The organism is Shewanella marisflavi (assembly GCF_002215585.1).
Lineage (GTDB): Bacteria > Pseudomonadota > Gammaproteobacteria > Enterobacterales > Shewanellaceae > Shewanella > Shewanella marisflavi.
Window position 1 is genome coordinate 2,131,569 of record NZ_CP022272.1, and the last position, 57,671, is coordinate 2,189,239.

Genomic DNA, 57,671 nt, shown 5'->3' on the forward strand with positions numbered 1-57,671 from the left:
AGAAGAGAATGGATTGTGGTTAAAGTCGATAGAAACCAAAGGTTCTTTGTTTACTGCCAGCACTTCGCTCATTGGCGCTACGCTTGCAGCTTTCTCGATGATGGCGTTGATCTCTTCTACGCTGGTGTCGCGAGCGGCGATGAAGGATAAATCCACCAATGATACGTTAACCGTTGGTACACGAACCGCCATACCGTCAAACTTACCGGCCAACTCTGGTACAACTAATCCTACTGCGGCGGCAGCGCCTGTCTTGGTTGGGATCATAGACATAGCAGCGGCACGAGCACGGCGTAGATCAGTATGATAAACGTCTGACAAACGTTGGTCATTGGTATAAGCGTGGATAGTGGTCATCAGACCTGACTCGATACCAATTGCATCATTTAACGGCTTAGCGAAAGGGGCCAAACAGTTAGTGGTACATGAGGCGTTAGAGATCACAGTCATATCAGCGGTGATCACTTCGTTGTTAACACCGTAAACCACAGTCGCATCAACGTTTTTACCTGGAGCTGAGATAATCACTTTTTTAGCGCCAGCATTTAGGTGAGGTTGAACCGCTTCTTTAGAAGTGAATATACCAGTACATTCAAACACCACATCTACATTTAGCTCAGCCCAAGGCAGTTTTGCCGGGTCGCGCTCTGAGAAGGTTTGAATTTTGTCTTCGTTGACATAGATAGCTTCATCATCATGTTCAACTTTAGCGTTGAAACGACCATGAACTGAATCGTACTTGGTTAGGTGTGCATTAATAGAAGCGTCACCCAAGTCGTTGATGGCAACGATTTGAATTGGGTATTGCTTGTCGCTTTCATAAAGCGCGCGAAGTACGTTTCTACCGATACGGCCATAACCGTTAATTGCTACGCGGATAGTCATCTCATATCCCTCAGGTAAATGTATAAAAATATCTGGTAGTAAAATTACCAAATTGACAGCTATCGTCAAGCAATATCGGGATTTATCGGTAAGTTAGCTTAACAATTTTGCTGTTTTCTTTACAAAGATCAGGTTTTCTACAAAAAAAGGGGCTATTTCTGTAAAAAAAATACTAGTGGCAAACATTTTGCCGGGGCGGAAACAGCTGCCTTATTAAGACGAGCTGTTCAACTGTGCCCGAATATCACTAGAAGCGTAGTCACCCTTTTGCAGATGTTCCACTAGGTTTTCCGCTTGTTGGTCTAAAAAGATGGCCACTTGTTGATCGCCATTAATTAATGCATTCATTTTGGCATCGGACGCCGTATTGCGCGTCATCAATACGTTGGCTTTTGAAAAGAGATAGGTTTTTTCGAAGTCATTTTGCTGGTGGTAGATGCTGGCTAGCCCTAACAGCCAGTCAGGATTAAAACCTTCTGGTGTTGTGCGATCTAATAGTTGTAGATAGAGCGCTTTAGCTTTATTGAGATCGGACTTTTGATAGTAGGAAGCAAGACTGGCCAGAATGTCTAAATCATCAATAGCTCCGGCTTGTTGCGCTTTAATGACTCTCGATAGCGCTGCCTGATCGTTTAAACGTAGCCAGTGGTAATAGGAGAGATAGATATCGGGATCGTCTTTAGTGCTTTCTCGCAGCTGCGCTAAGTTCTGGGCGCTAATACCAAAGGCTCGCACCCTGTCGTTGGTGCGTTCGGGATGCAAGATATGTTGAACACCGGCTGCCAATTCTATGCACTTATTGTAGTTCTCAAGATTAATTAGGTGCTGGTATATTTGCTTACCAGTGGGGGAAGGGGTGTTTTTCAGGGCGTAGCGCTTCTGAATTAAGTCGGCTTTCTCGTATCGGCACCAGCTATCACGATGCAGGTCATCACAAAGCTCAGGATTATTTTTACAAATCGTGGCGGTATTAACACCATTATCGCAGCCAAATAGGCCAAAAATCGCTAAAATCGACAATAATGGTGTAATGATTACAAAATTTTCCCTCAAACGCATATCCTCATAGGATTTTATCTAATAATATTACATAGTTAGAGAAAATATCTTACTAGATCGTAAGCCGACTTTTCATTACAATGGCGCCGACCAATAACGGGATTGACGCCCGATAATAATAGAGTATTGGTCTTTTCTTTTTGTTACTCAAACATTTCTACAATAAATCTAGTAGAAAGTGAGATAAAGGATCTGTAAATGACCGCTGATAAACACCTACAAAGTTGGCAAGAACGTTTTGAAATGGCTGAGGCAATGCAGCCTCTACTGGGTAAGTTATACCGTAACCAAGGTGTAGAAGTCGTTCTATACGGTAAGCCACTTCTTAATGCTTCCACTATCGAGATCATTAAGTCACACCGTTTAGTACGTCGTCATGTGGGTGACAAACTCAGATTACGTGAAAGTTTTCCTTTCGTTGAAGCGCTTAGCAAGCTTGCGGTGAAGCAATGTAAAGTGGATATCGGTAAATTAGCGGTTAATTACTGGCGTGAGCACAAAGATGCTAGCCAAATCGAAGCTTACATGAGCCACGAGCTAGCGTCTGCAATTGACCATGAAGACAACCAAGAAGCTCGCGATGTCGTACTATATGGTTTTGGTCGTATCGGACGTCTACTCGCGCGCCTGCTGATCGAAAGAACAGGTGTTAGCAACAAACTGCGTCTACGCGCTATCGTGTTGCGCGGTGGTCGTAAGGGCGATCTTGAAAAGCGTGCCAGCCTGCTGCGTCGTGATTCAGTACATGGTCCATTTAATGGTTCAGTTGAGGTCGACGAAGAGAACAACGCAATCATCGCAAACGGCACCTATATTCAGGTCATCTATGCTAACTCGCCAGATGAAGTCGATTATACCCGTTATGATATTAATGATGCGTTGGTGGTTGATAACACTGGTATCTGGAAAGATGAAGATGGCCTAGGTTTACACCTGAAATCTAAGGGTGCTACTAAGGTACTGCTAACTGCTCCGGCTAAAGGTGCGATTAAGAATATCGTTTACGGTGTTAACGAAAACGATATTTTGGATGAAGATACTATCGTTTCGGCCGCAAGCTGCACGACTAACGCAATCACTCCAGTGCTTAAGGCGATTAACGATAAATACGGAATCGTCAATGGTCACGTAGAAACCATCCACTCTTACACCAACGATCAGAACCTGATTGATAACTATCATAAGGCTGACCGTCGTGGTCGTAGCGCACCGCTCAACATGGTGATCACAGAAACTGGTGCCGCTAAAGCCGTGGCTAAAGCGCTTCCTGTATTGGCGGGTAAGTTAACCGGTAATGCGATTCGCGTACCGACGCCAAACGTTTCTATGGCGATCATTAGCCTTAACCTTAATGGCGAAACCAGCAAAGACGATATCAACGAATACCTACGCAATGTCGCGTTAAGCTCTGAACTTCAAAACCAGGTTGATTTTACCGAGTCGACTGAAATTGTTTCTTCAGACCTTGTTGGCTCTCGTTATGCGGGTGTCGTTGATTCTCAAGCGACTATTGCTGATGGTAATCGCGCTATTCTTTATGTTTGGTATGACAACGAATTTGGCTATAGCTGCCAGGTCGTTGGCGTAATGCAGAAGATGTTAGGACTTAACTATCAGTCTCTGCCAGCCGCTTAAATTTAAGTGCTTATAGAAATACCCTGGCTTAGCCCAGGGTATTTTTTTATCAATAACATAATGAATCTGCTTAACAAAAAAACACTCAGGTGATTATTGCAGCAAACGATGCGACAAAGGCCATTAATCTCTTAAATTTGCGTTGACTCTTTTTGTTAAATCGGTAGAATTCCTTTCCGCAGTCAGGGGAAAGTACACTAGTAATCACTTGATTGTCTAAAGCGTTTCAGTTGCGACATTAGCTCAGTTGGTAGAGCGATACCTTGCCAAGGTATAGGTCATCGGTTCGAACCCGATATGTCGCTCCAAATTTGCGGACTTACCGCAAATCGCTTCAAATAAGGCGCGATGGCAGAATGGCTATGCTGCGGATTGCAAATCCGTCGATCTCGGTTCGACTCCGGGTCGCGCCTCCACCTTTAGTTTTAACGTTAACTAACGGTAAAACACACTATGCCCGAGTGGTGGAATCGGTAGACACAAGGGATTTAAAATCCCTCGCTGGTAACAGCGTGCCAGTTCAAGTCTGGCCTCGGGTACCATCAATTGATGACAAAAAAGCCTCACATAGTGGGGCTTTTTTGTATCCAAAATATGTTCGATTCTTAATGTTTCACTCACCGCACCTTATAGATTTCACCTTATTAATTCGCGAGTTTACATTGTGATGTGACGGCGATCTCATATTATCGATTGTATTATAAATCGGCAAGTATTCTAATAATTCACTAAACTAATAGGGCATTTAGCTATAAATATTATGTTAATCCATAGGCGTTAAGAAAAATGTTGATATTGAAAAATATCCGCTATGAAGGGGCTTAAGACAATGGTATAACTAGCCGGAACCCTTCATATGATTACGTTTAGGAACACCATCATGATATTTAACCAGGTAGTACTGGCTCCCGCAGATCCCATTCTTGGTCTTACAGATGCTTTTAAGGCCGATCCTCGCGCAGATAAGGTTAATTTAGGTGTTGGTATTTATAAAGATGAATCAGGCCAAACCCCGATATTAAAATCCGTAAAATTAGCGGAGCAGAAGCTACTCGAAACAGAAACCAGTAAAAGTTATCTTGGTATCGATGGTGTTGGCGCCTATAACCTGGCTGTACAGGGGCTCTTATTTGGTAGTGATCATCAAGTCTTGCTTCATAAAAGAGCGGTTACTGCCCAGGCGCCCGGCGGAACAGGTTCGCTGCGTGTCGCCGCTGAATTTGTGGTTAGAAACACCTCAGCTCGTACCATCTGGGTCAGTAATCCGACGTGGGCAAACCACAACAATATTTTCCAATCTGCAGGGCTCACGGTAAAGCAATATGGCTACTATGATGCCGAGCGTCATGACATCGATTTTGATGCCATGCTCACTAGCCTTGAGCAGGCCAGTAGCGGTGATTTGCTGTTATTGCATGGATGTTGTCATAACCCAACAGGGATTGACCTTAATATCAGTCAATGGGAAGTGATCGCCCAGCTATGTGTTGATAAGGGGTTAGTGCCTTTATTTGATTTTGCCTATCAAGGATTTGGTGCAGGGGTGGAAGAGGACGCTCAGGGCCTGCGACTTGTCGCGAGTAAGGTACCTGAACTCTTGGTTGCTAACTCATTTTCGAAAAACTTTGGTCTCTATAACGAGCGTATAGGCGCAGTAACCTTGGTTGGCCAAGATGAAGAGATGGCTAAGCGCGCCTTCAGCCAGATTAAGAGTACGATACGCAGTAGCTATTCAAACCCACCTGCCCATGGTGCCTTGATTGTCGCGACAATTCTTGGCGATGCAGAGTTACGCCAGTTATGGGAGGAAGAGCTAACCCAAATGCGCGAACGTATCGCCGAGATGCGTGTGCTTTTCGTTGAAACCTTGGCTAAACAAGGTGTTCAGCAAGACTTTAGCTTCATCTCATCGCAAAACGGCATGTTTAGCTTCTCTGGCCTAAACAAAGATCAGGTTGCACGTCTTAAAGAGGAGTTTGGTGTTTATATCGTTGGTTCTGGCCGCATAAGTGTTGCAGGTATGACAAGGACCAATATGGATACCATTTGCAGTGCGATAGCTAAAGTGCTCTAGTTTAAACAACTGTATTAATAGAAAAGCCACAAAATGAGATTGTGGCTTTTCTATGCCTAAGTACTGCTATTCCTATACCTTGGCATTTAGGGCGGTATTTTATGCCAGTGCGCCGAGTCGCTCTGGTTCGACTATCAGTGATAGGGCATCAGCCAGAGCTTGCCTGTCGTGGAGTGCCTGATGGTGCCGACTGCGCAGCGGATAATAGGTAGTAATGCCCTTGCTGAGGTACTTATCGCCGTGACAAAGCACATGGTCCACTGATTTATTGCCTAACACTTGCTTAAACCAAGTAAGGCGCTGCTCTAAGCTAAAGTTTGCTGCTGCAGACGGTTCTTGGGTGAGATTGTCGATAAGAATAACTTTGGCGTTGGAGGCATGCAGAGCCCGGCTCAGTCTAGGAAGTAGTAGAGGTGGCATTATACTGGTGAGAAAACTGCCTGGTCCCAGGATGATCAGATCGGCATGTTTGACTGCCTCGCAGGCTTCCGGAGTCGCATCCACCATAGGTTCGAGTGAAAGTGCTATGGGCGCTTCACCGCTTTGGTCGACTTCAACTTCACCGAATATCCGTGTTCCAGAAGACTGAATCGCCACTAGGTGTGTGGGTTGCTCTGACATTGGAATAACCTTGGTCTCGATATTGAGTAGGCCACGGATAAGATTAACGGCATCTAAGGGACGCACACAGAGATCGTCAAGTGCCATTAGCACCAGATTTCCCAAGTTATGATTGGCCAGTTCACTACTGCCACCAAAGCGGTATTCAAACAGCTGTGAGCCCAGTGACGGACGGCTAGCAAGTTGTGACAGGCAATTACGCAGATCGCCCCAAGCTATACATTCTTGTTGTTCACGTAAACGTCCCGTTGAACCACCATTATCTGTAGTCGCTACTATGCCGGTGAGTTTAGGGCCAAGAAAAGAGAGTGATGATAAAACTCGGCCCAGTCCATGGCCGCCACCTATGGCGACTACATTATGAAATTGGTTGATAGCACTATCGCGCATTTGGGTTGTTCCTTCCTGAATCCCCATTCTATCTCTCAGCATTATAACCCAATCCCTCCATGGGTATAGCGGTTTTGTTCATGCCGTAGATAACATATAATGCCGACCAAGAGTATTTGTCGAGAGAGAAGAATTTGAGAACAGGTCACATCAATAAGTTGATATTATCTCTAGGTATTGTGGCACTCGCTGTTTTAGCAGTGAAGTTGTTTCTGATTGAGGGAAAACAGGATGACTCTCAGGAACCCGGCACAATACAGAAGAATCGGAGTCAGTATAGTGCTATACCCGATTTTCAGGCGATCAGCGATGTGTCGCAAAAAAAACAGGCCTTTTTCGATTTTCTACGACCCGCCATTCGTCATCATAATGCGGTCATTAGTGACGAACGCAAATTTTTACTGCAATCCAGACAGCACCTACAGAACAGTCAGCCACTGTCTGAGGCGGAAGATTATCGTATTCTTCAGTTGGCTAGTAAGTATCAATATTCGATGCGCAGCGCCACTCTCAACACCCTGGATGAGCTGTTAAAGCGTGTCGATACCCTTCCCGAAGATCTGGTGTTGATCCAGGCGGCTAACGAGACAGGATGGGGGAGTAGTCGCTTTGCTAGAGAGGGCATGAACTTTTTCGGTCAGTGGTGCTTTAAGAAGGGCTGTGGATTGGTGCCACAATCGCGTAGTGAAGGGCTTCGTCATGAAGTAGCGGTGTTTAAGAGTGTCGAAGATTCTGTTGGATCGTATATGCGTAATCTTAATTCCAACGCGGCTTATTCGTTATTAAGATCCATTCGAGCCGATCTACGCGCTCAAAATCAACCCGTTAGCGCAGAGAAGTTGGTTTATGGGTTAATGAACTATTCTGAGCGTCAGGAAGCCTATATCGAAGAGCTGCTTGACATGTTACGTCATAATAATCAATTTTTGGTGGAAAATCATGAAGAAAGGCCTGCTGTTTAGTTGCTTGGTATTGGCAACCAGTGTTGTTCAGGCAACGCCCATTTCGTTAGAGTACCAGGGCTTCTATCAAAGAATGAAGCAGATGAATAAGGGGAATTATTCGCTAATTGATATCGCATTTTCGGTACCTAAAGCGAACGGTTGCTTGATAGAGCAGGGGTCTATCACCACCGAGAAGCGTCATTATCCTTTGACCATCTCGGCAGATCAACGCCTCTATATTCCCTTTGATGAGACATTAAAGTCAGAGCGTGCCTTGATCAATCTACAGATGAAAAATGACGTTACCCGATGTGGCGTAGCGATGCAGATAAGGGCTAAATCGCCTGGCGAACACTATTCACAACCAGCGTTGAATGAGTTGGCTACCCAGATGAATGAGCTGCTTAAGCAGATGCAGGGATTTCCAATGAAATATTTCGCCAATGATATTGCAGGGCTAAGTATTGAATTTGCAGGCGAAGCCAAGGTGACGCTAGATGATAAGGTAGAGACGGTAAACGGAAATTATCGTTTATCCAGCGATGCAATAGCATCACTTGAGAGCCTCTCGTTTAGCGAAGTGCCTAAGGTGATCAGCCCTTGGGTCACTGAGTGATCCCTGTTTTTGAATAGTCAGTGTATTGTAAAAAGCCCTCATAACGAGGGCTTTTTACATTTAGCAACTGCTAGGGAACATAGGTGCTGACTACGTCAATTTTTAAGGCGTCGCTGCTGCGTTTTGCTGCATCCAAATCGATATGACCGCTGTTGGCCAGATCCAGGAAGTCAAACGCAGGGAGATCAGATTCTGCTACATCACCTTTCATCGGCGCGTTGGGATCTTGCTTTAGAGAGACAAAATCGAACTGGTCTCTATCCACACCTTGGGATGGGCTGGTGTTTTGCATGGCAGTAAAGATAGTCTCGATACGGCCGGGGAACTGTTTGTCCCAACTCTTAAGCATCTCTTTGACAGCGGCGCGCTTAAGGTTTTCCTGTGAACCGCACAGGTTACATGGAATGATAGGAAATGCCTTTAGCTCTGCATATTCGGCAATATCCTTTTCACGGCTGTAGGCGAGGGGACGGATCACCACATTGGCACCATCGTCTGACAGTAGCTTAGGCGGCATCGCCTTGAGCTTTCCTGCATAAAACATGTTGAGGAACATGGTTTCAATAATATCGTCTCTATGATGACCAAGTGCTATCTTAGTGGCGCCTATTTTCTGTGCGAAACCATAGAGGGTACCGCGACGCAAACGACTGCATAATGAACAGGTGGTTTTGCCCTCTGGGATCTTATCCTTGACGATAGAATAGGTATCCTTTTCCAGAATATGATAAGGCACTTTCAGACTGTCTAGGTAGGCCGGTAAAATATCTTCGGGAAAGCCGGGTTGCTTTTGATCCAGGTTGACTGCCACGAGATTAAACTTGATTGGCGCTCTAAGCTGAAGATTTATCAAGATATCCAGCATGGCGTAGCTGTCCTTTCCGCCGGAAAGACAGCACATGACGGTATCTCCCTCCTCAATCATGTTGTAATCGGCAATGGCAATGCCGACTTCGCGGCGCAAGCGCTTTTGAAGTTTGTTGAGCCGAGTTAACTGCTTTTTCGAGAGGGTTTCTTCAGACATAATAAAAAACGCGCCTAGTATCGTAAAATTCTGGGCGCGTAGTATAGCGTAAACATCAGGGCTAAAGAAAGATAGCCCGGAGGATCAATCCTCTTCGAGTGGCGACTTATAACCATCTGGTTTGATGGCTAACAGATCGCAGTTGATGCTGTCTATCACATGCTCTGCGGTATTGCCGATAAGGGCAGCTGAAAAACCGGTGCGACCGACAGTACCCAAAATGACCAATTCAGCATCAAGTTGCTCGGCAAGTTCAGGGATCACATCTTCAGGCAAGCCCTCTTTGATATGACAAAAATCGCTGGAGATGCCGTAATTGTTGGCGAGATAGCAAACACGTTGCTCGTGCTGCATGCGAATAGTTTCGCTATAGGTATGGGCGTCAAAATCGGGAAGTTCAATTGCTAGGTTTACAGGTGTACCAGGATAACCGTTGACAAGGTGAACTTGAGCGTCAAACTTCTTCGCCAGATCTATCGCATGTTCGATAATCTTGCCATTTAGGGTTTGGTGATCGTCATCTTCAGATGCCACGTTGATCGCGCATAAAATTTTACCCGCGACTGGCCAGTCATGTTCTTTCACTAAAAGGACTGGGACAGGCGCTTTACGCATTAAATGCCAGTCTGTTGGCGTAAAGATCACCGACTTGAGTTTATCATGTTCATGAGTGCCCTTAACGATAAGGTCATAACCGCCTGCAATAGCGTGTAAGATGATGCTTTCAAAGGGGCGGTTATGCCAGATCACTTCGCTGTCTATCGTCACACCGCTCTCTTTGTAATTGACGAGAATATCATCTAGCCAAGCACGGCGCTGCGCAATGACACCTTGACGCATCGCTTCACGTTCATGGCCCGAAAGAATCGAAGTCATCTCGTAGGAAAAATCAAAAATGGAGAGAAATACGGTAATAGACGCTTGGTTTTTAGAGGCGAGTTCGACAGCTCTGGCGAGGGCAGATTGCTTATCGCTTGTTGGATCCACTACAACAAGGATTTTATTATAGTCCTTCATAGATTTTTCCTTTATCTGATGTGGTACTTAAATAATGGTCGATATAGGGCAAATTGCTTTGTTTTAGATCAAATTTGCCCTCAAAATCGACTAAATCAGCGGCCTATCTTATTGTTGCCAGCTAACTTATTGAGTGAGTCAAAATCGACTATGGTAATGTACTTCCCTTTTACCTCAATCAATTCTGCTTTTTGAAAACGGCCTAATAGGCGGCTGATGGTCTCTACGGTTAAACCAAGATAATTACCTATGTCTCCACGCGTCATGGTGAGACGGAACTCTTTAGGAGAGAAGCCCCTGCTACCGAAACGATTGGCAAGGTTGCTGATGAAAGCGGCTAATCGCTCTTCGGCATTTTTCTTACTCAGTAATAAGATCATCTCTTGATCGCTTTGGATCTCATTACTCATCAGACGCATAATTTGCTGTCTGAGTTTTGGCATGGTACCTGAGAGCTCATCTAAGGTATCGAAAGGAATTTCACACACCATTGAAGTTTCTAATGCTTGGGCAAAACTTTGGTGGGTCTGTGAATGGATACCGTCAAAACCTATCACGTCACCGGCCAGATGGAAGCCCGTGATCTGCTCGTCACCTTGCTCTGTGATGGTATAACTTTTTATGGTGCCAGAACGGATCGCATAGAGAGATTTCAGTGAGTCTCCAGACTTAAAAATCTGCTCGCCTTTTTGTATTGGCTTCTTACGTTCTATGATCTCATCAAGTTGATCTAGCTCGTTATTATTCAACGTGAAAGGGATACATAAAGTGCCCATGCTGCAGTCATGACAATGAATGGCGCATCCGGGACTAGCCGAACGACGACTTTTAATATTATCTGTCATAATCTCTCTCGAATTTCACAATTAGGCTTATGTTAAACTAATTTAATAGTCACAGCTAGCCTAGCTGTGCAAATGCAATATACAAAGTTTGTATGCCAAAGCTTACTAGAATAAGCCCACCGAATATGCGGACTTTGCGTTGTTGAACCAACTGGGCGAAGTAGCGCGCCGCGACCCCTGCACTGACCAAGGCGGGTAGGGTACCTAGACCAAATGCGGCCATAATGAGGGCACCTTGCTGTGCGGAATTCGCCGCTACGGCCCAGGTTAACGTGCTGTAAACCAGGCCACACGGAAGCCAGCCCCACAATAATCCTGCCGCGAAGGCGTGTTTTAAATCAGTAATAGGTAGCAATTTGTTGGCAACCGGGCTTATCAAGCGCCACAGCCACTTGCCTACTCGTTCAATCTGCACCACGCCAGCCCATATTTGCGCAATATAGAGTCCGGTAATGATCATCATTACACCGGCAAATACGCGCATGCTGACTAAATAGGCGTCCAGGCTAAACAGAGTTGAAAGTAAACTTGCTGAGCCACCCACTAAGGCACCGGCTAAGGTGTAGCTAATGATGCGGCCAAGGTTATAGCTGAGGATAAATTTAAGCTGACCAAGCAGAATATTATCCGAGGCTCGTCTGGGAAGTTGTTGAGAGAAGGCGCCCACTAAACCACCACACATACCGATGCAGTGGCCAGCACCCATTAGCCCCACTAAAAAGGCGCCGGTTATGGTGAAGTCAATCAATGCGGTTGCTGCTCGTCTTGCTGGCTATTCGTTTTGGGTTTGATGTCATCATCAAACAAGATAGAGACACTTTGACGGTCAAGATCGTCAAACTGTTCAGATTTTACGGCCCAGAAAAAGATCCCTACGGCAACCAGCACAAACAGCATGGCAATGGGGATCAGTACATAGATAATACTCATAAACGAACCTTTAGTAGTCTTAGGCTATTGGCAACCACAATTAATGAGCTGGCCGACATGCCAATCGCAGCAATATAGGGTAACACGTGTCCGGTTACCGCTAAAGGAATGATAAGCAGATTGTATCCTAGTGCCCATAACAGATTCTGCCTAATTATTTGCTCTGTCATCTTGGCGATGCGTACCGCTTGTGGAAAACGAGACAGCTGATCTCCGAGCAAAATTAGATCGGCACTGTTTTTGGCGATATCGGCGCCGCTACCCATGGCAATCGAGAGATTGGCGCCGGCTAACACTGGTGCATCGTTAACACCATCGCCAAACATAGCCACTTGCTTGCCTTGATCTTTTAGCTGGTTAATCAGCGTCAGTTTATCCTGGGGCTTAAGACCTTTATGGAGCGCCGTAATACCAACTTCGTGAGCGACCTGCTCAACGTGCTCGCTTGTATCGCCACTGGCTATACAGGTGGCAATTCCCATCGTTTTTAGCGTGTCTACGGTTGCCTTCGCATCGTCTCTTACGGTATCACTAAGCGTAAAGCCAGCGATGAGGTGATCTTGAGTCGCCAGATAGACATTCGCTAGGTTGTCGGCAGCTTGAATTTGGGTTTGGTCAAGAATAAACGCGGCGCTACCTAAGTAATATTGCTGCTGATTAACCTTTGCCAGAACACCTGAGCCGGCAATATATCGGTTCTCCGTCACCTGATCATCTTGGCGATAAAAAGGGGCAAATGCCTTAGCGATGGGATGGATAGATTGTGATTCCATGGCAGCGCTAATGGCTAGAGCCTCTTCTTGGCTCATGGTATGAAAAAGGTGAGTTTGGTTTAAGGTCAGACTGCCGCAAGTTAATGTGCCTGTCTTATCAAATACCACCTGGTCGACTTTAGGCAGTTTTTCGAACACGCCACCACGACGGGCGACAACCCCCAAGCGCGTGAAGAGCCCGGTTGCGCAGGTGACCGCCGTGGGCGTCGCCAGTGCCAAGGCACAAGGGCAGGTAGCGACAAGTACAGAAAGCGTTACCCAAAAGGCATCTTCAGGCCAATAGTGTTTCCACACCAGATAGGTGAGGGCGGCGATCACTAAAATGGTCCAGGTGAAATAGTTAGAAATGGTATCGACATAGAGGGCCACTCTAGGCTTGTTATTCGACGCTGCTTCTTGCAATCGAATGATTTCGGCTACTAATTGGTCCTGGCCAGTCGCGGTGACCACAACCTTTATAGGGTGGTCGACATTGATGGTGCCAGCATACACCTGGCTGGTTAAATGCTTAGTCACAGGCATCTGCTCGCCGGTCAGCATGGCCTCGTTGACACAGCTTGAACCTTCGATAATGTCACCATCGGCTGCAATCACTTCCCCTGGTTTTATCATGATGATATCGCCAGTCTTAAGGCGCTTTGCCGGGACTTCAGATTGCTCACCTCGTTCATCGAGCAAATTGGCCGTCAGAGGAATGAGTTTATGCAGGTTGTTGGAACTGATGGAAGCCTTTTGGCGAGCATTTTGTTCGAAATAGCGCCCAAGTAATAGAAAGAAGGTAAACATGCTGACGGATTCGAAATAAACTTCTCCGTCGCCGGAAACGGTTGCTATACAGCTGGCAATATAGGCTCCACAGATCGCTATAGAAACCGATACATCCATATTGAGACGCCCCGACAACATAGAGCGAAGCGCGCTGAAATAAAAAGGCTGTGCGGAGTAAAACACCACTGGCGCGGCGAAAATCATGCTGACCCAGCGGAAATAGTCTCTAAATTCCACATCGAGGTCGGTGAAGTAATCGGAATAGAGTGCCAACGCAAACATCATCACCTGCATGGTGGCAAATCCAGCTAGCCCCAGTCTCAACAGGAACTTGCGGCTATTTTTCTTACTTTGGATCTCTTGGTCATCGACCTGATAGGGAGCGGCCTGATACCCGATTTGGCTTATCTGCAGTAGAATCTCGCTCAGTTTTATTACCTTAGGATCCCAGCTCACTTGAGCACGTTCTGTTGTGGTATTAACTGAGATCTTGTTGATCCCTTTTATGTGTTGCAGTTTGTGCTCGATAAGCCAGGCGCAAGCGGCGCAGGTAATACCATCTATGGTCAATGAAGTGCTGGCACTTTCGTTGCCCTGATGGACGAAATCTTGCTGAACTTCTTCGAGATCAAATGCCGAGAAGCTACTGAGCTCTTCGGGCACCAGGGCGGTCTGCTTGCTACCGGGCTCGGTGCGATATTTGTAATAGTTAGTTAATCCAGCGTCTATGATAGCGGCTGACACGGCTTGGCAGCCAGGACAACACATAGGCTCCAATACGCCATCGATAAGGGTTTCGAATTGGCGACCCGTGGTAACGGGTTCGCCACAGTGAAAACAGTTTAACGAGTCCATGAATGGCTAGTTTAACCAATATTGATTGTTATCTTTTAGCTCTAGACGTTTTTGGATGCGCCAGGACCGATCAAAACCTTCTAATCTGACTTCCCAGCTGCCTGTAATGGGCTTAGCTAGCTTAACGCGATAGACCTGAGCACCATCAGCGGTTGCAACCTGGGCGAAATCTTTCTTTTGTAGGGTAGGATGATAAAACTCGACATTAAGCGCTGCAGCATAAGGCTCGCCGCCGTGCTGGGTGAGGGTGATCTCGTCGTCACTAAGTTGTAATTCAAACTGAAGCCCCAATTGCTTGGCATGTTTGATCTTACGTAAATCCATATTAATGGCTTTGCCGTCTTTGTAATAATCTTCTGACACTAAAGAGTCTTTATTTTCGATCGCGAGAAGCATGAGGTTAACACTGGCAAACACGGCGCAAAGCGGCAAAATAATCAGAAACCAAGGCCAAAACTGTTTATACCAAGCTTGTGGTTTTTTCATGGGTACTACCTGTTATTTTTGTTGGCCATATCTTACCGTTAAATGATGTTTATGGCACTTAAAAAAAAGGCCTCGATCTGTCTCGAGGCCTTGGTGTTACTTAAATGTAATTACTTGTTTGACAAGCTATAAACATATGCTGTGATGACGTGAACTTTCTCTTCGCCCAAGACATCTTTCCAGGCTGGCATCACACCAGAACGCCCATTTTTGATGCTTTCTTGGATCACGCCACGGCTGCCACCGTATAACCAAATGTTATTCGTCAGGTTAGGGGCACCCATAAACTTGTTACCTGTGCCGTCCATGCCATGACAGGCAAAACAACCTTTCATGAATGACGCCTGACCTTGGGCCGCTAGCGCTTCGTCATGCTCCTGACCAGCAAGTTTCACTACGTATTCAGCAAGACCTTTAAGCTCGCTGTCTTCGATAGGTAAACCGCCTTTTGGAGGCATCATGCCGTGACGACCGTTCATGATAGTGGTTTTGATGGTAGCCAAATCACCGCCATATAACCAATCACCATCTGTCAGGTTAGGGAAGCCCTTGCTACCGCGCGCGTCACTACCGTGGCACTGTGCACAGTTTTGCAGGTACAAACGACCACCTACTTTCAGAGCTTCTTCGTTTTTCACTAGCTCTTCAAGGGGCGTAGCCAAATAAGCTTCAAAAATTGGGCTGTACTTAGCGTTAGCTTTCTCAACTTCTTTATCGTATTGAACCCAACGATTCTCTTGCTTAGCCAGCTCAGTGGCAGCGGCAGAGTCAGCCTTGATACCTTGTTCGGTACCAATACTTTGGTTTGAGCTCGACCAGCCTAAGAAACCTTTAAAGTTACCTAGACCTGGATATAGCGCTAAGTAAACCACACCAAAGACGATGGTGATGTAGAACATATAACTCCACCATTTAGGCAGTGGGTTATTGATCTCTTCAATACCGTCAAAGCTGTGACCCATTGATTTGCCTTCTTCAACACCGGTAGTGTTTTTAGAGACAACAAACAGTAGGATGAAACATCCCGCGATTACCACAATTGTGAGTACGGTAATCCAAATACTCCAGAAGCTACTCATCATCACTTATGTTCTCCTGAGTCCTTGCTTTTCTCTTCATCAGAGAAAACAAGGTTAGCGGCTTCGTCAAATTGAGCCTTACGACGACCGCTATAAGCCCATGCAAAAATACCGACAAACGTCACCATGACAACAATGGTAATAATCCCTTGTACTGTGCCGTAATCCATATTCATGCCTCCAATTTATTTCAGTGCGTGACCTAGCGACTGCAGGTATGCAATTATTGCTTCCATCTCAGTTTTACCTTCAACAGCCTTCTTGGCATTGTCGATCTCTTCCTGAGTGTAAGGCACACCGAAACCGCGGAACACTTCCATCTTCTTAGCTGTGAGTTCGCCATCGAGGACGTTGTCAGCTAGCCAAGGGAAGGCAGGCATGTTTGATTGTGGTACTACTGCACGTGGATCCAACAGGTGAACTTCATGCCACTTGTCGCTGTAACGACCACCAACACGAGCCAAATCTGGACCCGTACGCTTAGAGCCCCATAGGAATGGGTGATCCCAAACGGATTCACCGGCAACAGAGTAGTGGCCATAACGCTCAGTTTCTGCACGCAGAGGACGGATCATCTGGCTGTGACAGCCAACACATCCTTCACGGATATAGATGTCGCGACCTTCTAGCTCCAGTGCAGTATAAGGACGTAGTCCATCAACTGGCTCTGTTGTATCTTTTTGGAAAAGCAGGGGAGTGATCTGTACCAAACCGCCAATACTGATGGCAATCACGGTAAAGATACCCAGCAGACCGATGTTTTTCTCGACTATCTCATGATTAAATTTCATCAAATCTACTCCTTATGCTTCAGCTAGTGCTGGCAACGATTCTTTTGGTGCTTTTACTGTCTTAAACACGTTGTATGCCATTAGTAGCATACCTGTGACGAAGAACAGGCCACCTAAGAAACGGACAAAGTAGAATGGGTATGACGCTTCCAAAGCTTCAACGAAGCTGTAGGTTAAGGTTCCGTCAGAGTTTACTGCACGCCACATTAGACCTTGCATAACACCCGAAATCCACATTGAAACGATGTAGAGAACGGTACCGATTGTCGCTAACCAGAAGTGAACGTTAATCAGCTGAGTGCTGTACATACGGCCATGACCGTAAACCGCAGGAATAAGGTGGTAAAGCGAACCGATTGAAACCATAGCTACCCAGCCTAGCGCGCCTGAGTGAACGTGACCAACAGTCCAGTCGGTGTAATGAGATAACGCGTTCACTGTCTTAATCGCCATCATTGGACCTTCAAAGGTCGACATGCCGTAGAAAGAGAGAGAAACGATAAGGAAACGCAGTACAGGGTCAGTTCTAAGCTTATGCCATGCACCAGATAGCGTCATAATACCGTTGATCATACCACCCCAAGAAGGTGCAAATAGGATCAGCGACATCACCATACCCAGTGATTGTGTCCAGTCTGGTAGCGCAGTGTAATGTAGGTGGTGCGGACCCGCCCAGATATACAGTGCAATCAATGCCCAGAAGTGAACGATTGATAGACGATAAGAATAAACAGGACGACCAGCTTGCTTAGGCACGAAATAGTACATCATACCTAGGAAACCAGCTGTCAACAGGAAGCCAACGGCGTTGTGGCCATACCACCATTGCACCATGGCATCGACGGCGCCAGAGTATAATGAGTATGACTTGAACAGGCTGACAGGTACTGCCATAGAGTTAACGATATGCAGTACAGCTACCGTGATGATAAAGGCACCAAAGAACCAGTTTGCCACATAGATGTGCGACGTGGTTCGCTTAACGATTGTGCCAAAGAACACAACGGCATAGGCAACCCATACTATGGTAATAGCGATATCGATAGGCCATTCCAATTCGGCGTATTCTTTACTGCTGGTTAAACCAAGCGGTAGAGTAATAACGGCTGAAAGAATAATGGCTTGCCATCCCCAGAATGTAAATGCAGCTAGCTTAGGTGCAAATAGGCGGGTTTGGCAGGTACGCTGGACGATATAATAGGATGTTGCAAATAACGCTGAAGTACCAAACGCGAAAATCACGGCATTGGTGTGCAGAGGTCTTAGACGACTGTACGTGAGCCAGGGAGTTTCGAAGTTAAGTTGTGGCCAGATTAACTGGGCCGCGATCAATACACCTACCGTCATACCAATAATGCCCCACAATACTGTGGTAAGGGCAAATTGGCGGACAACAGTGTAATTGTAATCAGCGCCTTGAGGCTGGGAATGGTTCATCATATTGCTTCCACTGCTTATTACTTATACTTATTGTTTGAGTAAAGTGGCACTTTACCCGGTAAAATGACATCAAAGGCTTGTTTCCCTACGAAACAACCATGACTGTGTCAATGTGTTACACAACATTAACGCAAATTAATGCCGAGTAACGCAATGATACTTGAGCAATATCAAAAAAGATAGGAATTATGCGGCATCCATTATTGATCCAGATCAAACTACCTGGATAGAATGTAAACACTATGATTCAAAAGGTTAATAATTGTGCTATCAAAATGGCGTTCCCCTGATTTATGGCGTTTAGCCGGACTTATTGTTACTTTGCTGCTTTGTGGTTGCGAACCATCAGAAAAACAATTACCAAAGCTTGACCAAAACGCTACCAAAACCCCCTTTGAAATTGACCAGACACTATGCGACTTTAGCCAAAAGACCTGCGACAGAGAGCTAAGCGGCCAACGGATCTCATTGGCTATTTCGCCAGAAAATACCCCTAGTGAAAAGCCCTTGCAGGTGACCTTAACCAGCAGTGTCGCTTTAGAAGAGTTATCGGTAAGGGTAGAAGGAAGAGATATGTTTATGGGGGTTATCCCTGTTAAGTTAAGCCAAACAGGTAAAAACACCTATCAAGGTCCGCTAATATACGGTTCATGCAGCAGTGATTATATGGTGTGGCGACTTATCGCTAGCTTTAAAATCCAAGGTGAAGCCAAGGTGGTTATGTTTGATTTTTTAGCCGATAGCTAAGTAGAGGCCACTGACACCCGCTTTTAACGCAGTCTATTAGTGGCCAAGGTATACTTAGTTTTTATCACTCAGTGCCAGCCTAACCTTATTAAATATTTCAATATTATCGATAAAGAGATGCGCTAACTTGGGGTCAAAATGACTGCCAGCGTTGCGAGCGATCTCTTCAATCACCTCTTCGATTGGCCACGCAGGCTTATAACAGCGCTCATGAGACAGGGCATCGAAAACATCGGCAATGGCCACGATTCGTGCAAAGATATGAATTTCTTCTCCTTTTAAGCCAGAAGGATAGCCACTTCCGTCGTATTTTTCATGATGCTGTAATGCAATTATCGCTGCGGCATTTAGGATTGGACGTTCTGACTTACCGAGAATTTGGTGTCCAATAGCTGGGTGTTGGCGCATGATCTCCCACTCTTCAGGCGTTAGTTTTCCAGGCTTTAATAGCACTGAGTCTGGCGTGGCAATTTTACCTATGTCATGCATAGGGGAGGCGTGCTTTAGCAGCCCCGCCTGCTGCTCGTCCAGTCCTGCCAGCTTTGCCAGTTGATAGCAATATTCGGCCATCCGCTTGACATGGTTTGCGGCTTCCTTTGAACGGCTCTCAACGACATCACCCAGCCTAAAAATAAGCTCAGATTGGGTGTCTTCCAACTCCTTATTGAGTAACAGGTTCTCAAACGCAACCCCCACATTAATGGCAAAGATATCGATAAGCTTTTTATCAAGGTCGCCAATGGCGTGAATATTGTCCATGTAGAGCAAGTTGATCCAGCCGCTTTTTGCAGGAAAATAGCCCACGAAAAGATTATCTTCATATAAGCAGGTTTGCTCTTTTAACGCACGCTTTAACAGCTTTTCAATGGGTTCTGGAATCACTTGTTCATGGTGTGCGGCAAACTGTCCAGTGCCCGCCAGTATGTGCAATTTGTCAGGGCTAAGATCCTGACTCATGGCGTCGATAGCATTACAGGTCAGCAGTAAGGTTTCGTTGTTAAGGTTGAGTAGGTTGGCGACTTGCGTTAATAGCCCATCGGCAAAGTGATGTAAGGTGCGCAGCTCAAACAGGCCGGAGGTTGCTTTAAGTACACGCTCAAGTCCTTCCCGGTAGCGGATTTGAGCCATCTTCGCAGCTTCAATCTCCATGATATCCCGATAACTTCTCAGTGCGGAATAGACGCTGGTAATAAGCTTTCGCGAATCAAGTTCTGCCTTTGCTTTATAGTCATTGATATCGTAATTAACGATCACATCTTCTTCTGGAGCTTGACCGGGCTGCCCTGTGCGGAGGATAAGCCGGATGTTCTTGTTTTTATTTTCTTCCCTAATCCATTTAACCAACTCGAGGCCGGCGTGATCGCTTTCCATGACGACATCAATGAAAGCCATGGCGACGTCCTGCTCTTCTAGAAGAATGCGTTTAGCTTCTTCACCGCTATAGGCGTTGATGAATTCGATGCCACGGTGATCGAGTTTAAATCGTGACAAAGCGAGTTTAGTGACGGTATGAACATCGGGCTCGTCATCGACTATCAGTATGCGCCAGGCCGGTCCAGATTCTGCTTCGATTGATTTCTTTTTACCAGAAAACAGTGGACTCTTTTTTGCCATATCAATCAGCATCCGTTTCCCTCATTGGTTAACTCACTTGATCTTAGTTATTAGTGTAGTAACTGGTGCTACATTTGGCTGGGAAACTAGATAAAATTACAGAACAATTTAGGTATTTAGTAATTTTTTACTCACTTGGAGGTATTTCATTATCATAAGTGGTTATAGCGTCCGTTAGACGCTTCAATAGGAGAGAAAATGGTCTTTAATGCTAGATTAGATATTGGCTTATTGCTTGCGCCAGTCACAGAGCAGAAATATATCATCCGCTTTTTTCTTTATAATTGTTATAGTTAGACCGGACTAACTTTTCTTACATCGCTTTGTCGTTTCACAGGAGTATATCCGATTGCAGACTTTGCCTCTTTTTGAGTCCAGTGAGTATATCGATGCTGGCAACCCCATTATCAATCAGCATATTACGGCGTTAGCCATGGGTGGTATAGAAGATGCGGCCTTAGTCTACGAATTAGCGAGTGATCTGCTTTTTGCTCAGCGAGATAATGAAAACAGTTACAAGAGTTTTCGAAGTGAAATAACCAGCTTTTTGCATTGGTGCTTCGACGTGTGCCAGGTTTCACCCGCGAACGTGACTCGTCGAGATATGGATAGGTTTGTGGCCTACTGCCAATCACCGCCAACGGCATTGATAGGTTACTTTAATGTCGCTCAGTTCAAATTTGATAAGTTAACTCAGACCCGAATCCCTAACCCCAATTGGCGACCCTTTGTCGGTAAGAAAAACCAACCTTATCAATTAAGTGACAATGCTTTAAAAACCAAGATGGCTATATTGTCATCCTTTTACGGCTTTCTTATGGCTGAAGATTATTGTGAACGTAATCCTGCCCAAGCCTGGATGAATCACTCCAAGTTTGCGCACAAACGCAAATTTCAACTGAGCGAAGAGGAGGGCGGTGGACTCGCGTTTTCTGAGTTGCAGTGGTCCTACGTTATCTCTACGGTTGAAAAACTGGCTAAGCAAAACCCAGAAACGCACCAACGGAGTTTATTCCTTATTAAGCTGATTTACGGATGCTACTTAAGGGTTTCCGATGTCAGTGCGCGAGCGGGTTACAGTCCCATCATGGGGCAGTTTAAGCAGCATCAGCAGACGGGGATTTGGCATTTCCATATACCAAAGAGTAAAGGGGGCAAGGCGCGTCAAATACCCTTGTCAAATGAGCTATTGGCTGCGTTAAAAGCGTATCGAGCTTATTTAGGGTTGACTCAGTTGCCGACTTATCAAGAACAAACCCCTATCTTTATAAGACACAGGGCAGCCGGTCGTGGCCGAGACGCTGGTTTGGTCACTGCAAACTTGGGGATCCGACAGGTGAGAGAAGAGGTTCAGCATCTCATTGAACAGGCCGCCAATAGCGCAGAAAATGATGGATTAATCCAAGATGCTGAATCCATGCGCCAATTGACCGTTCACAATATCCGCCATACGGGGATAACTCATGATATCAATCTGAATCGAAGGCCTTTATCTCATGTTCAGGCTGATGCGGGGCACGAGAGTATTGACACAACGTCACAATATTTACATACCTCGCAAGCCGAAAGGCATCAAAGTGCTGCGAATAAACCTATGGACAGATTGGCAGGGATTGATTGACCAAAATAATGAAAAGAAGTAACGGCACAAAAATAACGATGACCGGGTGTCATTATTTTAATTCAAGTAATGCCGATAAGTCTCATTATCGGCATTTCAATAAAATCCGAGTTTATGTGCATCTAGCACTAATCTATTAGCATTGCTTTACCTGTTGGTTCAACGTGATCAAGGTTAGGTGCCCAAGGTTACTTGCCAGATTTGAATCATGTAGTGGGCCATTTTATGTATCGCCAGTAATGGTGCTCGCAATAAATCGCTTATGAGGGTTGCTCTTATCTGTTCGAGCGCGCTTAACCTTGCCACTGAGTTTACCTATGCATTGCGTTTACCTATGATAAATCTTGGCATTACCGCTAAGGATTGGCACGCAATAATTCAATGCTTTCCAGTATTCATTGCTCTCAGGTTTTGCAAAGAATTCTTGCTTTACAGCGATTAGCACTAAAACAGTGTTAATCATGAAATGTTGTTGGGCTCCAACATAAAGGCCATGTTAAGCGTTAGATAAAACGGTTTTTACTGGCATCTAAAATAATCCTTCATCTATAGCGCGTCGCTACGTGCATGAAATTATATCTCTAGGGGGATTACCACTCAGAATTCACGTAGCAACGCGTGTCAGAATCACAAAATGTTCAAATAAGTTCGTGGCTTAGGTTGGCTGGTTAACGATATTCAATGAAATGATAGTTCGCTAAAGGGTAATAGCGGTTAGTTGTCATGGGCCTTATCAACAAAAGCGTCGAGAAATAAGATTAAATGAGCTACTCAACAAAAAATGGTAAATAGCTGCAGACGATCTCTAGTGAGACCGATACTCGATATTGAAGATAGTCGCTGTATGCCGTTACTATTTTCGCAGCTGCCAAACGATAAGCATTAAAAGTTGGTGTACTCACTGATAAAGTATGATTTACCCGATAGAGGCTGTTACAACATCTATTGTATCGATTTAGTAATCTCCTTACACAGCAATGCGCACAATGTATATTATGTTAAATACAATGTGTGGGAGCAATTACTACCAACTGACATTGTCACGCCCCGCGTCTTTGGCTCTATATAAGGCAGTGTCTGCGTCATGTAACATCTGGTTTAGGTGCTTGCCTGGCGTGAAGATACTTAGCCCACAGCTAAAAGTAATTTCTAGCACATCATCGCCTACCTGAAAACGATTTTGTCTTATGGCATCACAATAAGCCTGCGCGTGGTTATAGAGATAAGTCTCAAAGGATTGCTCTGCACCACAAGATCGATTAACCAGAACGACAAACTCCTCACCACCCCAGCGCATCAATACATCCTGCGGATCTTGCTGCTGTTTCAAAATGGTGGCGATGTGACGCAGTGCTTCGTCGCCCGTCATATGACCATAGGTATCGTTAATCTGCTTAAAGAAATCGATATCGATAAGAATGATCCCAAGTTCTCCCTGTTGTTGGCTGCAGGCATGATGCAGGCGCTCACCTATGGCAATGCCTTCACGGCGGTTATAAAACTGGGTTAAATCATCATAAATGGCATGGTGTGTTAACTGGGCTTCGAGTGCCTTCTGCTCAGTAATATCGAAAATAACGCCGATCAGCCCGGCAACTTTACCCTGATTGTCGTTAAAACTTGTCTTATGAAAACGAGCATAAACCGCATCGCCTTCTCGAGTTTTAATTTCTTTCTCATAGATTTGTACACCAGGCTTATCAAATAATGCCTGATCGGCCCGCTGGTAGACGTCAGCCAATTCGGCATCAAAGAGTTCATAGACGCTCTTACCGATCAGTTCTTCCCTTGTGAGCTTGATAAATGATTCAAATGCACTGTTACAACCCAGATACACCCCCTCTATATCTTTATAAAAGATGGGCACAGGCAAGGTGTCCAGTGTAAGTTGAAGTAGGTAACTATCATTAGCCAGCCACTGGAGTAGATCAGGATTTAGATTAGGAACGTCATGGGGCATATATCAGGATCTCTTATTATTTAAACTTCACGGTCCCTGTGTATAACAAAGAGTATAGTTGGCTTAGCAACATGCGCTATCTTACCAACTTATTGGCGATGTGCGAGTCAAAAGAATCTACTTGAGCCTTAACCTTACATGCAAATTTGTCATATTGAATGAAACGGATTTGAAAAATTAATCGCTGGAACGGCTGCATTGGTTACATATTGAGCGAACAACTCATTAGATGCGCTAAATCTTTCATTCAACATAAAAAATGATTGTAAATTAAAAAATGAGCTGCCTACACTGAGCTTAATATTTGTCATATGAGGGCTCTCGCCTATGTCTATCTCTCCTCTTGCCAGTGACAAGCTATACCGATTTTCGACACTTGCTCTACTCGATCCCAATATTAAATCTACCAAACAGTTAACACCACTTAACGAAATCGTAGGCCAAGAGCGCGCGCAGCAAGCCGTTGAGTTCGCCATGTCGATGAAGGATAAAGGCTATAACATTTATGCCATAGGTCGTAATGGCTTAGGTAAACGAACTATGGTGATGCGTTATCTCGATAGATACGATCCCAATGGCCATCATCAGCTCTTCGATTGGTGCTATGTGGTTAATTTCGACGATGCCCGTACCCCAAAGGTGCTGAAGTTGCCTCGAGGCAAGGCACAAGGTTTTAAAGCCGATATCGAGCAGCTTATGAAGCGGTTGGTAAAGGCCCTCCCGCTGGCTTTCGACAATGAGCTCTACTATTCCCGCGCTGAAAAACTAAAAGCGCAGCTGGCTGATAAACAAGAATCAGCACTGACGCAAATCACCAAAGAAGCCGCCTCAAAGCAAATTAGTCTGTCCATTAATGCTCAAGGCAGCTATGAGTTGGTCGCGATGAATGGTGAAGAACCTCACACTGAAGCGAGTTTTGCCGCCCTTAGCGAAAAAGAGCAAGCTAAGCTCGAAAAGAATATAGGTAGTCTCGAATCCAAGCTACGCGAAGTGGTACGCAAGTTTACTGCCTGGGAGGAAAGCTATTCAGACAAACAACAAAAGCATGACGAAGAAGTTGCCCAGGAGGTATTACAACATCTGCTTGAGCCCTTAAAGGAGCGCTACACAGATATAGTAGAGGTTAAGAGCCACCTCAATGATATGCATAAAGATATTATTGATAATTTGGATATTTTTCTAGAGCAGAATGATGAGCAGATCGCCCTCTCCTACGCCTCACTAGAAAAGAAGATGCCGCGGCGTTACCAAGTCAATGTGTTGGTAAATCATGGCGATATCCCGATGCCGATCGTCATTGAAGAGAGCCCAAACTACCATAACATCTTCGGATATATTGAAAACGCGACCTATAAAGGTACTATCTTCTCTGATTTCTCTCTCATTCGTCCTGGCAGCCTACATAAGGCCAATGGTGGTGTCTTGATGATAGATGCCATTAAAGTGTTAGAGCAACCCTATGTTTGGGATGGCTTAAAACGTGCTCTGCGCTCAAGAAAGCTCAGCCTCAGTTCGCTAGAACGTGAAGTCACCCTTTCAGGTACCATTTCGCTTGACCCCGAAGCTATCCCCTTGGACGTTAAGATTATTCTGTTTGGTGACTATCAAACCTATCAACTGCTTCAACATTATGACTCTGAATTTAAAGAGCTATTTAGAGTCACCGCAGACTTTGAAGATGAAATGCCGCGCACCGATGCGTCCGAAGTTCAGTATGCAAAATTTATTTCGAGCATAGTTCAGGGCAATAATATGTTGCACTGTGACCGTAACGCTATTAAACGCATCATAGAGTTCAGTGCACGTCAGGCCGATGCACAAAACAAATTGTCACTGCACTCAGCCGACATTGCTAACTTGCTGCGAGAGTCAAATTATGTGGCGAAATCCAGTAATGCCAATATGATCCGGGCCAGCCATGTTGAGCAGGCACTGCATAACCATGAATTGAGAGTGTGCAGGCTAAGGGATCATGTGATGCAAAGTTTTATCAACGGTACGACACTTATCGACACCCAACACAGTGTTATTGGCCAGATAAACGCCTTGTCTGTGGTTGCCACATCTGATCACCAGTTTGGCGCGCCAAGCCGGATCACGGCAAGCGTTTCTTTGGGTGAAGGTGCCGTATTTGATATAGAACGTAAGGTAGAACTTGGCGGACAGATCCACTCTAAAGGCGTGATGATTTTAACCGCATATCTTGCGTCTATTTTTGGACAAACAGATAAAATCCCGCTGACGACCCACCTCACCTTTGAGCAAAACTATTCAGGCGTTGATGGCGACAGTGCTTCTATGGCTGAGCTATGCGCCATTGTGTCTGCTTTTGCCAAGGTGCCACTGCGCCAAGATGTGGCAATCACCGGCTCCATGAACCAATTTGGTCAGGCGCAGCCTATTGGTGGCGTAAATGAAAAAATCGAAGGCTTCTTCGATGTGTGTAAAATAAAGGGCCGCCATAAAGGACAAGGGGTCATCATTCCCCACACCAACGTGCAAAACTTGATGCTGCGCGCCGATATTGTTGACGCGGTTACTAAGGGTGAGTTTTCTATCTGGGCTATCGAGCATGTCGATCAGGCTGTAGAGATCTTAACGGGTCTGCCGGCTGGCGAGCGAGACTTTGAGTTTGAGGATTACCCGAAAGATACCTTATACGCCAAAGCTGATGATAGGTTACAAAAGCTGAGAGACCATATTAGGCTGCGTGATAAAAAGCCGGGTTAATATTAAGCGCGGAAATCGTACGTAAGGGATAAAAAAGCCGGTGAATCACCGGCTTTTTTATAGCATTAAGCGAAAGCGTCTTGCAGTGGTGGCACGACTTGCTTCTTACGACTTAACACTCCATCTAGCCAAACGCGGCCTTTCTCACTGGCTTTACCGTAAGCACGCTCAGTAAGATCGGCATCGTCTGAAACCACAAGTACTTCAGAGCCTTCTTTCATGATATCTGTCAGCAGCAATAGAACGCTGTGACGATTACCTTCTGCCTTAAGCGCGGCGATATCGGCTTCAAGTTCTGCCTTGACGCTGTCAAAAACAGACAGGTCAATCACCTCAAGCTGACCGATGCCAACAAGGTTTCCGTTCATGTTGAAGTCTTTAAAGTCGCGCATCACAAGATCACGTGCAGGCGTGCCTTCAACGGCCGACTTAACCTTGAACATCTCCATTCCCAGCGCTTTGTAATCTTCGATTCCGGCAATTTCTGCTAAAGCTTCGACACACTTGATATCGGCTGTGGTGCAAGTAGGAGACTTAAAGATAACCGTATCACTTAAGATGGCGCACATCATGATACCGGCGATATCTTTTGGGATCTCGACGTTGTAGAAATCGTACATCATCTTGATAACTGTGTTACTGCAACCTACTGGACGGATCCAACACTCAAGAGGTGTAGAGGTGGTTAAATCGCCCAGCTTGTGGTGATCGACGATACCGACAATAGTGGCTTGTGCAATATCATCTGGTGCCTGAGTCAGCTCAGAGTGGTCAACGATATAAACCTGCTCTCCGGCGTAATGCTCTTTATATAGCGGTGCTTCAAAACCAAAGCGATCCAGGATAAAGGCAGTTTCAGGTGAAGGCTCACCAAGTCTTGCGGCAATTGCTTCTTCACCGATCTGGTTTTTTAGATAAGCCAGCGCAATCGCACCACAAATTGAATCTGAATCAGGGATCTTATGTCCCACAACGTACATTGGCATAGTTAACTCTCACATTAAATTTTGCGGCATTTTACCAAAATGAAAATCAATTTACATTACTCCCCTGCCTTTAATTAATTAGACGCTCGTCTAATACGGCGGTTCATACTATTTCTCATCCCATTTAAGGCACAGTTTTTTAGGCTGGCATACGATATAGGACCACCTCAACCTCACCGTCAGGCGTCTCGACCCTATCGTTTTTAATATATTCCATACCAAGCTTGGTCATGATGTTTATCGAACCGCTGTTGGCAGGATCGGCGATAGCGCTAAAATGACTGATAGGCTGACCGATGACAGAGGCTTGTTCAACCAGTGCCTGACACACGGCTTTCGCCGCCTCGGTTGCATACCCCTTGCCCCAGGCTGACTGCATAAAGCGCCAACCTATCTCAAGATCGTTTGTTTTGGGACTGTCGCTATAAAAATCCATGGGTCTTACTAAAATCCAACCAATAAAGCAGTCGTTAGGCGCTAATTGGCTATCAAGGGTAAAGACTTTCCATAGCCCCCAACCAGTGTCGCTATTTGTGAAGCCATGGATTCGGGGCATAAAATAATCTTGGATTTCTGCCATGGTCGATGGCTTGCCGCCGCTAATATAACGCATCACCTCAGGGTCTTGGTTAAGATCAAACAGTAATTGTGCATCTTCTTGCGTGACTAGCTCAAAGCGCAAACGCTTGCTGTTTTCAATGTGCATAGGACTCCTTGTTATGATTAGTGCTTTTCATTTTAGTCAGCGGGTTATGATAGCCACTTTTGATAAACACCAGCAAGGACGCTGAGCAATGAAGGGACAACAAACGAGAGGGAGCGATAATGGCGCTTCCATGCGCCGGGGGAGAATTTTAGATGGGGGTAAAACTAGAAGTCGTAACGTAAACCTAAGCTCACAACAGTGTCATCAAAGTCTTCGTATTGCTTCACATTAAATTGACCTATCTCTGTATGGATACGAGCAGAGTTAGATAAACGGTACTCAGCACCAACTGCCCATTGGGACACTTCAGGTACGACAGTTGCTGACTCGCCTAGTGCACTATATACGCGACCCGCAATTTTACCTGTACCCGAATCATCGCTACCATATTGAGCCTTCAACAATAGTTGTTCAATCTGATAGGTTGCGCTTACGATGTAACCGATGCCATCACGCTCTTGATAATGTGTTTTAGTAGGGTTAACAAGTTCAGTTTGTTGAATAATGGTGCCTAGCTTTAATTTATTGAGCTTAACATGACCCACTAAACGGGTTGCTTTAATGTCTTCGATACCGTCTGAATAGGCGACGCCCAAGTAAAAATTACTGGTTTTAAAGAACTTATCTGCATAGGTCACCGCAATTTGATAGTTACCGTTATCTTTACGCAGATCAGAGTCGTTAAAGTAATTGTCTTCCATCAGGTAGCTAACACCTAATTGCAGCTTGTTCCACTTAGGACTCTTGTATTCTAACGAGTCACCGTGGCGCTTATCACCAGGCATTAGCCGATCATGCTTTAGACTATAGTTGTCAAACGCATCGGCAAAACCTTTACTCATTTTAAGCACAGGATCGATGCGGCCAATTGCTAACTGCCCCGCCTTAGGATGTTTAAAGCCAATAAAAGTCGGACGGGCAGAAAAAGGGTTGTTACCTTTATCTTGGGATGCACCATTCACCCCAACTTCAACTTTGTAAAATAGTGACCAGTCTGCGACCAGCGCAGTCTGTCCTTTAATCCCTATACGGCTGAAGTTATTTTCAAGAATAGTACCTTTTTTACCGGTATGAGTCGCACTACCACTATCGGAATGAGTCACCGAGTAATCGAGTCGGCCATAAAAATCGACAAGTTCTTCGGCTATGACCTGAGGGGCGACAAACAGGCTAGTGGCTAACAATGTTAATGTGAAAGTTTTCATGATCATCATCTCTTTTGGACTAAGTGTTGTTATTTAGATGCTGGATGCTTATGCTCGGCTATCACACCATCTAGACGCATCTTGTTATAAAGTTTTTCCGCTTGATCTAGATAGAGATCCCAAGAGCTAGAACGTTTAGTAAAACCGGTGGCGGCGTAGTTACCTGTATCACCGGTTGCTGGCAAGTCATTGATATCGAACAGTGAGCCGCCAGCCTGCAGATGCGTGTTAAGGGCATCGATCATCACGTTGAAACCTATGCGCGCCGGCTCTGAATAGTTAATTGAGTCATACTTAGATTGGCGATAGAATTTTTTCAGCGAAGCATCCTGTATCTGAGCCTTTTCGTCGGCAAAGATCTCGTCAAAATGCGCTTTAACGATCTGCTTGGAAGCTGGATCTACCACTAGGCGTAACATGGCTGTGACGCCAGTCCACTGCCCCTTTTCATCAAGCACTTTCTCGGCCAACTGATAAAACTTAAGAGTGCTGCCTTCACCTTGAATACGATGATGGATCTTTGCCGTTAGCGGGATCATAGATTGTTGAATACTGTTAGAAGCACCAGCAACAATATCTATGCCTAAGTATCTGAGTCGATTAGGTTCCTTTAACTTATTGGCCAACTTGGGATCATGATTAGGGTTTGGCTCAAAGGTCAATTTATTCTGCTCAACCATGAGTTTTTCCATGGTTAATGCAGACTGTACCCATGCCGTTCCCTTCTTCTTGCCCATGGTGAAGTTATACTCAGACATGCGTTTAGGTACGTCTTGATACAGGCGGGTATAGTAATTTGGACGACCGCTTTCGTTAAATTCAGCCAAGATCACGTCATCTTTATCCTGGCTATTGGTCACTATGGTCATACTGCCCATGTGGCCTTGTCTAAAGCGCGCCTCCTCGTAATAATAGTCACCAACGAGCAAGCCCAATTTGGGTTGTATCGACCACTTTAGTTTAAAGTCGTCGCCGCCTTGCTCCTCTTTTGAACCCACAGTAACGTACTTAGGTTGAATGCCACTGCTGCGCGGTAAGTCGTTAACAGCTCTTAAGATACCGTTAGAAGAATAGGTTGCGCCGGACACTGCATCTATACCTTCATGACCATTGTTTTTAACGATCTTAGGAAGCAGGCGTTCAGCATTAAGATAAAGTGACTCGGTTTCTTTGTGGGACTTAGTTTTGATATCGACTATCTCACCGTGTTCCACTTTTACTTCTAAAACAATCTGGCTTTTCTTTCCTTTTGCCTGTACCTGATGAACACCATCAACATACTTCCCCTGAGTGGCTTGTGAGGCGCACCCTAGGGCTGATAGTGTTGCCAAACCAATAGTTGAAACAATAAGACTTTTTTTAAACTTCTTGGACATTGCCATTTTATTATTACCTGTACTGCTTAAAGTTATTTATCAGGGTAAGCCTTAAATAATTGGCGGCAACTGCGGAAAACCGCAGTTTAAGACAGCAACGTTAATAACTTTGAACCAGGTAACAAAATAACGCAGTTGTTTTTTAATAAAACTCACCTCATGCTAATAATCAGTCATCGCACACTCATTATTTTGCCGAATGAAAAATATATTTTTGTTAATTAATTTCGTTATAACCATACTTTGCTCAGCAATGGGTTATACAGCTGAAATAGACGGAACTGCCGTTGTTTTAGCCAAAGAAAAATATTCGCCACAGGTATTGGAAAAGTTTTATCAATGCCATGGTAATGCACTCATTGATATGGAAGAAGATCGCGCCACACTAACGACGTTGAACTATTTTGGTACCTCCATCAGTGTTACCCTCTACCAAGCCGTCACAGAGCTTACCGAGGCCACACTGTGCAACGCCTTATCCGTCATACAGGACTATCACTATTTGGCATCCAATTATGCTACCTACCCCCATGTAACCAACATAAAGACTATAAATGAATCTCCTACGGCCACGCACCACATTGACGCTCAACTCGTTGATTTAATAGCAACCTCCATTGAGTGGCATCGCAAGAGCCAGGGCTATTTTAATGTCGCTCTATCGCCCGTTATCGATCTTTGGCGAGAGAAACGTTTTAAGTGCCTGAAAAGCCCTGATGCGTGCGAACTGCCGAGCGAGCAGTCTTTGAAAAATGCTGCGCAATATATCGATATCAATAACATCACCTTAGACAAGCAGGCCAACACTGTTACGCTGGCAGCGGGGATGAGCATAGATCTTGGTGGTATTGCCAAAGGTTGGATGGTAGAAAAACTGTTTGATCAGCTGAGGCGTGACGGCGCGACTCGATTCGTGATCAATGCAGGTGGCAACATTCGACACTACGGACAACATCCCAGCGGTCGCGACTTTATCACGGCCATCGAAGACCCTGTTTGCAAACAGAGTGAATTTACCCTAGAAAAATGCCAAACCCAGCAAGGGCGCTACCATGAAATAATCAGTGGCCAGAATCTCACCGTGGTAAGTAGCGGTAACTATTTGAGATATTTCGAGGTTAATGGTAAGCAGTATCATCACATTATTGATCCCAACACTCTTTATCCAGAAAAAGAAGGTGTTGCGGTGACTGTCATACTATCGAGCGAACATATATATGCCGATGTTATTTCTACCATGTTGTTTCTAATGCCGATTGAGCAAGGTTTAAAATATGTCAATAGCCAGCCCTGGATTGAGGCAGTTTGGTATTTAAATAAAGAAGGCGACAAAATAACCTCATCTGACTTTAATAAATATAAACTTGAATAAGATCAAAATAAAAAGCAAGGTTTATATTATTAAATAGCTATAGTGGTTTTCCGCAAACTTATAGCTGTTGTGAACAAGATCACCATAGAAGCTCAATAGATTAAAACATTGCAAAATTATCAGTCATAATTAGCCTATTGTTTCGCATCTAGATAAGCCTATGAAATACCCGTGGTCATATAGCAGCATTTTCAACGATACTCAAAGTCGCCATGGGTGTCGATTCGGACAAATCCTAGCCATCAAGTACCTGAATGCTAGATTGCGTAACATTGGAGGCGTCGCTTTACTGCTCCTCTTGCTGGCCAGCCAGGTTAATGTCGTTATGGCTAATGGCATCACACCTACAGATGCTAGCAACAAGGGGCAAACATATACCGTAGGGGCACTTGCTTTTGCCGATCCTGATATCGTTTATCAGCGATGGGCCCCCTCTTTGGCCAGAGTGTCAGCGCAAACCGGTATCGACCTGATATTGATCCCCCTTAGACCTGATCAGCTGGTTGAAAGAGTGTCAAATAATGCCCTTGATTTCATCATAGGTAACGCACTTATCACAGTGGCTTTAAAAAAAGACTATGGTGTCAGTCATCTACTAACGCTTGTGCCCCTCAAACATGCTAATCCTGAGCAAGCCGTAGGTACTGCGTTGATTGCTAAGCGCTCACTTAATATCGATACGTTACAGGATCTCAAGCGGTTAAAGCTTGTATCTTCGGATCCCAATGCATTTGGTGGCTTTCAAATCTTTGCCGGTGAACTGATCGATCAAGGCATCAACCCTTATAAGGATCTTAAAAACCTCAAATTTGTCGGATTTCCTCAAGAGAAGTTAGTCAATTATTTGCAAGACGGCAGTGCCGATGTGGCCATTTTGCCCAGTTGCGTGCTCGAATCGTTAGTCTCACAGAAAAAGGTTACAGAGGAAGAGTTTCATGTGCTGTTGCCGCAATTTCACCAAGGATTTAACTGCCAAACTTCGGGTTCCCTCTACCCGGGTTATGCCTTCTCAAAGTTAGGTAATACCGAGCATCAAATTGCACGCCAAATAGTACGTGCACTACTCGATATCAATCAAGACGATCAAGAGGCTAAGATCGGGCGTTATCTTAACTGGTCTGTTCCCGTTGAGGATAGTCAAGTATTTAGCCTTTTAAAACGCCTAGAGCGTTGGCCATTCGTCACAAACTGGCAGCGACTGGTAGAAAAGGCGATTCCGTGGGCCCTAGTGATCGCTATCATCTTGCTGCTTGGTTACTTTCATCACCTTAGGGTAAAAAGATTGGTAATAAAACGAACTCAAGCACTTAGTGATGAAATGACCCAACATGAGAACACCCAAAAGGCCCTATTTGAACAACAAAAACAGTTTTACAGAGCTCAACGCATTCTATTAACCGGTGAAATGGCCTCAGGGATTGCCCATGAGCTCAATCAACCTCTGGCAGGCATTCGCTATTTGGCCCAGGGAAGTATCTACCGATTGACCGATACGCAGACCGACCTAAAGCATGCGCTGAGCAAGATGTTACAACAGGTAGACCGAGCGCAAAATACCATAAAGCGCTTTCGGCAGTTTTGCCAGCAACCGAGTGTTTACCAAGATAATGATCTTAAAGAGCTTATCGAAGATACACTCAATTTAATGCAACCTGACTTTAACCGGATAAGCCTTAAACCTCAGCTATTCTTATGGCCATTGACGGTTAATGTCGATGCCAGTCTAATGCAGCAGGTATTTGTCAATGTGCTACGTAACTCATTAGATGCCATGGAAGAGTGTCCCGAGCCACAACTTGCCATCGCGATTACCAATGATGCTGACAATGCCATCATTACCGTCAGTGACGCAGGCACAGGCCTAAGTGACGCGGCATTAAAGCGCTTGTTCTTTCCCTTTGAAACATCTAAGGCTAATGGCCTGGGTTTGGGAATGGTAGTCTGCAAGCGCATCATAGAGGAGCATGGCGGTAAGATCCGTGCCTTTAATAACCACACCACAGTAAACAAAGAACCGCTAGTGCAAGATTTTGGAAAGCAATTTCCTCATTTCAACACTGGCCTAACCATAGTCGTCACTCTGCCCCTTAAGGAGACTCGATGTGTAAGCTCTATTTAGTCGATGATGATCAAGACGTTTTGGACTCCCTACATTGGATGCTTGAGGGGATGGGTTATAGCCCTGAGACCTTTTTAAACGCAGATAGCTTCCTCGCAAAGGTCGAGCTGCAGCAACCAGGTGTTGCCATCTTGGATATTCAGATGCCCGGTATGGATGGTATCGAACTGCTACAACATATTCGCCAGCATGGCAGCCCACTGAGCGTGATCATGTTAACCGGTCACGGTACGATTTCGATGGCGGTTCAGGCGATACAACAAGGCGCGTTAGATTTTTTAGAAAAACCAGCCGACGGAGATAAATTACTCGATTTATTGATAAAGGCTAAGCAAGCGACCCAGCACGCTTTTGAACGTCAGGCGTTGAAACTCAGTATCGCTCAACGTCTTTCACTGTTAAGCCCGCGGGAGCAGCAAGTCATGAACTATGTGTTAGCTGGCAAGCTTAATAAAGTCATTGCCGCAGAACTGAATGTGGCCCAGCGAACCGTCGAGCTTCACCGTCAAAAAGTGATGCAAAAAATGCAAGTGAGTAACGTTGCTGAGTTGGCCTATTTAACGGCGCTGCACAAGAGTTAATCGATTGATTGCCGAGTGCATAAAAGTATGCCTATGATTATTAAAAGGTTACTCTAAATTTAGTCATTATGAGCATCAAAACTACAAGCGAAACCTTACATCTGTAGAGAGACGCAGTTACTATGATGGCAGCGAGCCTTCATTTTCAAAGCTTGAGCAAAACCGCAATTATAATAACGGATATTTAAATTTTCATGTCTCCTAAGCCGCTCTTAACAAGTCTAGTATTTGCCAGTTCTCTCTTTTTTATTCAAACATCTTTGGCCCAATCACTCTCTGCCAACACCTTGAGTGAGCGTTTCGCGAAACAGTTCAAACAGAGCCTAAAGCAAGAAAAGGTGCCTGGTGGCGCCTTTGTGATTGTTCAAGGTACCAACATTGTCAAACTTGGCACCTATGGTAAACGTCAGCAAGGCAGAAATAAGAAAATTGATGCCGATACCGTATTTCGACTTGCGTCTGTATCAAAAACCTTTGCGGGCACATTGGCCAGTCAGTTGGTGCATGAACATCAACTCAGTTGGCAGCAACCGATTAATCAGTATCTACCTGAATTTTCTCTAGCTGAGCCGGCTCAGAGTAAGGCGATCACCCTGGGCCACATCATAGGCCAAAGTACGGGGCTGATGCCAAATAGCTACGACAACTTGGTCAACGCAAATGTGGCGCTAGATAAGATCATCCCCAAATTTAGCGAACTCTCCCCCATCTGCGCCCCTGGTATCTGTTATAGCTATCAAAACGTAGCCTTTTCGTTTATTGAACAAGCAATTGAACGCGAAAGCGGCAAAAGTTACGAGTCCTTGCTTAAAAATAGACTGTTTACACCGCTAGCCATGGATACGGCATCAATTGGATATGACGCTTTTACTCAGACGCCTAATCGCGCCGAGCCTCATATCAAAACGCGATATGGTTTTAAACAGGTTAAGGTCAAACCCAATTACTACCAACTGGCTCCTGCCGCTGGCGTGAATGCCAGTATCAAGGATATTGCAAAATGGTTGGTCGCCAACATGGGCCACAAACCAGAGGTGATCTCACCGCGCGTACTTGAAGATGTCACCACACCGGGTGTGCGAACCAGCAAAGAGCTACGCCGGCGTGACTGGACTCCTTACCTTGACGATGCCCATTACGGTAAAGGTTGGCGAATTTATCAATTTAACGGTCATAAGCTGATTTATCATGCTGGCTGGGTGGCGGGATATGTTGCTGAAGTGGCATATTCACCTGAACTTGATTTAGGTATGGCAATGCTACTTAACGGCGAGTCGCGAGTGATCAGTGAGCTCGGTGCAAAGTTCTGGAAAGAGGTTTTTGCACAGCAAAAGCGTGACAGTTAAATGCCTACCTCTATCCGGCCTGCGCCTAAGGGACCAAAAGCATTTTCCCAATGAAAGAAGGCGTCATAGATAAAGGATAACTTTTGATGAGGGCGTAATATTCCTGCCCTCATCCCTCTTTGATCTTGTTACAAAACTCGAAAAGCAGATCCTGACTTTCCTTAGGCGACAAAGCGAGATCCTCGACGTTCAGTGTTAAAAAACTGTCGGGCATCAGCGCCTTCCAACAACCGACAAGCTCTAGGTATTCGTCCCGAAAGGCGGCAAACTCTTTAGCGTCACACAGATAAGCTGGACTGTTTGCGAAATAGTGCTGCATCACCTCTTGGGTATGAGGAGCTAACTCTCGATTAAGGTGTATTACCCTGGCGTGAGGAAACAACTTTATCAATAGCGGTAAGACTTGCACGTCGGGTGCGCTAAGTTTAATAAAAGGTCCTACCGACTCTCCATCGCCCATATTATCTAGGGCTAACCTACCTTCACTACTTTGCATCTGTGAGAGCTTTACCAGATAGCGCTCGGCAAGCTCATTCAATTGGACTTGATTAAGATCTAGGACGCAGCGCGGATAATGTTTAGCCGTCAATCTATAGGCCTCGTCTAACACTGTTTGTGTTGCGCATGACGCCTCTTGATAAACATGACAATTACCCATGGATAACAATGTTTTTCTGAGTATTTGAAAGCCACCTAATGGCAAAGCGATGACAAATATTGGACTAAATTGATTAGCATTTGCTTGCAGCACTAAGCTGTCTGGCGAGATAAACCTCCTCACCGATTGGCTGACAAGAATCTGCTCTTCTGTGCTACGAGGCGTGAGGCTGTGCTGAAGTTTATTGGCTGACTCAAAGTAAGGTGTCGCATCTTGCTGGTTATATATGCTTTGCAACTGCGCTTCGGCGTAGGCAAGCTTCACTTTCATAGACAATGAACAAGCGTCGGTTAGAGTATGCGCCCGTTTTAGGTAAGTCAGTAGGCATATTAGTTCATCGCGTCTATCTGTGACCAGGTGACCAAGGCGTGCCAATGCCAGCAGGCAATCTACGCCGAGAGCAACTACTTCAGTCTCCATCATGACCACAGGGGATTGGGTAGCCGTATCGTTCGAGCCCCGTTTAGCCGCATCTGTAAGCAGGTCGTTTAAGGCTAATAGAAAATGACTCTTGGCCTGCATGGGCTCCCCCATCAGCACCTGTTGCACACCAAGTTGATACCTAAGTTCGGCAGAGTCTGGCGCTATCTGATTAGCATAATTGAGCACCATTAGCGCATCTTCGTGGTCGCCAAGCAGATTGTAGGCTCTAGCCAATAGTTCAAGTGGTATGGTTTCGCCTGACAAGTAGCCACAGGCTTTATTGATCAGCTGCTCGGCGTCTCTAGCATCGCCTTGGAGCAAGGCCAGCTCACCGAGTCCAAGGTAGGTCAAGCCCTTCTCGTGCTCGGTAAGCGGTTGTTTGAGCGCCTCATTAAAGAGTCTGCTCGCGGCCAGATATTCGCCTTTAGCAAGATAATCCTGGGCTTGTGATAAAGAAGACAAGGGCAACCTTTATAACGACAGTTTTTAAGCAGTATCTCTATTAAGCCATGTTAAGCGCTTGTTGTATATGATTTTATACATATGACTATCTGCAGATGGCGCCTAGCAAAGAGTTATCAGGCGAGCCTGGTCACCGCTAAATCGCCCCAGCTTTGACAAAATGCCCATCGATTTTGTTTACAAAAGTAGATTGCCTGATACCGGTTATAGCTGAGTTCTGCGGGCTCTAACTCGATGAGATGGCCATAACGAAGATCAAAATTTGAGGGGGTGAGCAGTAGCGCTAATAAGCTGCATACGAGTAAAAGTCGAAACATAGCAACTCCTTAGTCTGAGAGAGGTAACGCCCCTCATCTAAAGAGGCTATCTGTTAACTATAAGAAACTATTGCTGCCTGCGCAAAACCTTCGCCGACTATTTCATTGTCGCTAAAGAGTCTCGAAAAGCTTGTTTTAGAGTGTCGAGCGGCGTTAAGTCTTGGGTACTCTTGCGGCTGCGGCTGTAGAGAGAGGACTCGATAAAGAGCGAAAACCAAGCCGATAGACTATTGGCATTACGCTCCTCTCCTGCGGCGCTTAAGACTAAGCTGGCGACTTCCGCTGTGCCTAGTTGAAAATCTCGACTGCCCTTACGCAGCCCATAGCGAGCGGCTGCATCGGGTGCGAAGGATAATATCGGCAGATGATGCAGGTAAGTGCTCTTATTGAACATCTTAATCGCCTCACGCCAACTTCCGTCCAGCAGCACGAACAGAGGCCGTTTTTGATGTTGCTGTAAGTGTTGTGGCAGATGAGTATCACTTACCACGCTTTGTCCGGGCATGGCATATTCACTTGGAAACACCAGATAAGGCTGATATTCATCGGTTTCCAGCAGCTTTAACATTTTATTGTTGGTTAGAGTCCGATTCCAAATAAAGGCGTGGGTATCTGGGATCATATCGGCGATCAACCTGCCTGAGTTGCTCGGCTTTAATACCTCATCATCATACATGATCAGCAAAAAGCTTAAGTTTGAGTCGAGCATTTGCCTTTCATCGCAGGTGCAGTAGGTTTTTGCGAGTAAACAAGCTTCACATCGGTCGAGATTTTTACCTCGTGCATTATAGGGCCGAGTGGAAATCGCTTTTCGATATTGATAACGCTGATGTACTGCGTGGGGCAAGAACGCCATGTGTTCACCTGGAAAATTTATAAAATCACTAACAACTAAGTTAATCCACGATAGGTAATTGTAGACCGCCGGGGAGTCAGACAGAAAGCGAAAAGGCGAACCTTATTGTTCGCCTTTTTTACCCGAGTCACACCATTACAGAATGCGACGTAAAAGAAAGTCGGCTCTAAGGCGCCTAATACGGTTCATGATTTTGCGAACCGGCTTAGGATAGCTGTGTAAGGTATCTATCTGACTGTAATGGTATAAACGCTCTGTATGCTCGAGTATGTGTGCCTGCTCTTGCTTAAACTGCTCTGTCCAAGCGTTGGTTTCATCTTGAAGCAACAAGCCGTTTTCAAGATCTAACGCCCAGGCTCGCGGATTCAAGTTCGAGCCGGTGATCAGGTGGCACTGTTCATCTGCGCTAATCCCCTTCAGGTGATAGCTATTTCGCCCATGTTTCCACAGGTGAATGTTCAGCAGGCCCTCATCTATGGCCCACTGCTGGCGCTTGGCAAACTTGCGCAGCGACTGTTCATACATATAGGGCAACGCCCCTATGGTTGAAAATTTCTCTTCCGGTGGAATATAAAAATCATTTGCGGTTTTATCGCCAACCACAATATCTATCCGCTTTCCTTTACGTAGATGTTTGGCTAAGGCCCTGGAAAGAATATACGGCGGGTTAAAGTAAGGTGTGCAGATAAATAGCGAACGTTGAGATAGAGATACCAGATCGATAACCAATTTGTTCAGCTTATTTTTCTTACGCCCAAGGCCAACAACAGGTGTGATCCGATTACCGGTCTTGGTCGAATGATAGCGATACTTAGCTTTTGCCAATCGCTGCTTTAGACTGCGGACATCATTTTTCTCTGGCAACTGTTCGTTTGCTCTGTCCTGAGTAAGCGAAGTGACCGCCTTATCTTTAACGATATACTCAAAGACCATCTCTCGCATTGAACTGGCTAACTCAGCCGACTCAATCACGTGGTAACGATCGAAACGATAACGATCCCCCTGATGCAGGTAGATGTTATTCAAACTCGCGCCGCTATAGATCACGGTATCGTCAATGATAAATCCTTTGAGATGGAGAACCCCCATAAACTCTCTCGACTTTACCGGTACCCCCAAAATACTAATGGGATGCTCAGCACTGTTCACCACCTCTTGATACATGAGGTAATTACCGCTATCGCCTTTATGGCCGATCAGCCCGCGTCGCGCTCGGTGAAAATCCACCAATACCGTGATATCGAGTTCAGGGCGCGCTGCTTTTGCGGCCATAAGCGCGCCTAACACCTCTCTGCCTGCCTCATCATCTTCTAGATAAAGTGCGGCAATAGTGATGGCTTTCTTAGCCTTAGCGATCTGTGAGAGTAATTCGGCTTTTAGCGCCGAAGGCGTCAGCAACCAACGAATTGCATCGGTCGGTAACGCTATGCCACCTAGCTTATCCAGCAAGGTATCCTCCTTTAAAAATGGTGACCATCACGGTAGTAGCAGTCAGGCGTTAATGCCTGAAACATGATTGAGATATGTTTAACAGGCGAATGAACAGCGAATATGGCCTGACGAATGTTCTGCTCTACTGTATGACGTGTATTGGGATCTTTGGCGAACCAAAGCACTTCGACCTGCACAAAATGATTGTCTTGTGCGCCGCCTCGATAACTAATGCTTGGTACCCAATCTAAGGTAAAGCTCTCAGGCTTTAGCTGACATGTTTCGGCGAGTGTATCGAGTAAAGTATTACTCATAGTGCATACCGCTTCTTGCGGTAAACCGCGCATACGAATGTGTGGCATACTGGCCCCGTCCCAAATCTTAAGGGGTAGAAATTACCGATTTAAGTGGTTTGGAGCAAGGCTTTTCTGTTTCAGACTAATGTCTAAGCCCAAAAGCGCGTTAAAATTAAACAGAATGATGATAAATGGGTGGTTGTTAGGCGCCTAAAGCTTAATTCTTATTTAAGTCACGTCGACGCATCGCAAAACACGATATAATGCTAGGCTCAGAAAATATAAGGTCTCAACATGAATAAAAAGATTTTATTAACCTTGGCCGTGACGCTACTAGCCGCGTGGGGGATATTTCACTTTAAAGCGCAGCTTGGGTTTTTCGTCCTGCCACTGTTTATCATTCTGGTGCTCTATGTCACCTTGCGTCTCTATCGACTCATGGAAAAAGATGAGCCTCAGCAAGATGACTAGCTGCGACAACTTAGCCTCGACAACTATATAAGGACGTTAACGACATCGATGTTTAAGAAAATCGGGATACCTGGTGCTGTTTTAGGCGCACTACTCTTTATGCCCTCGCTCAGTGCTGCCCCAAGTGAAGGCGATGGCTATTACGATAATCTCATGTCAGTGATTGCGCCACCTCATTCCCAAGTTGCCGTAATAGCCAAAGATCTTGCTAGCGATACACTTATCTATCAACATAACGCAGACACGCTACTCTTACCCGCCAGCACTCAGAAGTTGCTTACCGCACTTGCGGCCAAAGCCCAATTAGGTGATGAATTTCGTTTTACGACGCGTTTTCAATCCAAGGCAAAAGTAAATCAGGGCACTCTCAAAGGCGATCTCTATCTTCTCTTTAGCGGCGATCCCACTTTAACCACAGAAAACCTGAGAGACTTGCTCAAGGCGCTTGCCGATAAAGGAATACGCCAAATTGAAGGCAATCTATTACTTGTCGGTGAATCGGATGAACAGACACGTGCACCAGGATGGGTCTGGGACGACCTGGGGATCTGTTACGCAGCGCCCGTCTCTAGCTTCGTCATTAATCAAAATTGCGTGCTAGGTCAACTTAAACCAAAACTGGCGAGTAACGATAGCATACTCAAGTTTCCTCGTTACCAGCCCATCAAGGTATCGACCACGGCTAAATTTGATAAAACCCAGCAAGAGGCGTTTTGCGAACTTCGACTGGCACGCTTACCTGATAACCATTTCCACCTGAGTGGCTGCTACCCCGGCGATAAGGCGCTTAATCTTGCCATTGCAGTTGATGACCCTGCCCTCTTTGCTAAGCAGACAATGGCTCAGCTATTAAAGACAGCGAACATCAAACTCAAAGGTGAGTTGGCTGTGGCCAGTCACCTGCCCGCCGGGCTGTCGACATTAGCCAGCCATGATTCTAAACCTTTGCCAGCACTTTTAGAGGTAATGCTACAAGACTCGGACAATCTCATTGCCGACAGCCTGTTTAAAGCCATTGGCGCGAGCTACTATCGTCAGGCAGGTAATTTTGTTGTCGGCGCGAAAGCCGTTAAGGCTATTTTGGGGGCTTTAGGCATAGACCTGAGCCACGCACAGATCATCGATGGTTCGGGTTTATCCAGATATAACCTGCTTTCAGCCCAGCAACTGGCGCAGGTATTGACTGTGGTCGCTAAAGATGAGCGATTTGACGAACTGATAGACCTCCTTCCCGTCGCTGGCGTAAGTGGCACCTTGACCTACAAACGAGGTTATCGGCAGGCGCCTCTAAAAACGAGAGTCGCCGCTAAAACAGGTTCGATGCAAGGCGTCGACAACTTAGCGGGTTTCCTCAATACCTATGATAAACAGCAACTCCTATTTGTTGTACTGGAAAACGGCCAGAGCAGCAAAAGCAAAAAAGAGAGTCTAGCCCCCTTCAGCGCGCTATTTTTACAGAGTCTTTTTGATACCAAGCAGCAAGTAGGCAGTAAAGCGACTAACATCGAAGCAAGCGTTGCGGTTGATGGCTCAAAATAGAAAACGCCCGAGATGATGCGTCACTTCAGGCGTTTTTATTAGCTAAAGCGGGTTAGCCTTTAAAACTGCTCAGCTTCCATCGCCATGATACTGGTGTCTCCAGCGTTCACCTGAGCAAGGTGATAATCAACCTTTGGCAGTAGTTTCGCAAGATAGAAGTTCGCAAGTTGCTGTTTAGTTTGGGCAAATTGTACATCATGGTGATCCGCAGCTTTATCGGCCATTAACAACCAGAAATAACCATAGATCAGGTGACCAAAGGCATCGAGGAAATCAACAGCGCTGGCGTTGATCAATGCTGGACTTGTCAACTTGTGCTCATTAATGAAATGCGCCGTGGCTAACAAAGCGTCGAAACGGCTTGATACCAACGCTTTATCATCGGCTGATACATGAGTCAGATCTGATAAGGCGTTATTGGCTTCCTGTATGAATTCTTTCAGGGTACGCAGATCGTCTCCGGTCGTTTTTCTGCCCAAAAAGTCGATGGCCTGAATACCATTGGTCCCTTCATAGATCTGGGCGATACGGGTATCACGCACCAGCTGCTCTATGCCAGTTTCGCGAATATAGCCGTGACCACCAAAGACCTGCTGCGCCATCACTGCTGCATCTAAACCACGATCGCTAAGGAACGCCTTAGCCACTGGGGTTAACAGGCCAACATAGCGCGCCGCCTTTTGTTGCGACTCACCTTCCCCAAACTTAGCAATATCCAACTGCTGTCCCGTATAGACGGATAAGGCTCGGCCAGCTTCTGTGTAGCAACGGATATTTAACAGCATACGACGTACGTCGCCGTGTACTAATATAGGGTCGCTAATCGCATCAGAGCCGCCTGCAGCTTGTCCCTGCAAACGCTCTTTGGCATATTCACTGGCCATCTGATATGCAGCCTGTGAGGTACCCAGCCCTTGTATGCCGATCGCTAAACGCTCATAGTTCATCATGGTAAACATACAAACTAAACCACGATTTGCCTTACCGATGAGATATCCCTGCGCTTCATCGTAATTCATCACACAAGTGGCAGAGCCTTTGAGGCCCATTTTGTGTTCGATTGAACCTACGCTAACGCCATTGGCTTCGCCTAAATTACCATCGTCATCCACTTTAATCTTAGGCACCAAAAAGAGTGAGATGCCGTTACTATCCGGCAGTTTAGCCAGCACTAGGTGAATGACATTCTCGGTAAGGTCGTGGTCACCACCGGTAATGAAGATTTTACTGCCTGAAATCAGATAACTGCCATCCTCTTGAGGCACAGCCTTAGTGCGGATATTACGCAGATCAGAGCCAGCCTGAGGCTCAGTCATGTCCATCGCACCGGCCCATTGCCCCGAATAGAGATTAGGTAGATATTTTTCTTTTAAGTCTTCGCTGCCATGGGCATTAATACACAGCGCGGCGCCAGCGGTCAGCGAGCCGTAAAGCGTAAAGGCGTTACAGCCGCCGTAGGCCATCTCATCAACTAATACCCCAAGCATCTTAGGCATGCCCATGCCGCCAAATTCAGGGTCGCCGCATAGGCCTACCCATCCCCCCTCGGCATACTGGTCATATACCGCCTTATAGCCATCGGGTGTGATCACTTTGGCATCTTCGAAGCGAACACCTTGCTCATCACCAGGACGATTAATAGGATGGATAAGATCTCGTGCGATCTTGTCTGCCTCATCTAGGATAGCCAGAGCCGTATCCATATCGACTACCTCAGCAACCGACGGTAACTCGGCCCAAGTTTGCGGCGCATCAAATACGCGCTCTAACAAGAATTTCATGTCGGCTAACGGTGCCTGGTATGGATTCATTTTGACTCTCTCAAACGAAGGATTTAAACAGTTGTTTTAATCTATCTTACTTATCTTCGAGAATAAAGCCTTTTACATGAAAATTGTCTTATCGCAGGCAATAAAAAGCCCCGCATTTTGTGCGAGGCTTTTTAAGGCATCATCTGTTACCACATCAGATCATCTGGGATGACATAATCGGCGTAAGGGTCGTCTTCCTCGACCTGCTGGGTATTATCATCTTGTTGCCAGAGATAGCCACACCACTCAGGCACCAGTAAATTAACCCGTTCGGCAAGTTTATGGGGCACCAAATAACTAACGTCTTCGTGGCGCACGATACCCAGCTGACCATTTAACAGTTGTCCCTGAAGCTTTTCGTTGACGTATACCGAATAGATCTTAGTGCCCAAGGTATAGTTAAATTTAAGTTCACCATCTTTTGGCAAATCGATGGCACAGCGCTTAAATTCAGTGATAAGGCCTCTCACCTGCCCCTTTTCCATCGCTTGGGCAAAACGCTGCTCGTTAAGCGCCTTATCTTTGTCGATCTGCGCCTGCTTCTTCGCGGCGATCTCCTGTTTTAATGCTTCGGAACCATCATCGACCTTAGCCTTTCTGTCCCGGCGTTTCTGTGTCTTGGCATCTCGTACTTTTTGTTTACTAACGAGACCAGCTTTTAATAATTGCTCTTGAAATGGATTTGCCATTAATCTTCTCACTCATATGACAGCACATTTGGCACTGTCGATTTCACTCTTTACGTTGGGCTAACTTACCCAATTCGCGCATGGCCATACTGGCGCCGCCAAGTGACCAGCCGCCATCAACCGGCAGTATAGTGCCTGTGATGTAACTCGCCAGCGGCGATGCAATAAACAGCGCGGCATTGGCAACATCTTGGCATTGCCCATTACGTTGCAATGGGACACTATGGGCTACGGCCTGTTGTAGGGCGTCATTTGGCGCTAATCGGTTAAACCCTTCTGTATCGGCAATGGGACCAGGGACTAATGAATTGACCCGAATCCCCTCTCTGCCCCATTCCAGCGCCAGACTCTTAGTCAACATATCAACGCCCGCCTTAGCGGCGCTAACATGTGACTGCATTGGCATGGCAATGTACGCCTGAGGCGCAGAGATCTGCACTATTGCGCCGCCAGGTCTACACATCAAGGGGTAAGCCTGCTTCAATACATGAAAGCTGCCAAGCAGATCGATGTCCATAACGGATTTAAAGCCATTTTCAGATAGATCTGCCGCAGCGGCGGGAAAGTTTCCCGCTGCGCCGCTCACCAAGACATCCAGTGTTTCATATTGCTCGGCGATATGCTTAAAACCAGCCTTTAATGCATCGAGATCTCGCACATCAAAACTCACACCGAGCATCTTACCCTTGGGGTTAATTGCTTGCAGAGATTTTACTGCGGCGTCCACCTTTTCTTGACGACGACTGGCGACCGCCACATTGGCCCCTGCGCTAGCGAAGGCTTTAGCAATGCCTAGATTGATGCCGCTGGTTCCACCGACAACAAAGACATTTTTCCCTTGATAATCAAACATAGTCACTCCATCCTGATGTGCGCTTGTAAGGGGCTAAGTTAGGAGCCTGTCACCTTAAGGTCAAGCTATTTCAGCGACGCGTGAATCGCCGTCAGGGCCGCAAGTGGATCAGCCGCTTTAGTAATAGGTCTGCCGATCACCAGGTAGTCAGAACCCGCTGCCAGCGCCTCGGTTGGCGTCATCACTCGGTGCTGATCGCCCTTGTCGCTACCAGCCGGGCGTATACCTGGCGTCACTAGCTTGAACTCTGGACCAAACTCTGCCTTTAGCATACTGGCTTCTTGCGCCGAGCACACAATACCGTGAAGGCCGGCTTGCTTTGTCAACGAAGCCAAGCGTTTAACCTGTTCAGCGGCTGGAACATTAATCCCAAGCAGCGCCAGCTCGTCATCGCTCATCGAGGTCAATACGGTGACCGCGATCAGCAGCGGTGCTTGAGCGCCATAAGGTTCCAGTGCCTTTTGCGCGGCTTGCATCATAGCCAATCCACCGCTGGCATGGACATTCGTCATCCAAACGCCCAGCTCTGCAGCCGCCGTCACCGCTTTAGCCACTGTGTTGGGGATGTCATGGAATTTAAGATCCAGGAACAGGTCAAAATCACGACTATGGATCTCTTTCACAAGATCGGGGCCGAAGAGAGTAAACATCTCCTTGCCAACCTTAAGACGACACATATTGGGATCTAACTGGTCTATGAGCTGCAAAGCTTCGGATTTATTATCGTAATCTAACGCGACTATAATAGGTTTGTTGCTCATTATGCTCTCCTGTTGCTTTGCATATTATTCTTTCATTACTCCCCGTCGAGTCCACGGATCCGCTTAATGGTGCCCCAGCTCTTGCAAGAGGGGCAATGCCAATAGAGAGTATGTGACGGGAATCCACACTCGATACAGCGGTAACTAGGACGGAATTTTATCTGTTGCTCAACCAGCTCGGCTAACATGTTCAGGCTCTGTTTTGCTTGACCATCTTCGGCGTGCTGGATCTGCATTTTCATCAGATGTTGGAAACTTTTCATGGTCGGATGACGATAGAGACCATCAAGTATCAGCTTTTCAGCATCTTGCAGCTCACCTTGGGTAATCATCTGCTGTGCGAGGGTGATCGCAACGCTAGCACCTGCCCCTTGCTCTAACGCTTCACGCAGTAGCTCGCGGTAGGCACTGAGATCGTCCGTTGATTGATAGACCTCTTTAGCGATGGCGAGTGCTTCGGGGAAGATCTCGATATCGGCTTCTTTCAATCGGTTTAGCATCTCTTTGCTGCGACCATAATCTTGCTGATTCAGATAGAGCTTGGCAGCGTTTAGCATAGCGCGCCCACACTTGGGGTCCTGTTTGATGGCCTGCATCAAGTGCTTTAGTTTTAACTCGCTGTCGGAGGCTTCATCAGCCAATTCACAATAGAGGTGTGCTTGTAGGTGTTTTAGAGATTGCTGGCGTTTACGCTTCAAACTCTTGATGATATCGATTGCTTTTTGCCAATCTTTGGTCACCTGATAGATGGCAATAAGTTGATCTTCAGCTTCTTCGCTGTGATCCTCTTGGCGGACCAAATTGAGAAAGATCTCTTCGGCTCTGTCGTAGAAACCGGCGGCCAAATAATCTTTACCTAGCTCCATCATAGCAATATCGCGCTGTTCATTGGTCAGCGTCGGACGGGCGATTAGGTTTTGGTGAATTCGGATGGAGCGATCAACCTCCCCCCTTTTACGAAACAGGGAACCAAGAGATAGGTGGGTATCAATAGTGTCATCATCCACATCCAGCATGGAGATAAAGAGATCAACAGCCTTATCTGACTCGTTCGACAGAAGAAAGTTTAGGCCGGTAAAGTAATCACGGCTTAACTGTTTACGCTTACTATTCTGCTTATGCCTGATACTACGGCGACCCATATACCAACCATAACCGGCGGCAATAGGTAACAACAGAAACAGAATCTCTAACATATTAAGCGTTTACTTCCTTCGCTTGATGTTCAATTTGAGAAGATGGTGGTAGCGCTTCAGCGGGAAGTTTAGCTTCTAACTGATCAATTTTCTTATTGGCGCGACGCAGTTGTAATCTGACTTTGGTGATATGGTAGATGGCAAATAACCAACTGACTAAGAAGCCTGCTAAAAACACCACACCAAGCACGACAGGTAAACGATATTCGCCCTGAGCCACAAAATAACTGATGGTCACCAGTTGCTCGTTGCGTGCACCAAACAATAAAGCCAAGACGAAAAATAGGGCGACAAGTACAGTCGCGATAAATGACTTCACGTTAATCTCCATAAACCCGTGGTGATGGATTGATTATCCAAGAATTTTAACGAACTAGCTAGCCATACCTGGAGTTTAGACATAAAAAAACCTCCTTTCGGAGGCTTTTAAAACAATGTCATTTACGAGTTGATAGCATCAACGCGCTCACGCAGTTCTTTGCCAGGCTTAAAGTGCGGTACATACTTGCCTTCCAGTTCAACTGAAGTCCCAGTCTTAGGATTACGACCTGTACGTGGTGCACGATAATGAAGGGAAAAACTACCAAAGCCACGGATCTCGATACGGTCACCGCCTTCTAATGTTGTTGCCATCTGCTCCAACATCTCTTTAATAGCGCTTTCTACTTCTTTTGCCGACAGCTGCGACTGCCTACTGGCAAGTTTTTCGATCAGTTCGGATTTAGTCATCCTGTACCCTCTATAATCAAGCCAAACACAGTCACCTAGCGGGGATGTTGCCATCCCCGAACTTCAGGCGAATTATTTGCGAGCCGCTTTGAACGCTTCAGCCATGGCATTGCTCATAGCAACGTCATCTTGCTTGTTCAAGTTAGCCATCGCTTCCTTCTCATCAGCTTCGTCTTTCGCTTTGATAGACAGGCTGATTGAACGGTTCTTGCGATCAACACCCATGAACTTAGATTCAACAGTGTCACCTACTGAGTATACAGTAGATGCATCTTCGATGCGCTCACGAGAGATGTCAGAAACACGTAGGTAACCTTCTACGGTGTCAGCCAACTCGATAGTTACGCCTTTCGCGTCTACTGCTGTAACAGTACCAGTTACGATAGCACCTTTCTTCTTATCTGCAAGATATGCATTGAAAGGATCGTCTTCAGTCTGCTTAACACCTAGGCTGATACGCTCACGCTCTGGGTCAACAGACAGTACAACTGCACTGATTTCGTCGCCCTTCTTGTAGTCAGATACAGCTTCTTCGCCAGTACCGTTCCAAGAGATATCAGATAGGTGAACTAGACCGTCGATGCCACCGTCAAGACCGATGAAGATACCGAAGTCAGTGATTGACTTGATCTTACCAGTAACTTTGTCGCCTTTAGCATAACGCTCTGCGAAGTCATCCCATGGGTTAGTCTTACACTGCTTAAGACCTAGAGAAATACGACGACGCTCTTCATCGATGTCTAACACTAGAACTTCAACTTCGTCACCTAGGTTAACAACCTTAGATGGGTGGATGTTCTTGTTAGTCCAATCCATTTCAGAAACGTGTACTAGACCTTCAACGCCTTCTTCGATTTCAACGAAGCAGCCGTAGTCAGTTAGGTTAGTGACGCGACCAGTTAACTTAGTGTTTTCTGGGTAGCGCTTGCTGATTTCTAACCATGGATCTTCGCCAAGTTGCTTAAGACCTAGTGAAACGCGAGTGCGCTCACGATCGTACTTAAGTACTTTAACGTTGATTTCGTCACCAACGTTGACGATTTCAGATGGGTGCTTAACGCGCTTCCAAGCCATATCTGTGATATGTAGAAGACCGTCTACGCCACCTAGGTCAACGAATGCACCGTAGTCAGTCAGGTTCTTAACGATACCCTTAACGGCTTGACCTTCTTGTAGGTTTTCAAGTAGCGCATCACGCTCTGCACTGCTTTCTGATTCGATAACAGCACGACGAGAAACAACAACGTTGTTACGCTTCTGGTCTAGCTTGATAACCTTGAATTCTAGTTCTTTGTTTTCTAGGTGAGCAGTGTCGCGAACTGGGCGAACGTCAACTAGAGAACCTGGTAGGAACGCACGGATACCGTTTAGTTCAACGGTGAAACCGCCTTTAACCTTACCATTGATGACACCGATTACAGTTTCAGCATCTTCGTAAGCTTTTTCTAGAACGATCCAAGCTTCGTGACGCTTAGCTTTCTCACGAGAAAGTTGAGTTTCACCGAAACCGTCTTCAACAGAGTCTAGGGCTACGTCAACTTCGTCGCCAACTGCGATTTCTAGAACGCCTTGAGCGTTTTTGAATTGCTCAGCTGGGATTGGGCTTTCAGACTTAAGACCTGCGTCAACCAGTACCATACCGTTCTGGATTGATACAACAGTACCACGAACGATAGAACCTGGACGGAACTCAAGTTGTTGAAGGGATTGTTCAAATAGATCAGCAAAAGATTCAGTCATGTTAATTTACTTTAAGTAATAAACCACAGCCCATCCTAGACGTGGAGTCAGATTAATCATTTGTCCCATCCTTGTGACAAATCATAAAAACCTTGTCCCTTAGAGGGCAAGGTCGGGTAATTTTTGCTTGATGTGTGCGAGCGCAAGCTCAACCACTTCATCAATGCCGATAGCCGTAGTATCGATCACCAATGCATCCTCGGCTGGAACCAGAGGGGCTACGGGACGATTCATATCACGTTCATCACGCTCAATGACCTCGGCTAAAAGACGGTCGATATTAACATCGAAGCCCTTGTCCTGCAACTGATTATAGCGCCTTTGGGCCCTTTCCTCAGCCGATGCCGTTAAATAAAGTTTAGCGGGTGTTGTCGGAAAGACGACAGTGCCCATATCGCGACCGTCGGCGATAAGACCAGGTGCCTCTGCAAACGCTCGTTGGCGACGCAGTAAAGCCTCGCGAACGCTAGGAAATGCGGCTACTTTGGAGGCGGCATTTGAGCACTCTTGGCTACGAATCTCATGAGAGACGTCTTCACCTTCTAAGACAACTTTAATGCCGTTTGCTTTAGCCGTAATGAATTGCACATCCAGATGTGCGGCTAAAAGCGCCAGTGATGCTTCGTTGTCCAGCTCTACGTTGTGGTGAATTGCCGCCAGGGCCAACACACGATATATGGCACCGCTATCAAGCAGCTTCCATCCTAAACGCGAAGCAAGTATTTGACTAATAGTGCCTTTACCTGCACCGCTTGGGCCGTCAATTGTGACGATGGGAGCCCGTTGTGACATATGATTCTCCAATTTAAATCTATCGTCCCTAAAGATCTTGAATGTCGTCCACGAAAAAACTGCGCGCGCATTATAAACTAAAAGCGTTTAGAAAGCGGCAAAAAGTTACGAATTAACACAATTGGAGCTTGGGGCAAAGCGGGCCAAAGGATTGAGCCCGCTGTCAGTGGCAATCTACTGGGCTAAAGCTGCAAACTGCTCAAAATAACTTGGAAAGGTTTTCGATGTGCAATCGGGGTCGTTGATTGTGATCCCACAATCGGCAAAGGCTAACAGCGAAAAACACATAGCCATGCGGTGATCGTTATAGGTGTCGATATCGGCAGTGTTTAACTTAGCCGGCGGTGTCACGCTAATATAGTCGTGGCCTTCTTCGACAATGGCGCCGACTTTACGCAGTTCGGTGGCCATCGCAGCTAAACGGTCAGTTTCCTTGATACGCCAGTTATAGATGTTTCTTAAAGTGGTTGTGCCTTTAGCAAATAGCGCGGCTGTCGCTATGGTCATGGCGGCATCTGGGATATGATTCATATCCAGATCAACGGCATTGAGCGCAGCACTTCTGGCAATGATGTAATCGTCGCCCCACTCTATTTCTGCGCCCATTTTTTCAAGCACATCGGCAAACTTTACGTCGCCCTGGATACTTTTTAATCCTACGCCAGTGACTTTGACTTCACCACCTTGGATGGCACCCGCGGCAAGGAAGTAAGAGGCTGATGAGGCATCACCTTCAACTAACACAGTACCTGGTGAAACATAGTGTTGACCTGCTGGGATCTCAAAGCGTTCATAGTCATGGTTGATCACCTTAACCCCAAACTGGGCCATCAGGGCAACGGTAATGTCGATATAAGGTTTAGAAACTAACTCGCCTTTAATCTTAATATTGACCTGCTCTTTCGCAAGTGGTGCAACCATGAGCAGTGCCGTTAAAAACTGACTCGACAAATCACCTGCGATCTCAACATCACCACCATTTAGCCCGGTAGCATTGACCGTTAACGGCGGGAAACCGGGTTGTTTAAGGTATTGTATATCGGCTCCTAGGGCGCTCAAGGCATCAACCAGGTCGCCAATAGGACGTTCTTCCATACGAGGCTCACCCGTTAAGGTAAATTCCCCTTGGCCTAAGGTTAAAGCAGCGCACAGTGGGCGCATTGCCGTACCAGCATTACCCAAGAACAGGCTTTGCGCTTGATCACTGCTGATTGGACCGCTTAGGCCTTCAAGCTCACAGACTGTATTATTGTCTGATAATTGAAATTTAACGCCCAGTTGTTTCAGTGACGTCAGCATATGGCGGATATCATCAGAATCGAGCAGATTGGTCAGCCGGGTTTTACCTTCAGCTAAGGTCGCCAATAACAGGGCACGGTTTGAGATGCTCTTGGAACCAGGAATATTGACGGTACCTTGAACCTTAGTTATGGGATCGAGTCGTAGTTGTTTCATTAATCACATCTTCATTGATAGCAACCCATCTTTGGCTGCGAATTATTGATACTTGGTGTTGCCATCACGACAAAATGGCCGTCTGCTCAATCGACCTGAGCCTCGTGGTTATAAAATTACTGATTGAGGCCCACTATTCAACCCTTTTTTGCATTTTAAGGCGCTTAATGAGTAATTTTCTTTCTAAGCCCTATAAATGTTCCAAAATCAGGGGGCCCGTCCCCTCGATTTAACGTAGCTGGCATGAATATTTGCCAACTGAGGTCGAGTATAAAATCTCTATTAGCGCTGTAATTTAGTAATCAATTTAGTTTATCCTTAGGCTACGCAAAGCGCCGGCCATTTACGGCCTATAACAATAGATAAAGGTAGTTGGAACTATGTTCGAGAAACTTTCCCCTATGCCCGCCGATCCTATTCTTGGGCTTATGGCTAAATACCGCGAAGATCCTCAGGCCAATAAGGTCGATCTTGGTGTGGGTGTATTTAAAGATGAAGCGGGTAACACCCCTATTTTGGCCTGTGTTAAACGTGCTGAGCAGCACCGTATCGACACTGAGGAAACAAAAGTTTACATAGGTCCCACGGGCTCCCCTACCTTCAACCAACTCATCGGTGAACTGGCATTTGGCCAAGATAACCCTGCGCTACTTGCCGATCGCATTCGCACCGTCTCAACACCGGGTGGCACAGGCGCGCTCAGAGTGGCCGCTGATTTCATCAAGCGTATTAACCCAAATAGTGTCATCTGGGTCAGCGACCCGACCTGGGCTAACCACACAGGTTTATTTGAAGCGGCGGGCATTCAGGTAAAGACCTACCCTTACTACGATCATGAAAACAAGACGTTAAAATTCGACGAGATGATGGCTACCTTAGCCAACATAGGCTCAGACGATGTTGTGCTATTTCATGCTTGCTGCCATAACCCAAGCGGCATGGATCTCACCAATGAACAATGGGATAAGGTGATTGCTTTAACTAAGCAACAGGGCTTTACACCACTCATTGACATGGCTTACCAAGGCTTTGGTGATGGCGTAGACGAAGATGCTTACGGTGTGCGTCAGATGGCGGCTCAGGTCGATGATATGATCCTGTGCACCTCATGCTCTAAAAACTTTGGCCTGTACCGCGAGCGGATCGGAGCCTGCTCTTTAGTGGCGAAAGACAGCCAAGCCGCTAATGTCGCCTATTCGGTACTCTTGTATGTAGTTCGCTGCATCTACTCAATGCCACCTGCACACGGCGCAGCCATAGTCGAAACGATTCTCGGCTCGGCGGAGTTAAAGCAGCAATGGCTTGAAGAGTTGAAGGAGATGCGCGATCGCATCAATGGTAATCGCGCCATGCTAGTCAATAAACTGATCGAGAAAGGGGTCACACGCGATTTCAGCTTCATAGCCGAGCAGAAAGGCATGTTCTCATTCTTGGGGATCACCCCTGAGCAAGTGGCCAAGCTACAGAGTGATCATAGCATCTACATGGTCGACTCAAGCCGTATCAGCATCGCAGGTATAGGCACAGGTAACGTGGATTACCTTGCGGAATCTATCGCAAAAGTACTGTAATGACCATAATCATGGGCTTATTAAATTAGTTGCATAAATAAAGGGGACCTTGGGGTCCCCTTTTTGTTTTACTCACAGATAAAGTTAAGCGGCTAACGTTAGGCTGAGTGCTGCTTTGCAAACGAGCGCATAAAGCTTACCAAGGCCTCAACACCGGTAAGTGGCATCGCATTATAAAGACTGGCGCGCATACCACCGACGCTGCGGTGTCCTTTTAAGGCAACTAATCCTGCCGCTTTCGCTTCCGCTAGAAATGCCTCGTTTAATGACTCATCTTTTAAGTAAAAAGTGACGTTCATTTGCGAGCGGTTTTGCTCAGCAACACGATTCTCATAGAGATCACAGCTGTCGATAAAATCATATAGAGTCTTAGCCTTAAGCTGATTCACTTCAGACATCTTGCTTACGCCGCCCTGGGATTTCAGCCACTTAAAGACTTCGGCGGCAAGGTACCAGGCAAAAGTCGGCGGTGTATTAAACATGGAGTCATGTTTTACCGCTAGGCGATAATCCATAATCGAGGCCTGATTGAGCTGCGGATAGGCCAGTAGATCATCACGTACTATCACTATGCTAAGCCCTGATGGGCCGATGTTTTTCTGTGCGCCAGCATAGATCAATCCATAGCGGCTAACGTCAATCTCGCGAGACATAATATTCGACGACATATCGGCAACAATCGGCCAAGGCGAGTTAATCTCATCAAAAATTTCGATGCCATCTACCGTCTCATTCGGACAGTAGTGCAGGTAGCGATAATCTTGCTCTATTTCTTCTAAATTAGGCAATACAATCCTGCTGATATCATTCTCTTTTTCAACAATATTCAGGGTATCTATCTGTTCATCACCGGCTAACTTTCTGGCTTCATCGACAGCTGCCGATGACCAGCTCCCATCAACTAAATAAAGGGCTCGCCCGGCTTCACCTAAAAAGTTATTCACAACAGCAGCAAACTGACCACGCCCCCCACCATGCATAAAGAGCACATGGTAGTTACTCGGAATATTCATCAGTTCTCTGATGTCAGCCTCGGCCTGCTCGGTAAGCGCGATAAACTCCTTACTGCGATGACTGATCTCCATTACGGAGACGCCCTGCCCATTCCAATCTAATAACTCCTTTTGTGCCTTTTGCATCACGGGTTGCGGCAACATGGCCGGCCCTGCACAGAAATTATATGTCGCGCTCACTTCTTTCTCCTTTGCGTTTATTGTCAACGGCATTGCGTCAGATAAGGTGCCACTTAATGTTTTATCATTTGTTGGTGTTTTACTTGCTAAAACAAAACGAGCGTCCAAAAGGACGCCCGTTTATATACCTAAACCTTATTCGGTAGGCTCAGCCTCTGGCGTATCGCCAGGAGCCTGTGTTTCATCGACCGTCTCGTCAAGGATAGGATTACCCTCTTCGTCGTATTCGGTGTCGTCTTGGATCTCATCGATACGCTGCAAACCCACTACAGTTTCATCGGCCGAGGTACGGATAATGGTCACCCCTTGGGTGTTACGACCAATGCTCGATACGCCCGTTGCCGGAGTTCGAACCAGAGTACCTTTGTCGCTGATCAGCATAATCTCATCGTTTTCCTGAACTTGTACAGCACCGACTACGGCGCCGTTACGTTCACTGACCTTGATAGAGACCACGCCCTTAGTTGCACGACTCTTCGCCGGGTATTCAGATAGCTCAGTACGCTTACCATAACCATTTTCAGTCACGGTAAGAATATCGCCATCGTTCTTAGGCACAATGAGTGATACCACTGTCTGACCATCTTCGAGCTTGATACCGCGGACACCTGTTGCCGTACGGCCCATACCACGAACCTGATCTTCACTAAAGCGTACCACCTTGCCTTCGTTAGAGAAGAGCATGACTTCATTATCACCGTTGGTGATATCAACACCGATCAGCTGATCGCCATCTTTAAGGTTAACGGCAATAATACCGTTTGCTCTTGGACGAGAATACTGCTCAAGGGATGTCTTCTTCACAGTGCCGTGAGAGGTCGCCATGATCACATACTTATCGGCGTCATAATCGCGGACCGGCAAGATAGCGGTAATGCGTTCGCCTTCAGCGAGCGGTAGCAGGTTAATGATTGGACGACCACGCGCTTGACGGCTTGCCAGCGGCAGTTGATACACCTTCAACCAGTACATCTTACCAAAGTCAGAGAAACACAAGATGGTGTCATGAGTGTTAGCTACTAGCAGTTTTTCGACGAAATCTTCGTCTTTAACCTTAGTCGCCGCCTTACCCTTACCACCACGGCGCTGTGCCTGGTAATCGCTGAGCGGTTGATACTTGGCATAACCCAGGTGTGATAGGGTTACAACTACATCTTCTTCATTAATCAGATCTTCAAGACTGATATCCACCGCCGAAGCATTCAGCTCGGTGCGGCGCTCATCGCCGAAGTTTTCCAGCACTTCCTGAAGTTCTTCTTTAATCACTTCCATCAAGCGCTCTGGACTGCGCAGGATATAAAGCAGCGCGGCGATAAGTTCGAGTAACTCTTCGTATTCGCCTAGAATCTTCTCATGTTCTAGACCGGTCAACTTGTGCAGACGCAGGTCCAAGATAGCCTGTGCTTGTTGCTCGGTCAGGAAGTAAAGTCCATCACGAATACCATACTCAGGGGCTAACCATTCTGGACGCGCGGCGTCATCGCCCGCTTTTTCAAGCATGCCCTGTACATTGCCAAGAGCCCAACCTTGCTCGATCAACTTCACTTTAGCTTCGGCTGGTGTCGGCGATGCCTTGATCAGCGCGATAATAGGATCGATATTAGCCAGCGCAATGGCTAGTGCTTCAAGGATATGGGCACGATCACGGGCTTTACGCAATTCAAATACTGTACGACGCGTTACCACTTCACGACGGTGAAGAATAAAGCATTCCAGCATCTCTTTAAGGTTGAATAGCTTAGGTTGACCATTGGTCAACGCCACCATGTTGATACCGAAAGAGGTTTGTAACTGCGTCTGAGCGTAAAGGTTATTGAGGATCACCTCACCCAC

General features: G+C 46.1%; 50 protein-coding genes and 3 tRNA genes (2 of these 53 cut by a window edge). 17 read left to right on the forward strand and 36 right to left on the reverse strand.

Annotation, left to right across the window (positions count from 1 at the left end; genetic code table 11):
* Both gap and CFF01_RS09330 read right to left on the reverse strand, forming a co-directional pair.
* Positions 1-885 carry the 5' portion of a type I glyceraldehyde-3-phosphate dehydrogenase gene (gene gap / locus CFF01_RS09325; protein WP_033538184.1) on the reverse strand. It extends 126 nt beyond the left edge of the window, so 885 of the gene's 1,011 nt are visible here — the first part of the coding sequence; its start codon is at positions 883-885; its stop codon lies off the left edge, out of view.
* A gap of 213 nt (positions 886-1,098) precedes the next feature.
* Positions 1,099-1,944 carry a DUF2989 domain-containing protein gene (locus CFF01_RS09330; protein ID WP_198387145.1) on the reverse strand — a complete coding sequence of 282 codons (846 nt, stop codon included), beginning with the start codon at positions 1,942-1,944 and terminating at the stop codon, positions 1,099-1,101.
* 198 nt (positions 1,945-2,142) lie between these two features.
* Here CFF01_RS09330 and CFF01_RS09335 point away from each other — a divergent pair, with 198 nt between their 5' ends.
* From CFF01_RS09335 to CFF01_RS09355, 5 genes are all read left to right on the forward strand, one after another.
* Entirely contained in the window at positions 2,143-3,579 is a 1,437-nt protein-coding gene (locus CFF01_RS09335) for a glyceraldehyde-3-phosphate dehydrogenase (protein WP_088904612.1), read from the forward strand.
* Between the two features lie 232 nt (positions 3,580-3,811).
* A tRNA-Gly gene (locus tag CFF01_RS09340) sits at positions 3,812-3,887 on the forward strand.
* A gap of 34 nt (positions 3,888-3,921) precedes the next feature.
* Positions 3,922-3,995, forward strand: a tRNA-Cys gene (locus tag CFF01_RS09345).
* 39 nt (positions 3,996-4,034) lie between these two features.
* A tRNA-Leu gene (locus CFF01_RS09350) sits at positions 4,035-4,121 on the forward strand.
* A gap of 338 nt (positions 4,122-4,459) precedes the next feature.
* On the forward strand, positions 4,460-5,653 hold the full coding sequence (locus tag CFF01_RS09355) for an amino acid aminotransferase (protein ID WP_088904613.1): 1,194 nt from the start codon (positions 4,460-4,462) through the stop codon (positions 5,651-5,653).
* Between the two features lie 99 nt (positions 5,654-5,752).
* Here CFF01_RS09355 and yvcK read toward each other — a convergent pair whose 3' ends face one another.
* The gene (yvcK, locus tag CFF01_RS09360; protein WP_088904614.1) at positions 5,753-6,664 is read right to left on the reverse strand and encodes a uridine diphosphate-N-acetylglucosamine-binding protein YvcK; all 912 of its coding nucleotides are present in this window, start codon (positions 6,662-6,664) and stop codon (positions 5,753-5,755) included.
* A 134-nt stretch (positions 6,665-6,798) separates the two neighbouring features.
* On the opposite strand from yvcK, the gene CFF01_RS09365 reads away from it, so the two are divergent.
* Complete coding sequence (locus tag CFF01_RS09365; protein WP_198387146.1) at positions 6,799-7,626, forward strand: glucosaminidase domain-containing protein; 828 nt, start codon at positions 6,799-6,801, stop codon at positions 7,624-7,626.
* Entirely contained in the window at positions 7,604-8,224 is a 621-nt protein-coding gene (locus CFF01_RS09370; protein WP_088904616.1) for a DUF2987 domain-containing protein, read from the forward strand. Before CFF01_RS09365 ends, CFF01_RS09370 begins: the two co-directional genes overlap by 23 nt.
* 70 nt (positions 8,225-8,294) lie before the next feature.
* Here CFF01_RS09370 and ttcA read toward each other — a convergent pair whose 3' ends face one another.
* The 11 genes from ttcA to ccoN form a co-directional block, all read right to left on the reverse strand.
* Positions 8,295-9,248: a tRNA 2-thiocytidine(32) synthetase TtcA gene (gene ttcA / locus CFF01_RS09375; protein ID WP_088904617.1), complete on the reverse strand. Its 954-nt coding sequence runs from the start codon at positions 9,246-9,248 to the stop codon at positions 8,295-8,297.
* An 84-nt stretch (positions 9,249-9,332) separates the two neighbouring features.
* On the reverse strand, positions 9,333-10,265 hold the full coding sequence (gene uspE / locus CFF01_RS09380; RefSeq protein ID WP_088904618.1) for a universal stress protein UspE: 933 nt from the start codon (positions 10,263-10,265) through the stop codon (positions 9,333-9,335).
* Between the two features lie 95 nt (positions 10,266-10,360).
* The gene (gene etrA, locus CFF01_RS09385) at positions 10,361-11,110 is read right to left on the reverse strand and encodes an electron transport transcriptional regulator EtrA (RefSeq protein WP_033538193.1); all 750 of its coding nucleotides are present in this window, start codon (positions 11,108-11,110) and stop codon (positions 10,361-10,363) included.
* Between the two features lie 55 nt (positions 11,111-11,165).
* Positions 11,166-11,858, reverse strand: a complete 693-nt coding sequence (locus tag CFF01_RS09390; RefSeq protein ID WP_088904619.1) for a sulfite exporter TauE/SafE family protein — start codon at positions 11,856-11,858, stop codon at positions 11,166-11,168.
* Positions 11,855-12,040 carry a cbb3-type cytochrome oxidase assembly protein CcoS gene (ccoS, locus tag CFF01_RS09395; protein ID WP_033538195.1) on the reverse strand — a complete coding sequence of 62 codons (186 nt, stop codon included), beginning with the start codon at positions 12,038-12,040 and terminating at the stop codon, positions 11,855-11,857. The genes CFF01_RS09390 and ccoS overlap by 4 nt, the downstream gene beginning before the upstream one ends.
* Positions 12,037-14,436, reverse strand: a complete 2,400-nt coding sequence (locus tag CFF01_RS09400) for a heavy metal translocating P-type ATPase (RefSeq protein ID WP_088904620.1) — start codon at positions 14,434-14,436, stop codon at positions 12,037-12,039. Before CFF01_RS09400 ends, ccoS begins: the two co-directional genes overlap by 4 nt.
* 6 nt (positions 14,437-14,442) lie before the next feature.
* On the reverse strand, positions 14,443-14,922 hold the full coding sequence (locus CFF01_RS09405; RefSeq protein ID WP_088904621.1) for a FixH family protein: 480 nt from the start codon (positions 14,920-14,922) through the stop codon (positions 14,443-14,445).
* Positions 14,923-15,032: 110 nt separating this feature from the next.
* A complete protein-coding gene (gene ccoP / locus CFF01_RS09410; protein WP_033538235.1) occupies positions 15,033-16,001 on the reverse strand; it encodes a cytochrome-c oxidase, cbb3-type subunit III in 969 nt (322 codons plus the stop codon).
* Positions 16,002-16,003: 2 nt separating this feature from the next.
* Positions 16,004-16,171 (reverse strand): CcoQ/FixQ family Cbb3-type cytochrome c oxidase assembly chaperone, encoded by a 168-nt coding sequence (locus CFF01_RS09415; RefSeq protein ID WP_033538198.1) that lies wholly within the window; start codon positions 16,169-16,171, stop codon positions 16,004-16,006.
* A 15-nt stretch (positions 16,172-16,186) separates the two neighbouring features.
* On the reverse strand, positions 16,187-16,792 hold the full coding sequence (gene ccoO / locus CFF01_RS09420) for a cytochrome-c oxidase, cbb3-type subunit II (RefSeq protein WP_033538199.1): 606 nt from the start codon (positions 16,790-16,792) through the stop codon (positions 16,187-16,189).
* A 12-nt stretch (positions 16,793-16,804) separates the two neighbouring features.
* Positions 16,805-18,232 (reverse strand): cytochrome-c oxidase, cbb3-type subunit I, encoded by a 1,428-nt coding sequence (ccoN, locus tag CFF01_RS09425; protein WP_033538200.1) that lies wholly within the window; start codon positions 18,230-18,232, stop codon positions 16,805-16,807.
* A 264-nt stretch (positions 18,233-18,496) separates the two neighbouring features.
* On the opposite strand from ccoN, the gene CFF01_RS09430 reads away from it, so the two are divergent.
* On the forward strand, positions 18,497-18,979 hold the full coding sequence (locus tag CFF01_RS09430) for a hypothetical protein (protein WP_033538201.1): 483 nt from the start codon (positions 18,497-18,499) through the stop codon (positions 18,977-18,979).
* Between the two features lie 54 nt (positions 18,980-19,033).
* On the opposite strand, the gene CFF01_RS09435 is transcribed toward CFF01_RS09430, so the two are convergent.
* On the reverse strand, positions 19,034-20,605 hold the full coding sequence (locus CFF01_RS09435; RefSeq protein ID WP_088904622.1) for a DUF3369 domain-containing protein: 1,572 nt from the start codon (positions 20,603-20,605) through the stop codon (positions 19,034-19,036).
* A gap of 337 nt (positions 20,606-20,942) precedes the next feature.
* Here CFF01_RS09435 and CFF01_RS09440 point away from each other — a divergent pair, with 337 nt between their 5' ends.
* On the forward strand, positions 20,943-22,214 hold the full coding sequence (locus CFF01_RS09440; protein ID WP_408640506.1) for a tyrosine-type recombinase/integrase: 1,272 nt from the start codon (positions 20,943-20,945) through the stop codon (positions 22,212-22,214).
* A gap of 1,024 nt (positions 22,215-23,238) precedes the next feature.
* Here CFF01_RS09440 and CFF01_RS09445 read toward each other — a convergent pair.
* Positions 23,239-24,174 carry a sensor domain-containing diguanylate cyclase gene (locus tag CFF01_RS09445; RefSeq protein ID WP_088904624.1) on the reverse strand — a complete coding sequence of 312 codons (936 nt, stop codon included), beginning with the start codon at positions 24,172-24,174 and terminating at the stop codon, positions 23,239-23,241.
* A 327-nt stretch (positions 24,175-24,501) separates the two neighbouring features.
* Between CFF01_RS09445 and CFF01_RS09450 the strand changes: the two genes are divergently transcribed.
* Complete coding sequence (locus CFF01_RS09450) at positions 24,502-26,904, forward strand: Lon protease family protein (RefSeq protein ID WP_088904625.1); 2,403 nt, start codon at positions 24,502-24,504, stop codon at positions 26,902-26,904.
* A 65-nt stretch (positions 26,905-26,969) separates the two neighbouring features.
* Here the strand turns inward: CFF01_RS09450 and CFF01_RS09455 are convergent, their stop codons facing one another.
* From CFF01_RS09455 to CFF01_RS09470, 4 genes are all read right to left on the reverse strand, one after another.
* Positions 26,970-27,890 carry a manganese-dependent inorganic pyrophosphatase gene (locus CFF01_RS09455; RefSeq protein ID WP_088904626.1) on the reverse strand — a complete coding sequence of 307 codons (921 nt, stop codon included), beginning with the start codon at positions 27,888-27,890 and terminating at the stop codon, positions 26,970-26,972.
* Positions 27,891-28,029: 139 nt separating this feature from the next.
* Positions 28,030-28,596 (reverse strand): GNAT family N-acetyltransferase, encoded by a 567-nt coding sequence (locus CFF01_RS09460; RefSeq protein ID WP_088904627.1) that lies wholly within the window; start codon positions 28,594-28,596, stop codon positions 28,030-28,032.
* Between the two features lie 164 nt (positions 28,597-28,760).
* A complete protein-coding gene (locus tag CFF01_RS09465) occupies positions 28,761-29,801 on the reverse strand; it encodes a porin (RefSeq protein WP_332459640.1) in 1,041 nt (346 codons plus the stop codon).
* A 29-nt stretch (positions 29,802-29,830) separates the two neighbouring features.
* A complete protein-coding gene (locus CFF01_RS09470; RefSeq protein WP_033540502.1) occupies positions 29,831-31,183 on the reverse strand; it encodes an FMN-binding protein in 1,353 nt (450 codons plus the stop codon).
* A gap of 193 nt (positions 31,184-31,376) precedes the next feature.
* Here CFF01_RS09470 and CFF01_RS09475 point away from each other — a divergent pair, with 193 nt between their 5' ends.
* From CFF01_RS09475 to CFF01_RS09490, 4 genes are all read left to right on the forward strand, one after another.
* Complete coding sequence (locus CFF01_RS09475; RefSeq protein WP_088904629.1) at positions 31,377-32,549, forward strand: FAD:protein FMN transferase; 1,173 nt, start codon at positions 31,377-31,379, stop codon at positions 32,547-32,549.
* A 262-nt stretch (positions 32,550-32,811) separates the two neighbouring features.
* Entirely contained in the window at positions 32,812-34,668 is a 1,857-nt protein-coding gene (locus CFF01_RS09480; RefSeq protein WP_232479416.1) for a sensor histidine kinase, read from the forward strand.
* Positions 34,650-35,249: a response regulator transcription factor gene (locus tag CFF01_RS09485; protein ID WP_088904630.1), complete on the forward strand. Its 600-nt coding sequence runs from the start codon at positions 34,650-34,652 to the stop codon at positions 35,247-35,249. The genes CFF01_RS09480 and CFF01_RS09485 overlap by 19 nt, the downstream gene beginning before the upstream one ends.
* Positions 35,250-35,509: 260 nt before the next feature.
* Positions 35,510-36,595 (forward strand): serine hydrolase domain-containing protein, encoded by a 1,086-nt coding sequence (locus CFF01_RS09490; protein ID WP_408640492.1) that lies wholly within the window; start codon positions 35,510-35,512, stop codon positions 36,593-36,595.
* Between the two features lie 109 nt (positions 36,596-36,704).
* Here the strand turns inward: CFF01_RS09490 and CFF01_RS09495 are convergent, their stop codons facing one another.
* From CFF01_RS09495 to CFF01_RS09515, 4 genes are all read right to left on the reverse strand, one after another.
* The gene (locus CFF01_RS09495; protein ID WP_088904632.1) at positions 36,705-38,138 is read right to left on the reverse strand and encodes a tetratricopeptide repeat protein; all 1,434 of its coding nucleotides are present in this window, start codon (positions 38,136-38,138) and stop codon (positions 36,705-36,707) included.
* Positions 38,139-38,552: 414 nt separating this feature from the next.
* Positions 38,553-39,311, reverse strand: coding sequence for a tRNA-uridine aminocarboxypropyltransferase (locus tag CFF01_RS09505; protein ID WP_088904634.1), 759 nt, complete (start codon positions 39,309-39,311; stop codon positions 38,553-38,555).
* Between the two features lie 135 nt (positions 39,312-39,446).
* Positions 39,447-40,760, reverse strand: a complete 1,314-nt coding sequence (gene pssA, locus CFF01_RS09510) for a CDP-diacylglycerol--serine O-phosphatidyltransferase (RefSeq protein WP_088904635.1) — start codon at positions 40,758-40,760, stop codon at positions 39,447-39,449.
* An 11-nt stretch (positions 40,761-40,771) separates the two neighbouring features.
* Positions 40,772-41,104, reverse strand: coding sequence for a DUF1904 domain-containing protein (locus tag CFF01_RS09515; RefSeq protein ID WP_033540510.1), 333 nt, complete (start codon positions 41,102-41,104; stop codon positions 40,772-40,774).
* 228 nt (positions 41,105-41,332) lie between these two features.
* Between CFF01_RS09515 and CFF01_RS09520 the strand changes: the two genes are divergently transcribed.
* Both CFF01_RS09520 and dacB read left to right on the forward strand, forming a co-directional pair.
* Entirely contained in the window at positions 41,333-41,509 is a 177-nt protein-coding gene (locus CFF01_RS09520) for a hypothetical protein (protein ID WP_088904636.1), read from the forward strand.
* A 48-nt stretch (positions 41,510-41,557) separates the two neighbouring features.
* The gene (dacB, locus tag CFF01_RS09525) at positions 41,558-43,048 is read left to right on the forward strand and encodes a D-alanyl-D-alanine carboxypeptidase/D-alanyl-D-alanine endopeptidase (protein WP_088904637.1); all 1,491 of its coding nucleotides are present in this window, start codon (positions 41,558-41,560) and stop codon (positions 43,046-43,048) included.
* Between the two features lie 59 nt (positions 43,049-43,107).
* Here the strand turns inward: dacB and CFF01_RS09530 are convergent, their stop codons facing one another.
* The 10 genes from CFF01_RS09530 to aroA form a co-directional block, all read right to left on the reverse strand.
* Positions 43,108-44,859, reverse strand: a complete 1,752-nt coding sequence (locus tag CFF01_RS09530) for an acyl-CoA dehydrogenase (protein WP_088904638.1) — start codon at positions 44,857-44,859, stop codon at positions 43,108-43,110.
* A gap of 146 nt (positions 44,860-45,005) precedes the next feature.
* A complete protein-coding gene (locus tag CFF01_RS09535) occupies positions 45,006-45,548 on the reverse strand; it encodes a DUF2058 domain-containing protein (protein ID WP_088904639.1) in 543 nt (180 codons plus the stop codon).
* Between the two features lie 43 nt (positions 45,549-45,591).
* Positions 45,592-46,401 carry an SDR family oxidoreductase gene (locus CFF01_RS09540; RefSeq protein ID WP_088904640.1) on the reverse strand — a complete coding sequence of 270 codons (810 nt, stop codon included), beginning with the start codon at positions 46,399-46,401 and terminating at the stop codon, positions 45,592-45,594.
* Positions 46,402-46,466: 65 nt separating this feature from the next.
* Complete coding sequence (pyrF, locus tag CFF01_RS09545) at positions 46,467-47,162, reverse strand: orotidine-5'-phosphate decarboxylase (RefSeq protein ID WP_033540515.1); 696 nt, start codon at positions 47,160-47,162, stop codon at positions 46,467-46,469.
* Positions 47,163-47,197: 35 nt separating this feature from the next.
* Positions 47,198-48,358, reverse strand: a complete 1,161-nt coding sequence (lapB, locus tag CFF01_RS09550; RefSeq protein WP_088904641.1) for a lipopolysaccharide assembly protein LapB — start codon at positions 48,356-48,358, stop codon at positions 47,198-47,200.
* Between the two features lies 1 nt (position 48,359).
* Positions 48,360-48,677, reverse strand: a complete 318-nt coding sequence (locus tag CFF01_RS09555; protein WP_033540517.1) for a LapA family protein — start codon at positions 48,675-48,677, stop codon at positions 48,360-48,362.
* Between the two features lie 122 nt (positions 48,678-48,799).
* Positions 48,800-49,087 carry an integration host factor subunit beta gene (gene ihfB, locus CFF01_RS09560; protein ID WP_033540518.1) on the reverse strand — a complete coding sequence of 96 codons (288 nt, stop codon included), beginning with the start codon at positions 49,085-49,087 and terminating at the stop codon, positions 48,800-48,802.
* A gap of 72 nt (positions 49,088-49,159) precedes the next feature.
* A complete protein-coding gene (gene rpsA, locus CFF01_RS09565; RefSeq protein ID WP_033540519.1) occupies positions 49,160-50,827 on the reverse strand; it encodes a 30S ribosomal protein S1 in 1,668 nt (555 codons plus the stop codon).
* Positions 50,828-50,926: 99 nt separating this feature from the next.
* A complete protein-coding gene (gene cmk / locus CFF01_RS09570) occupies positions 50,927-51,619 on the reverse strand; it encodes a (d)CMP kinase (protein ID WP_033540520.1) in 693 nt (230 codons plus the stop codon).
* 174 nt (positions 51,620-51,793) lie between these two features.
* Complete coding sequence (gene aroA, locus CFF01_RS09575; RefSeq protein WP_033540521.1) at positions 51,794-53,074, reverse strand: 3-phosphoshikimate 1-carboxyvinyltransferase; 1,281 nt, start codon at positions 53,072-53,074, stop codon at positions 51,794-51,796.
* Positions 53,075-53,454: 380 nt separating this feature from the next.
* On the opposite strand from aroA, the gene CFF01_RS09580 reads away from it, so the two are divergent.
* Positions 53,455-54,645, forward strand: coding sequence for an amino acid aminotransferase (locus CFF01_RS09580; protein ID WP_088904642.1), 1,191 nt, complete (start codon positions 53,455-53,457; stop codon positions 54,643-54,645).
* Positions 54,646-54,743: 98 nt separating this feature from the next.
* Here the strand turns inward: CFF01_RS09580 and serC are convergent, their stop codons facing one another.
* Both serC and gyrA read right to left on the reverse strand, forming a co-directional pair.
* Positions 54,744-55,838: a 3-phosphoserine/phosphohydroxythreonine transaminase gene (gene serC, locus CFF01_RS09585; protein ID WP_088904643.1), complete on the reverse strand. Its 1,095-nt coding sequence runs from the start codon at positions 55,836-55,838 to the stop codon at positions 54,744-54,746.
* 135 nt (positions 55,839-55,973) lie between these two features.
* Positions 55,974-57,671, reverse strand: the 3' portion of a protein-coding gene (gene gyrA / locus CFF01_RS09590) for a DNA gyrase subunit A (RefSeq protein ID WP_033540542.1). Its footprint extends 930 nt past the window's final position; 1,698 of the gene's 2,628 nt are visible here — the last part of the coding sequence; the start codon falls outside the window, past its right edge — the gene reads right to left on this strand; its stop codon occupies positions 55,974-55,976.

What these genes read in the sequence shown, in the direction of transcription:
- CFF01_RS09540 (WP_088904640.1), bottom strand. Translation starts at nt 46,401, where the DNA reads ATGTTTGATTATCAAGGGAAAAATGTCTTTGTTGTCGGTGGAACCAGC.
- CFF01_RS09530 (WP_088904638.1), bottom strand. Translation starts at nt 44,859, where the DNA reads ATGAATCCATACCAGGCACCGTTAGCCGACATGAAATTCTTGTTAGAG.
- cmk (WP_033540520.1), bottom strand. Translation starts at nt 51,619, where the DNA reads ATGTCACAACGGGCTCCCATCGTCACAATTGACGGCCCAAGCGGTGCA.
- CFF01_RS09435 (WP_088904622.1), bottom strand. Translation starts at nt 20,605, where the DNA reads ATGCTGATTGATATGGCAAAAAAGAGTCCACTGTTTTCTGGTAAAAAG.
- ccoO (WP_033538199.1), bottom strand. Translation starts at nt 16,792, where the DNA reads ATGAAATTTAATCATGAGATAGTCGAGAAAAACATCGGTCTGCTGGGT.
- CFF01_RS09465 (WP_332459640.1), bottom strand. Translation starts at nt 29,801, where the DNA reads ATGAAAACTTTCACATTAACATTGTTAGCCACTAGCCTGTTTGTCGCC.
- dacB (WP_088904637.1), top strand. Translation starts at nt 41,558, where the DNA reads ATGTTTAAGAAAATCGGGATACCTGGTGCTGTTTTAGGCGCACTACTC.
- CFF01_RS09470 (WP_033540502.1), bottom strand. Translation starts at nt 31,183, where the DNA reads ATGGCAATGTCCAAGAAGTTTAAAAAAAGTCTTATTGTTTCAACTATT.
- CFF01_RS09450 (WP_088904625.1), top strand. Translation starts at nt 24,502, where the DNA reads ATGTCTATCTCTCCTCTTGCCAGTGACAAGCTATACCGATTTTCGACA.
- ccoN (WP_033538200.1), bottom strand. Translation starts at nt 18,232, where the DNA reads ATGATGAACCATTCCCAGCCTCAAGGCGCTGATTACAATTACACTGTT.
- etrA (WP_033538193.1), bottom strand. Translation starts at nt 11,110, where the DNA reads ATGACAGATAATATTAAAAGTCGTCGTTCGGCTAGTCCCGGATGCGCC.
- CFF01_RS09400 (WP_088904620.1), bottom strand. Translation starts at nt 14,436, where the DNA reads ATGGACTCGTTAAACTGTTTTCACTGTGGCGAACCCGTTACCACGGGT.
- CFF01_RS09505 (WP_088904634.1), bottom strand. Translation starts at nt 39,311, where the DNA reads ATGGCGTTCTTGCCCCACGCAGTACATCAGCGTTATCAATATCGAAAA.
- rpsA (WP_033540519.1), bottom strand. Translation starts at nt 50,827, where the DNA reads ATGACTGAATCTTTTGCTGATCTATTTGAACAATCCCTTCAACAACTT.
- CFF01_RS09475 (WP_088904629.1), top strand. Translation starts at nt 31,377, where the DNA reads ATGAAAAATATATTTTTGTTAATTAATTTCGTTATAACCATACTTTGC.
- CFF01_RS09355 (WP_088904613.1), top strand. Translation starts at nt 4,460, where the DNA reads ATGATATTTAACCAGGTAGTACTGGCTCCCGCAGATCCCATTCTTGGT.
- ihfB (WP_033540518.1), bottom strand. Translation starts at nt 49,087, where the DNA reads ATGACTAAATCCGAACTGATCGAAAAACTTGCCAGTAGGCAGTCGCAG.
- CFF01_RS09445 (WP_088904624.1), bottom strand. Translation starts at nt 24,174, where the DNA reads ATGCCCCATGACGTTCCTAATCTAAATCCTGATCTACTCCAGTGGCTG.
- CFF01_RS09460 (WP_088904627.1), bottom strand. Translation starts at nt 28,596, where the DNA reads ATGCACATTGAAAACAGCAAGCGTTTGCGCTTTGAGCTAGTCACGCAA.
- CFF01_RS09330 (WP_198387145.1), bottom strand. Translation starts at nt 1,944, where the DNA reads ATGCGTTTGAGGGAAAATTTTGTAATCATTACACCATTATTGTCGATT.
- uspE (WP_088904618.1), bottom strand. Translation starts at nt 10,265, where the DNA reads ATGAAGGACTATAATAAAATCCTTGTTGTAGTGGATCCAACAAGCGAT.
- CFF01_RS09405 (WP_088904621.1), bottom strand. Translation starts at nt 14,922, where the DNA reads ATGAAAAAACCACAAGCTTGGTATAAACAGTTTTGGCCTTGGTTTCTG.
- CFF01_RS09335 (WP_088904612.1), top strand. Translation starts at nt 2,143, where the DNA reads ATGACCGCTGATAAACACCTACAAAGTTGGCAAGAACGTTTTGAAATG.
- ttcA (WP_088904617.1), bottom strand. Translation starts at nt 9,248, where the DNA reads ATGTCTGAAGAAACCCTCTCGAAAAAGCAGTTAACTCGGCTCAACAAA.
- aroA (WP_033540521.1), bottom strand. Translation starts at nt 53,074, where the DNA reads ATGAAACAACTACGACTCGATCCCATAACTAAGGTTCAAGGTACCGTC.
- pyrF (WP_033540515.1), bottom strand. Translation starts at nt 47,162, where the DNA reads ATGAGCAACAAACCTATTATAGTCGCGTTAGATTACGATAATAAATCC.
- ccoP (WP_033538235.1), bottom strand. Translation starts at nt 16,001, where the DNA reads ATGAGTAGCTTCTGGAGTATTTGGATTACCGTACTCACAATTGTGGTA.
- lapB (WP_088904641.1), bottom strand. Translation starts at nt 48,358, where the DNA reads ATGTTAGAGATTCTGTTTCTGTTGTTACCTATTGCCGCCGGTTATGGT.
- CFF01_RS09370 (WP_088904616.1), top strand. Translation starts at nt 7,604, where the DNA reads ATGAAGAAAGGCCTGCTGTTTAGTTGCTTGGTATTGGCAACCAGTGTT.
- ccoS (WP_033538195.1), bottom strand. Translation starts at nt 12,040, where the DNA reads ATGAGTATTATCTATGTACTGATCCCCATTGCCATGCTGTTTGTGCTG.
- CFF01_RS09535 (WP_088904639.1), bottom strand. Translation starts at nt 45,548, where the DNA reads ATGGCAAATCCATTTCAAGAGCAATTATTAAAAGCTGGTCTCGTTAGT.
- CFF01_RS09485 (WP_088904630.1), top strand. Translation starts at nt 34,650, where the DNA reads ATGTGTAAGCTCTATTTAGTCGATGATGATCAAGACGTTTTGGACTCC.
- CFF01_RS09520 (WP_088904636.1), top strand. Translation starts at nt 41,333, where the DNA reads ATGAATAAAAAGATTTTATTAACCTTGGCCGTGACGCTACTAGCCGCG.
- CFF01_RS09580 (WP_088904642.1), top strand. Translation starts at nt 53,455, where the DNA reads ATGTTCGAGAAACTTTCCCCTATGCCCGCCGATCCTATTCTTGGGCTT.
- CFF01_RS09415 (WP_033538198.1), bottom strand. Translation starts at nt 16,171, where the DNA reads ATGGATTACGGCACAGTACAAGGGATTATTACCATTGTTGTCATGGTG.
- yvcK (WP_088904614.1), bottom strand. Translation starts at nt 6,664, where the DNA reads ATGCGCGATAGTGCTATCAACCAATTTCATAATGTAGTCGCCATAGGT.
- CFF01_RS09515 (WP_033540510.1), bottom strand. Translation starts at nt 41,104, where the DNA reads ATGCCACACATTCGTATGCGCGGTTTACCGCAAGAAGCGGTATGCACT.
- CFF01_RS09455 (WP_088904626.1), bottom strand. Translation starts at nt 27,890, where the DNA reads ATGCCAATGTACGTTGTGGGACATAAGATCCCTGATTCAGATTCAATT.